Source organism: Anaerovibrio lipolyticus DSM 3074 (genome assembly GCF_900141865.1).
Classification (GTDB): domain Bacteria; phylum Bacillota; class Negativicutes; order Selenomonadales; family Selenomonadaceae; genus Anaerovibrio; species Anaerovibrio lipolyticus.
Genome location: NZ_FQYW01000011.1, coordinates 1 through 57,671, shown reverse-complemented (window position 1 = coordinate 57,671; position 57,671 = coordinate 1). Strand labels below are relative to the sequence as shown.

48 protein-coding genes (1 of these 48 running past the window's edge) are annotated in these 57,671 nt (G+C 45.1%); 41 read left to right on the top strand and 7 right to left on the bottom strand.

Annotation, left to right across the window (positions count from 1 at the left end):
- Positions 1-1,961: the final stretch of a DNA-directed RNA polymerase subunit beta' gene (rpoC, locus tag B6K08_RS07195; protein WP_080325825.1), read on the top strand. The gene continues 2,146 nt to the left of window position 1, outside the view; only the last 1,961 of its 4,107 coding nucleotides appear in the window; its start codon lies beyond the left edge, outside the window; the stop codon is at positions 1,959-1,961.
- 82 nt (positions 1,962-2,043) lie between these two features.
- On the opposite strand, the gene B6K08_RS07190 is transcribed toward rpoC, so the two are convergent.
- Positions 2,044-3,213, bottom strand: coding sequence for an FprA family A-type flavoprotein (locus B6K08_RS07190; protein WP_080325824.1), 1,170 nt, complete (start codon positions 3,211-3,213; stop codon positions 2,044-2,046).
- A gap of 149 nt (positions 3,214-3,362) precedes the next feature.
- Between B6K08_RS07190 and B6K08_RS07185 the strand changes: the two genes are divergently transcribed.
- The 5 genes from B6K08_RS07185 to B6K08_RS07165 all read left to right on the top strand — a co-directional run bounded on the left by B6K08_RS07185 (position 3,363) and on the right by B6K08_RS07165 (position 12,028).
- Complete coding sequence (locus B6K08_RS07185) at positions 3,363-4,625, top strand: efflux RND transporter periplasmic adaptor subunit (RefSeq protein ID WP_080325823.1); 1,263 nt, start codon at positions 3,363-3,365, stop codon at positions 4,623-4,625.
- A complete protein-coding gene (locus B6K08_RS07180) occupies positions 4,625-7,711 on the top strand; it encodes an efflux RND transporter permease subunit (protein WP_080325822.1) in 3,087 nt (1,028 codons plus the stop codon). The genes B6K08_RS07185 and B6K08_RS07180 overlap by 1 nt, the downstream gene beginning before the upstream one ends.
- Positions 7,712-7,788: 77 nt before the next feature.
- Positions 7,789-9,345, top strand: coding sequence for an ABC-F family ATP-binding cassette domain-containing protein (locus tag B6K08_RS07175; protein ID WP_080325821.1), 1,557 nt, complete (start codon positions 7,789-7,791; stop codon positions 9,343-9,345).
- A gap of 128 nt (positions 9,346-9,473) precedes the next feature.
- Positions 9,474-10,337: an RsiV family protein gene (locus tag B6K08_RS07170; protein WP_080325820.1), complete on the top strand. Its 864-nt coding sequence runs from the start codon at positions 9,474-9,476 to the stop codon at positions 10,335-10,337.
- 413 nt (positions 10,338-10,750) lie between these two features.
- Positions 10,751-12,028: an ATP-binding protein gene (locus B6K08_RS07165; protein WP_080325819.1), complete on the top strand. Its 1,278-nt coding sequence runs from the start codon at positions 10,751-10,753 to the stop codon at positions 12,026-12,028.
- 234 nt (positions 12,029-12,262) lie between these two features.
- On the opposite strand, the gene B6K08_RS07160 is transcribed toward B6K08_RS07165, so the two are convergent.
- From B6K08_RS07160 to lgt, 3 genes are all read right to left on the bottom strand, one after another.
- Complete coding sequence (locus B6K08_RS07160; protein ID WP_080325818.1) at positions 12,263-13,105, bottom strand: menaquinone biosynthetic enzyme MqnA/MqnD family protein; 843 nt, start codon at positions 13,103-13,105, stop codon at positions 12,263-12,265.
- A gap of 156 nt (positions 13,106-13,261) precedes the next feature.
- Entirely contained in the window at positions 13,262-13,729 is a 468-nt protein-coding gene (gene speD, locus B6K08_RS07155) for an adenosylmethionine decarboxylase (RefSeq protein ID WP_039206028.1), read from the bottom strand.
- 83 nt (positions 13,730-13,812) lie between these two features.
- Positions 13,813-14,625, bottom strand: coding sequence for a prolipoprotein diacylglyceryl transferase (gene lgt / locus B6K08_RS07150; RefSeq protein WP_080325817.1), 813 nt, complete (start codon positions 14,623-14,625; stop codon positions 13,813-13,815).
- A gap of 139 nt (positions 14,626-14,764) precedes the next feature.
- On the opposite strand from lgt, the gene pth reads away from it, so the two are divergent.
- From pth to B6K08_RS07050, 20 genes are all read left to right on the top strand, one after another.
- Positions 14,765-15,469: an aminoacyl-tRNA hydrolase gene (pth, locus tag B6K08_RS07145; protein WP_080325816.1), complete on the top strand. Its 705-nt coding sequence runs from the start codon at positions 14,765-14,767 to the stop codon at positions 15,467-15,469.
- A complete protein-coding gene (locus tag B6K08_RS07140; protein WP_080325815.1) occupies positions 15,456-16,709 on the top strand; it encodes a radical SAM family protein in 1,254 nt (417 codons plus the stop codon). Before pth ends, B6K08_RS07140 begins: the two co-directional genes overlap by 14 nt.
- A 252-nt stretch (positions 16,710-16,961) precedes the next feature.
- Positions 16,962-17,747, top strand: coding sequence for a CheR family methyltransferase (locus B6K08_RS07135; protein WP_080325814.1), 786 nt, complete (start codon positions 16,962-16,964; stop codon positions 17,745-17,747).
- Between the two features lie 33 nt (positions 17,748-17,780).
- Positions 17,781-18,770: a phenylacetate--CoA ligase family protein gene (locus B6K08_RS07130; RefSeq protein ID WP_143254864.1), complete on the top strand. Its 990-nt coding sequence runs from the start codon at positions 17,781-17,783 to the stop codon at positions 18,768-18,770.
- A gap of 121 nt (positions 18,771-18,891) precedes the next feature.
- Entirely contained in the window at positions 18,892-22,440 is a 3,549-nt protein-coding gene (gene addB, locus B6K08_RS07125; RefSeq protein ID WP_080325812.1) for a helicase-exonuclease AddAB subunit AddB, read from the top strand.
- A 2-nt stretch (positions 22,441-22,442) separates the two neighbouring features.
- The gene (addA, locus tag B6K08_RS07120) at positions 22,443-26,252 is read left to right on the top strand and encodes a helicase-exonuclease AddAB subunit AddA (RefSeq protein ID WP_080325811.1); all 3,810 of its coding nucleotides are present in this window, start codon (positions 22,443-22,445) and stop codon (positions 26,250-26,252) included.
- A gap of 173 nt (positions 26,253-26,425) precedes the next feature.
- Positions 26,426-27,697 carry a GspE/PulE family protein gene (locus tag B6K08_RS07115; RefSeq protein WP_080325810.1) on the top strand — a complete coding sequence of 424 codons (1,272 nt, stop codon included), beginning with the start codon at positions 26,426-26,428 and terminating at the stop codon, positions 27,695-27,697.
- 57 nt (positions 27,698-27,754) lie between these two features.
- A complete protein-coding gene (locus B6K08_RS07110) occupies positions 27,755-28,774 on the top strand; it encodes a type IV pilus twitching motility protein PilT (RefSeq protein ID WP_080325809.1) in 1,020 nt (339 codons plus the stop codon).
- Entirely contained in the window at positions 28,771-29,958 is a 1,188-nt protein-coding gene (locus B6K08_RS07105; protein WP_080325808.1) for a type II secretion system F family protein, read from the top strand. The genes B6K08_RS07110 and B6K08_RS07105 overlap by 4 nt, the downstream gene beginning before the upstream one ends.
- A gap of 10 nt (positions 29,959-29,968) precedes the next feature.
- Positions 29,969-30,379 (top strand): prepilin-type N-terminal cleavage/methylation domain-containing protein, encoded by a 411-nt coding sequence (locus tag B6K08_RS07100; RefSeq protein ID WP_080325807.1) that lies wholly within the window; start codon positions 29,969-29,971, stop codon positions 30,377-30,379.
- Positions 30,376-30,963: a prepilin peptidase gene (locus tag B6K08_RS07095; protein WP_080325806.1), complete on the top strand. Its 588-nt coding sequence runs from the start codon at positions 30,376-30,378 to the stop codon at positions 30,961-30,963. The genes B6K08_RS07100 and B6K08_RS07095 overlap by 4 nt, the downstream gene beginning before the upstream one ends.
- A 29-nt stretch (positions 30,964-30,992) precedes the next feature.
- Positions 30,993-31,400, top strand: coding sequence for a hypothetical protein (locus tag B6K08_RS07090; protein ID WP_159446730.1), 408 nt, complete (start codon positions 30,993-30,995; stop codon positions 31,398-31,400).
- A complete protein-coding gene (locus tag B6K08_RS07085; RefSeq protein WP_039206019.1) occupies positions 31,393-31,584 on the top strand; it encodes a hypothetical protein in 192 nt (63 codons plus the stop codon). Before B6K08_RS07090 ends, B6K08_RS07085 begins: the two co-directional genes overlap by 8 nt.
- Before the next feature lie 3 nt (positions 31,585-31,587).
- The gene (locus B6K08_RS07080; RefSeq protein ID WP_080325804.1) at positions 31,588-32,121 is read left to right on the top strand and encodes a PilW family protein; all 534 of its coding nucleotides are present in this window, start codon (positions 31,588-31,590) and stop codon (positions 32,119-32,121) included.
- Entirely contained in the window at positions 32,108-32,521 is a 414-nt protein-coding gene (locus B6K08_RS07075) for a hypothetical protein (protein WP_080325803.1), read from the top strand. The genes B6K08_RS07080 and B6K08_RS07075 overlap by 14 nt, the downstream gene beginning before the upstream one ends.
- Complete coding sequence (locus tag B6K08_RS07070; protein ID WP_080325802.1) at positions 32,522-33,607, top strand: hypothetical protein; 1,086 nt, start codon at positions 32,522-32,524, stop codon at positions 33,605-33,607.
- Positions 33,576-34,142, top strand: coding sequence for a type IV pilus inner membrane component PilO (locus B6K08_RS07065; protein ID WP_080325801.1), 567 nt, complete (start codon positions 33,576-33,578; stop codon positions 34,140-34,142). The genes B6K08_RS07070 and B6K08_RS07065 overlap by 32 nt, the downstream gene beginning before the upstream one ends.
- Positions 34,143-34,225: 83 nt before the next feature.
- Entirely contained in the window at positions 34,226-35,383 is a 1,158-nt protein-coding gene (aroC, locus tag B6K08_RS07060) for a chorismate synthase (protein ID WP_080325800.1), read from the top strand.
- On the top strand, positions 35,383-35,892 hold the full coding sequence (locus tag B6K08_RS07055) for a shikimate kinase (protein ID WP_080325833.1): 510 nt from the start codon (positions 35,383-35,385) through the stop codon (positions 35,890-35,892). The genes aroC and B6K08_RS07055 overlap by 1 nt, the downstream gene beginning before the upstream one ends.
- Positions 35,893-35,916: 24 nt before the next feature.
- Entirely contained in the window at positions 35,917-37,155 is a 1,239-nt protein-coding gene (locus B6K08_RS07050; protein ID WP_039206013.1) for an ATP-binding protein, read from the top strand.
- Between the two features lie 85 nt (positions 37,156-37,240).
- Here B6K08_RS07050 and B6K08_RS07045 read toward each other — a convergent pair whose 3' ends face one another.
- Entirely contained in the window at positions 37,241-38,122 is an 882-nt protein-coding gene (locus B6K08_RS07045) for a LysR family transcriptional regulator (protein WP_080325799.1), read from the bottom strand.
- Positions 38,123-38,472: 350 nt separating this feature from the next.
- Between B6K08_RS07045 and motA the strand changes: the two genes are divergently transcribed.
- The 15 genes from motA (at position 38,473) to B6K08_RS06970 (ending at position 56,011) form a co-directional block, all read left to right on the top strand.
- Positions 38,473-39,219, top strand: coding sequence for a flagellar motor stator protein MotA (motA, locus tag B6K08_RS07040; RefSeq protein ID WP_052211755.1), 747 nt, complete (start codon positions 38,473-38,475; stop codon positions 39,217-39,219).
- A gap of 3 nt (positions 39,220-39,222) precedes the next feature.
- The gene (locus B6K08_RS07035) at positions 39,223-39,993 is read left to right on the top strand and encodes a flagellar motor protein MotB (RefSeq protein ID WP_080325798.1); all 771 of its coding nucleotides are present in this window, start codon (positions 39,223-39,225) and stop codon (positions 39,991-39,993) included.
- A gap of 56 nt (positions 39,994-40,049) precedes the next feature.
- Entirely contained in the window at positions 40,050-40,433 is a 384-nt protein-coding gene (acpS, locus tag B6K08_RS07030) for a holo-ACP synthase (protein WP_327078471.1), read from the top strand.
- A 10-nt stretch (positions 40,434-40,443) separates the two neighbouring features.
- Positions 40,444-41,328, top strand: a complete 885-nt coding sequence (locus B6K08_RS07025; protein WP_080325797.1) for an NAD(P)H-hydrate dehydratase — start codon at positions 40,444-40,446, stop codon at positions 41,326-41,328.
- Between the two features lie 133 nt (positions 41,329-41,461).
- Positions 41,462-42,541, top strand: a complete 1,080-nt coding sequence (locus tag B6K08_RS07020; RefSeq protein ID WP_080325796.1) for a branched-chain amino acid aminotransferase — start codon at positions 41,462-41,464, stop codon at positions 42,539-42,541.
- A gap of 236 nt (positions 42,542-42,777) precedes the next feature.
- The gene (gene cdaA, locus B6K08_RS07015) at positions 42,778-43,650 is read left to right on the top strand and encodes a diadenylate cyclase CdaA (protein WP_080325795.1); all 873 of its coding nucleotides are present in this window, start codon (positions 42,778-42,780) and stop codon (positions 43,648-43,650) included.
- Positions 43,640-44,572, top strand: a complete 933-nt coding sequence (locus B6K08_RS07010) for a CdaR family protein (protein ID WP_080325794.1) — start codon at positions 43,640-43,642, stop codon at positions 44,570-44,572. The genes cdaA and B6K08_RS07010 overlap by 11 nt, the downstream gene beginning before the upstream one ends.
- A 28-nt stretch (positions 44,573-44,600) precedes the next feature.
- Positions 44,601-46,220 (top strand): NAD(P)/FAD-dependent oxidoreductase, encoded by a 1,620-nt coding sequence (locus tag B6K08_RS07005; RefSeq protein ID WP_080325793.1) that lies wholly within the window; start codon positions 44,601-44,603, stop codon positions 46,218-46,220.
- Between the two features lie 33 nt (positions 46,221-46,253).
- Complete coding sequence (gene glmM, locus B6K08_RS07000; protein ID WP_039206386.1) at positions 46,254-47,609, top strand: phosphoglucosamine mutase; 1,356 nt, start codon at positions 46,254-46,256, stop codon at positions 47,607-47,609.
- Positions 47,610-47,620: 11 nt separating this feature from the next.
- Entirely contained in the window at positions 47,621-48,403 is a 783-nt protein-coding gene (locus B6K08_RS06995; RefSeq protein ID WP_039206385.1) for a sirohydrochlorin cobaltochelatase, read from the top strand.
- 229 nt (positions 48,404-48,632) lie between these two features.
- Positions 48,633-48,980: an OadG family protein gene (locus B6K08_RS06990; protein WP_027398082.1), complete on the top strand. Its 348-nt coding sequence runs from the start codon at positions 48,633-48,635 to the stop codon at positions 48,978-48,980.
- A gap of 20 nt (positions 48,981-49,000) precedes the next feature.
- Positions 49,001-50,137 carry a sodium ion-translocating decarboxylase subunit beta gene (locus B6K08_RS06985; protein ID WP_039206384.1) on the top strand — a complete coding sequence of 379 codons (1,137 nt, stop codon included), beginning with the start codon at positions 49,001-49,003 and terminating at the stop codon, positions 50,135-50,137.
- 150 nt (positions 50,138-50,287) lie between these two features.
- Positions 50,288-53,848 carry a chromosome segregation protein SMC gene (smc, locus tag B6K08_RS06980; RefSeq protein ID WP_080325792.1) on the top strand — a complete coding sequence of 1,187 codons (3,561 nt, stop codon included), beginning with the start codon at positions 50,288-50,290 and terminating at the stop codon, positions 53,846-53,848.
- 18 nt (positions 53,849-53,866) lie between these two features.
- Positions 53,867-54,784 (top strand): signal recognition particle-docking protein FtsY, encoded by a 918-nt coding sequence (gene ftsY, locus B6K08_RS06975; protein ID WP_039206382.1) that lies wholly within the window; start codon positions 53,867-53,869, stop codon positions 54,782-54,784.
- Positions 54,785-54,859: 75 nt separating this feature from the next.
- The gene (locus tag B6K08_RS06970; RefSeq protein WP_052211858.1) at positions 54,860-56,011 is read left to right on the top strand and encodes a HipA family kinase; all 1,152 of its coding nucleotides are present in this window, start codon (positions 54,860-54,862) and stop codon (positions 56,009-56,011) included.
- A gap of 137 nt (positions 56,012-56,148) precedes the next feature.
- On the opposite strand, the gene B6K08_RS06965 is transcribed toward B6K08_RS06970, so the two are convergent.
- Positions 56,149-56,475, bottom strand: a complete 327-nt coding sequence (locus tag B6K08_RS06965) for a type II toxin-antitoxin system RelE/ParE family toxin (RefSeq protein WP_039206381.1) — start codon at positions 56,473-56,475, stop codon at positions 56,149-56,151.
- Complete coding sequence (locus B6K08_RS06960) at positions 56,472-56,780, bottom strand: type II toxin-antitoxin system RelB/DinJ family antitoxin (protein ID WP_039206380.1); 309 nt, start codon at positions 56,778-56,780, stop codon at positions 56,472-56,474. Before B6K08_RS06960 ends, B6K08_RS06965 begins: the two co-directional genes overlap by 4 nt.
- Positions 56,781-57,671: the final 891 nt, after the last annotated feature.

Here is a 57,671-nt window from a genome sequence, read left to right as displayed (position 1 = left end):
CAATGTATGACAACTATGCAGATAACGAGCCATTTAACCCAATTTACATGATGGCTGACTCCGGTGCCCGTGGTAACAAGTCCCAGATGCGTCAGCTGGCTGGTATGCGTGGTCTGATGGCGGATCCATCCGGTAAGACCATCGAAATTCCAATTACCGCTAACTTCCGTGAGGGCCTGTCCGTATCCGATTACTTCATTTCTTCCCATGGTGCCAGAAAGGGCTTGGCGGATACTGCACTTAGAACCGCTGACTCCGGTTATCTTACCCGTCGTCTGGTTGATGTTGCTCAGGACGTTATCGTTCGTGAGGAAGACTGCGATGTTGTAGGTATTAATCTGATTCGCGAGCGTGCTAAGCTGGCAGAGTCTGCTGCTGCCGCAGTTGAGCAGCTGAAGGAAACTCTTGAGGGCCGTATTCTGGCTGCTGATGTTCTCAGCCCAGAGACTGCAGAGGTTATCGTTGAAAAGGGTGTAACCCTTGACGAGGAAATTCTCAAGACCATCGGCGAAGCTGGTGTGGCTGAGATTACCCTCCGCGGTTCTTCCTCCAATAGCGATGCTGCTATTACCAATGCCGCAGCTACTGATACCATTAAGCTTGGTGCTCCTGATGAGAACATCAGAAAGTCCATTAAGTCCGCAATGGTAGCAGAGATGATGGGCAAGGATACTACTGCAGCTGTCGTTGACAGCCAAGGCGTTGAAATCGTTCCTGCTGGTGTACCTCTCACTGAGGAGTACATTGAGGCTGTTCTTTCCAGCGATGCCAAGGAGGTTAAGGTTCGCAACAATAACATCCGTGGTATTGAGGTTGAAGCTATTGTTGAGGGTAGCGGCGTTATTGAGCCTCTCAAGGATCGTATCGTTGGCCGTGTGCTGGCTGAGGATATTATTAATCCTGAGACTGGCGAAAAGATTGCTTCCCTTAATGACGATATTGATGAGAAGCTTGCTGATGAAATCGTTAAGGTTCGCAACAAGGTATCCATCCGCAGCGTACTGACCTGTAAGTCTCAGTATGGTGTCTGCATCAAGTGCTATGGTCGTGATTTGGCTAATGCAACCAAGGTTAATGTGGGTGAGGCTGTTGGTATTATTGCAGCTCAGTCCATCGGTGAGCCTGGTACACAGCTGACAATGCGTACATTCCACTCCGGTGGTGTCGCAGGCGGCGACGATATTACCCAGGGTCTGCCACGTGTCGAGGAATTGTTCGAGGCACGTAAGCCTAAGCACAATGCCATCATCGCTGAAATCGAGGGTGACGTTGCCGTTACCGAGAAGGATAAAATCTTCACCGTTACCATCACTCCTAAAGAAGGCAAGGAGAAGGCAAAGGAATACGTTCTGCCATTTAACTCCCGTCTCGCGACTCGTGATGGCGAGCATATCATGCCTGGTGACAAGCTCACTGAGGGTTCCATTAACCCACATGATATTCTCCGCGTCTGCGGCCTGAAGGAAACCCAGAAATACCTCGTATACGAGGTACAGAAGGTTTATAAGCAGCAGGGTGTTGGTATCAACGATAAGCATATTGAGGTTATGGTTCGTCAGATGCTCCACAAGGTTCGTATCGAAGCTTATGGCGGCACTGACTTCCTGCCAGGTGAATATGTTGACATCAACAGCTTTGAGGCTGCCAATACCAAGGCTATTGCCGAGGGTAAGGAGCCAGCTGTTGCCAAGCCAATTCTCCTTGGTATCACCAAGGCTGCACTGGCAACTGATTCCTTCTTGTCAGCCGCATCCTTCCAGGAGACTACTCGTGTCCTGACTGATGCTGCTATCAAGGGGAAGGTTGATCCACTTCTTGGCCTGAAGGAAAATGTTATCATTGGTAAGCTGATTCCGGCTGGTACTGGTATGAGCTGCTATCGTAACATCAAGGTGGTTTATGAAAATGAACCGGAGCAGACTGTAGAGGCAGAAGCTGAAGCAGAAGCAGCTGCTGAATAAGTAAAATAAAGCAATAAAATAAGGAGTTGTGAGTTGGAACCCTGCGGGGTTCACTCACAACTCCTTTTTTTATTGACTAAAATTATCCCTTTACCAGATTAACAACATTTTCCTGCAGGCCCTTCAGGAAGGCTGGATTAGGAGTGTTTTGAATCTTCTGCTGGTCAAGGACAATCTCAACCTTGCAGTCCTTCAATGCTTCTTCTACCTGTGGAATGCTCTGGCCACCCCAGCCGTAGGAGCCAAAGGCAAAGCCCTTAAGCCCCTTTGGCGCCAGGCCCTTCATGTAGCAGAAGAAGGCGGCTACTGATGGCATCATCTGGTTGTTGATGGTAGGGGAGCCTACAGCGATGTATTTCGCATCCAGAAGCTCCGTCATAACATCAGAAATATGATCACAGCGGAGGTCAAAGAGCTTTGGCTCTATGCCGGCCTTGTTAAAGGCATCAGCCACATTTTTCGCCATGATTTCCGTGGTGTGCCACATGGTATCAAAGACCACAACAGCCTTGTCAGTTTTTTTGAAGGTGCTCCAGTCCTTGTAGGCCTGAATGATTTCAGGAATATGCTTTCTCCAGGAAACACCATGACCAGTGGCAATCATGCTGATTTTGAGGCCTTCAAGTGCGGAAATGGCCTTGGTGGCCTGCATGCCAAATGGCATGAGAATGTTGGCATAATATTTCTTGGCCTGATGCATAACCTCATGTAAGTCGGTTTCATCCTCAAAGCGAGCAGTGGTGGCCAGGTGCTGACCAAAGGCGTCATTAGCGAATAAAAGCTCCTCCTCAGGGCAGTAGGTAACCATACTATCTGGCCAGTGGAGCATTGGTGTTGGTACGAAGGTGAGGGTACGCTTGCCCAGGGACAGGGTATCACCGGCCTTTACAGCAATATAATCACGCTCACCATAGCGGCCAGTCAGTCCCTTCAGACCATTTGGGTCGCTGGTAACAATCTTGGCATTAGGGCAATGCTGCATCATAAATGGAATACCACCGGAATGGTCTGGTTCAACATGATTTGACACGATATAATCAATCTTGGCCGGGTCAATAATAGTTCTGAGGCGGCCAAACATTTCCATGCAGAATGGTGCCTTTACGGTATCAATAAGGGTAATCTTGTCGTCAATAATGAGATAGGCGTTATAGGTAGAACCACGGTCTGTGCTGTAGCCGTGGAAGCTGCGCATGGAATAGTCCATGGAGCCAACCCAATAAATGCCTGGCTTAAATTCAACTGAAAACATTAATAAAAACCACCTTTCAAAAATAAAATAATAGTCAAAAAAACATTTGTAGACTAAAATGTATTGTATAAGTTAATTATAACGCAGATATACTAAAATTTCTCTGAAAAATTAAAAATTTAAATATATTGTTGGTGTGGAGGTAAGTAATGCGCCACGATTGGTCAAAATTAAAGAAGGATAAAAAGTTTCGGGTGGCAGGGGCTGTGTGTTTGCTGCTGGTTTTAATATTGGGATATTTTTTGTTTGTGAAGGGCAGAAATAACAATAAAAAGCCTGAGCTGGCCCTGCCTAAAATTTCCACCTATCAGGTGAAGCGGGCCGACATGAAGCGTCATATTGTGCTGTCCGGTCATACCACGGCTGACGCCACCATTGTGTTGGCTCCAAAATACAACGGGCATGTGAAGTCTGTGAATGTTCAGCTGGGTGACCAGGTGTCAGAGGGGGATGTTCTTCTGGTGCAGGACACAGGGGATCTGGATATTGCCATTATGCAGGGGGAGGCGGCCACAGAGGCTGCCCTGGCTGATACCGAAACAGAGGAGGCCTCCTATAATGCCAATCTGGCCAGAGCCGGTGCGGCCTACGAAATAGAAAAAAGTCGTTATGAACGACAGCAATACCTTTACACTATAGGTGCCATATCTTTGGAACGACTGGAAACTGCTAAGAATACCTATGTAACCTCCAAGGCGGAATACGATGCCCTTATGGATCAGAACAACGGCAGCTCCCCTGCCAGTGTCCGCTCCAAGCTGTATAACGCCCGTAAGAACGCCTACAACGTGGATGCCCTGAGAAAGCAGCGGGAGGATATGTTCATAAGAGCTCCCAGAAGCGGTGTTATTGGGTATCGAAATGTAGAGGTGGGCAGCTACCTTACTGCTGGAAGCAAGGTGCTTACATTGGTAGATAACAGTCATCTTTATGTGGACTGTACCCTGTCGGAAAATGATGCGGCTCTCCTTACTACGGGAATGCCTGTGAACGTCACCATTGATGCCATGGGTGCCACATATAATGGCAAGGTTGTATATGTAAGTCCTGCCATGAGCGATGAGTCAAAGTCCTATTCAGTTCGTATTTCCCTTGATGTGGCTAAGGGAAATATTAAGGCGGGCTTATTTGCCAGAACCTCTCTGGATATTTTGCAGCGCCGGGATACCCTATTTGCCCCAAAGGATGCTCTCTTATCCAAGAACGGCAAAACCACGGTATTTGTGTATAATCCGGATACGGAGACAGTGGAGGAGCGGGAAATTACCATTGGCCTTATAAACGACGATGAGGTGGAAATCCTTACTGGAATTAATGAAGGGGAGATAGTGGCTGTTTCCTCTATTGATCGTCTCAAGAACGGGGGCAGGGTGACCTTGGAATCACCGGATGAAGCAGGTGATGGAAATTGATGAATATTACAAGATTTTCCATTAAGCGTCCTGTGGGCATATCTATGATTGTATGTCTCTTTGTTGTGTTGGGCTTGTTTAGCTTTATCCGTATCGGGGTGGAGCTTCTGCCGGCGGTAAATACACCTTATATTACTGTAATGGTGAAATACCCTGGGGCCAGTGCCGAGTCCGTTGAGCAGCAGGTGGTTAAGCCTGTGGAGGAGGCTCTGTCTTCCCTTTCAAATGTGAAGAATATCCAGTCAACTGCCCAGTATGAGCGGGCAAGGGTAACTGTGGAGCTGGAATTTGATGCGGATGCGGACAGCGCGGCCATTGATGCCACCAAGAAGGTGGAGGCCATAAGGTATAATTTGCCGGACGAAGCAGATGAGCCGGTGGTTATAAAGCGTGACGACAACGACGAGCCTATTGTGGAGGTGGCAGTTACCTCTGAGCATTCCATGTCGGACATGTATTCCAAGGTGGACAAGGTATTTGCCGATGAACTGCAGCAGGCAGGTGGCGTATCTGAAATAGAGGTTTTTGGCGGCCTGGATAAGGAAGTGGCCGTGGAGGTGGATAAGGACAAGATGGCGGCCTACAAGCTGAACCTCAATGATATTGTGACGGCCATCAAGAAGGAAAACAAGCTGCTGCCATCAGGTACCATTTACACGGATAAGTATAAGTCCGATGTAAGGGCTGTGGCTCAATATGAGAAGGCCTCGGATATTGAAAAGATATTTGTGCAGAATTCCAGCAAGGCCCAGATTCCTCTTACCTCAGTGGCCTCAGTGCGCCATCAGAATGCCAGGGTGAACCGCTATGGAGAATTTAACGGCGAATCCTCGGTAATGATGCTTATCTACAAAAACAGCGATGCCAATGTGGTGGAAACAGCAGATAACATCGAAAGAAAGCTGGAAAATATTCGTCGGGAAAATCCCGATTATCAGTTTACCATTACCAGTAACGATGCAGATTATGTGCGAAATTCCCTAAACAATACCTTGGGCACCCTTATTGAGGGCCTAATTACCACTGGCTTGGTGCTGTTCTTGTTTTTACGGGGCTGGCGTTCCATGGCGGCGGTTATGGTGGCTATTCCAACCTCCTTGATAGCTACCTTTTTTGTAATGTATTCTGCGGGATTTACCTTTAACATGATGTCCCTTATGGGTATGACCTTATGTATCGGTATTTTGGTGGATGATTCCGTGGTGGTACTGGAAAATATTATCCGCCATCTGAAAATGGGGGAGTCCCCTGACGAGGCGGCGGAAAATGGACGAATGGAAATCGGTATGGCAGCAGTGGCCATCACCCTATGCGATGCGGTGACCTTTTTGCCTATTGCCTTTATGTCCGGCATGACGGGGCAGTTTTTCCGTCAGTTCGGTCTTACCATTGTATTTGCAGGCATGTTCTCCCTCTTTGTGTCCTTTACCCTTACGCCAATGCTGGCTTCAAAGTTTTATCGTAAGGGCTATCATCCTTCCAGGAAAAAGCTGTGGGATTTTATGGACAGGCTGGAGGAAAGGGCTGTTACCAAATATGAGGAGCTGTTGAAAAAGAGCTTTGCCAATCAGAAAAAGCTGCTTTTAGGGGCGTTGGCCCTGTTTATTGGTTCTGTGGCCCTGATTCCTTTGGGGGCTGTGGGGGCAGAATATATGCCCCGAACTGATGAGGGCAGCTTCCAGATGTTTGTGGAAATGCCTGTTAGTTATACTGCAGATGAGACCCACAAGGTTATTACCCGTATAGAGGAAAAGCTGGATACCATTCCCGAGGTGAAGCATTATCTGGGCAATGCCGGAGGCAGCAGCTCCAATGAGGGCCGTATTAGGGTGGAGCTGAAGGACCGGGGAGAGCGCAGTCGCAGTGTTTGGGAGGTCGCAGATGAAATGCGCGCCTTCAGCATGGGCATTGATGATGCTACTATCCGTGTGGCTGAGACCCAGACCTCCGTGGCCGGTGTATCCGGCGGCGGACTTAGGGGCGGCGGTGCGGTGCGTATTGAGCTTCGCAGTATGGATAATGAAAAGCTTGTGGCGGCCGCCAATAAGGTAAAGGATGTGCTGAATACCAAGGTTCAGGGCATTACGGATGTGGCCTCCTCCTATGTGGAGGGGGCTCCTGAGCTGCGGCTTACCATGGACCGGGATAAAATCCGGGCAATGGGAGTTTCTGTGGGTGATGTGGATGAAGCTATTTCCTCAGCTATTTCCGGTAAAAAGGCGGGAAATATCAGCAATGACCCCCTTAACAATAATCAGGATACGGACATTAACGTGCGCTTTAAGGGAGCCGATGGCTTCAAGGCCTCGGATGTGGCATCCATTCCAATTGATGTGAACGGGCAAACCATGTTTATTGGTGATGTATCTGATATGAAGTATGCCACAGGCCCGGTGAGAATACGCCGTGTAAATAAGCAGCGTTCCATTACTATTTTTGCAAATGCAGGAGCACGCCCGTTAAATGATGTGCTTCAGGACGTGAGAAAGGCCTTGAAGGACGTGGACTTAGGTGAGGGCGTATCCTATAGATTTACCGGACAGTCCGATAAAATGGATGATTCCTTCCAGCAGCTTTTTATGGCTCTTATTATGGCCATGGTTCTTATTTACATGCTGCTGGCTGTGCTTTATGAATCACTTATTACGCCTTTTATCAGAATGTTTTCCCTGCCCTTAGGAATAATTGGTGCCATCCTCTTTTTGCTGGTGACCAACAACACCCTGAATCTTTATTCCATGATAGGTATATTGGTTATGGACGGCGTGGTGGCAAAAAATGGTACCCTTTTATTGGATTACACCATGACACTGCAAAGTCGGGGCTACAGTGCCTATGATGCCATTGTGGAGGCGGGGAAGGTCCGTTTAAAGCCTATTATGATGACCACAATTACCATGGTGGTGGGCATGATGCCTACAGCCCTTGCTATGTCAGAAGGGGCGGAGACCAAAGTAAGTATGGCCTGGGTTATCATTGGGGGACTGCTGTCTTCCACCATTTTCACTCTGCTGATTATTCCTATAATTTTCATGTTCTTTGAAAATCATCCGGTGAATACATGGTTAAAGTGGCTAAAAAGATGATTTTTTGGTATGATAGAGCCTGAGTTTTCTTTTGGAAAAGATATATTTGCAGAATTGCTATTTAAGGAGACAAGAATTTGAGTATCGTTAATGTGGAAAGAATGTCCCATGGCTTTGGGGCAAGAACTATATTTGAGGATGTGAGTTTTCGCCTGCTGAAGGGGGAGCATGTTGCTTTGGTTGGTGCCAATGGCGAAGGCAAGTCCACCTTTCTGTCAATTATTACGGGGCAGATGACTCCTGATGAGGGTAAGGTGGAATGGGCTAAGCGGGTAACCTCTGGCTATCTTGATCAGCATGCGGTATTGAAGGCGGGCATGACCATTCGTGATGTTTTAAAAACAGCCTTTGATGAAATGTACAAGCTGGAGGCAGAGATGCAGTCCTGCTATGACAAAATGGGAGAGGCCTCCCCAGAGGAAATGGAGAAGCTCTTAAATGATGCAGGGGAGATTCAGGAAATCCTTGATGCCCATAGCTTCTATACCCTTGACAGCAAGATTGAGGAAGTAGCTGGAGGACTGGGCCTGCGTGATATTGGCCTTGACCGTATGGTGGATGAGCTTTCCGGTGGTCAGCGCACCAAGGTGCTTCTTACCAAGCTGTTGCTCCAGAGTCCGGATATTCTTATCTTGGACGAGCCTACCAACTATTTGGATGTGGAGCATATTGAATGGCTTAAGACTTATTTGCAGGGCTATGAAAATGCTTTTATTCTTGTTTCCCATGATGTGCCGTTCCTAAACGCGGTTACAAATGTAATCTATCATGTGGAAAATGCTACTCTTACCCGCTACACCGGAAGCTATGAGAAGTTTCAGGAGATGTATGCAATTAAGCGTCGTCAGGAGGATGCGGCCTACGAGCGTCAGCAGGCTGAAATTGCCCGTGAAAAGGATTTTATTCAAAGAAACAAGGCCAGAGTTGCTACCCGTGGTATGGCCAATTCCCGTCAGAAAAAGCTGGATAAGATGGAGGTGCTGGAAAAGCGTACTGAAAAGCCAAAGCCTCACTTTAAGTTCCAGATGGACAGAACCCCAAGCCGTTTTGTTATTGAGGCAAAGCGGCTGATTTTGGGCTATGACACACCTCTTACCAATCCAGTGGATTTACGGCTGGAGCGAGGAAAAAAGGTGGCCCTTCGTGGTGTAAACGGTCTTGGTAAAACTACTCTCTTAAAGACCCTTCTTGGCATGATTAAGCCAATTTCAGGCAATATTGAGCTGGGGGAATTCGTTACACCTGGTTATTTCGAGCAGGAATCCACCAAGGGCAATGATAATACCGCCATTGAGGAAATTTGGCAGGAATATCCTGGCATGACGGAGTTTGAGGTGAGGGCGGCTCTGGCAGCCTGTGGTCTTACCAATGAGCATATTACCTCCAAGATGATGGTGCTTTCCGGCGGCGAGGCAGCCAAAGTGCGGCTGTGCAAGATTATGCAGAAGCCTGTAAATTTGCTGGCGCTGGACGAGCCTACTAATCATCTTGATGTGGATGCCAAGGCAGAGCTGAAGCGGGCTCTTAAGGAATATAAGGGAACCATTTTACTGGTTTCCCATGAGCCTGATTTCTATGAGGATTGGGTGGATTCGGTGTGGAATATTGAGGGCTGGACCACTAAGATTATATAAAAATGTAATAAATAAATTTTAATTAAATTTTAAGTAGCAAAATCCCTTTACTTCATATATTATGGTGGCAGAGAGGACTTTCTGATGGGGTAGTCAACGGGCATTGTTTTTGAAATGGAGGGATTTTTATGTGGAAAAAGGTGCTGGCGGCAGGTAGTGCAGTGCTGGCTCTGGGGTTGGTGGCACCAATCACCAGCGATCACAGCTATACTGGTGTGGCTATGGCCTGTGAGGAGACGGGGAATTTGAGTACACCGGGTGGTATTCCATTCACCCATCCCCTTGCTTATAGCTCCAGTATCCAGCGTTCTCAGATTAATCACGATGGCAGGGTTTTGATGGAGGCCTCTACTTATGAGGTTAAGCTTGATCAGTCCATTGCTGATAATTATCCCAAGCTGCAGGAGTCCTTGGAAAAGCTGTCAGCAAATAACTGGAGTTATATGCGGCATGTAATGAATCAGTGGGAACCTGATCTTATCGAACAGTATGAGCAGAGCAAGAATCATGAATGGTACAAGGAAAACAGTGGCCCTCTTTACAGCTATGAGCTAAGCTACAAAGGCTTGCGGGCAGATTCTGCCGTGTTTAGCTGTGTAGGCGGAGAGTTTGTGTATTTGGGCGGTGCCCATCCTGTATACTACTACAAGGCTCATGTATTTGATTCCAAAACTGGCAAGGAATTGAAGCTCAATGATATTTTCAAGACAACTGATAGTCTGGCAGAAATCATCGTGGAGGAGACAGAAAGCCAGATTGAGCACAAGTCCAGTATGCCGGATAAAAAGGAAGTATTAAAGGCTGTTAAGCAGATGCTAGAGGATGACTCTCTCCAGTTCGGTATGACGGAGGACGATTTTGTGGTTTATTTCGGCAATTACGCCATTGGTCCTTATGCCATGGGAACCTTGGAAGTGAAGCTGCCTTACAAGAAGTATTTCAAGCTATTTAACAGCAAGTATGTTTTCTATGGCACCAGAGCCAAGGGATAAAGTGAGCAAATAAAAAGCAGGGAGCAGTTGACTATGTTAGTCAATGCCCCTGCATTTTTTGTATTGGAAGCTGTAGCTGAGGCCACAATTTACGCCCCGGTTGCCTTGGGCGGCTTCCGCCATAACCACCCATGAGGACCGCAGAAACCGTGCCCAATGGCCTTGATTTGCTTTTTTGATTTATTTAGAAGAAAAGGACTATATGTTGGCAAGATGATTATGATTGTACAAAATATACATGGATATTAAAATCAACTCATGATAAAATGAAAACGGTAAATATAATAAAATGAAAACAGTAAATATGACAAAATAAAAACGGTAAATATACTAAAATAGAAATTACTAATCTGCTAAAATTGGAATTGTAAATCTGATAAAAATGGTAAATATGATAAAATAGAGGTGAGAAAATGGAAAACAGGAAATACCGCCCGCGGATAATTGACAGCACTGTAGAGGATTATCTTCAGGCCTTCGGAGCGGTTTGCATCGAAGGGCCAAAATGGTGTGGCAAGACGTGGACATCTGCATTTCACAGCAAAAGCCAATTCTTGTTGGGGGACCCATCCAACAACTTCCAAAACCGCTCATTGGCTCAATTAGACCCAACTATGGTTCTCAAAGGGGAGGCTCCAAGGCTGATTGATGAATGGCAGGAGGTTCCGGCTATTTGGGATGCGGTCAGATATGAAGTGGATGCGAGGGACGAGCAGGGACAATTTATTTTGACCGGATCTTCCACACCTATGCGAAAAGGTGTTATGCACAGCGGGGCCGGACGCATTGCTCCTATCCGTATGCGTACCATGTCCCTGTGGGAATCGGGAGACTCCGATGGTAAAGTTTCCTTGCAGGACTTGTTTGAGGGACATATGGAATCCCAGCTTACAGGTGAAATAAAATTGGAGAGTCTGGCAAGATACATAGTGCGTGGGGGATGGCCCAGAAGCTTGGCTGTTCCTTACGAAAAAGCTGTTTTGCTTCCAAATGGATATATCAATGCCATAATTGATGATGGTGCTAACCGCCTTGATGAAATAAAGAGGGACAGCTCCAAGATGATTAAATTGCTTAAATCTCTTGCAAGAAATGAATCAACAACTGTATCCAATAAGGTGCTTAGAAAAGATATAAAGGATGTTGAAGGAGAAGATATTAGCGAGCCGACAATAGCTTCTTATTTGGATGTGTTTCGGAGATTATATGTGGTTGAGGACCAGCCAGCCTTTAGTCCAAGTGTGCGTTCATCGGTCAGGGTGAAGCAGGCCGGCAAGCGTCATCTGACAGATCCATCAATAGCGTGCAGTCTTTTGGGGCTGAATGAGGAACGGTTGATAGGTGATTTGAAAACCATGGGCTTTTTGTTTGAAGCCCTTTGTGAAAGGGATTTGTGGATTTATGCCAATTATTATGGGGGAAAATTATTCCATTATCAGGATTATAAAGAAAAGGAAATCGATGCTGTGATAGAAATGCCCAATGGAGAATGGGGGGCCTTCGAAATCAAGCTGGGAGCGAACCAAATAGATGGTGCAGCGGAAAATCTATTATCTATACGGGATAAAATTGCCAAGGACAATAAGGATAAAGTTCCAAAATTCCTGTGCGTTCTCTGTGGACTTTCAAATGCTGCTTATCGCCGCCAAGATGGGGTTTATGTAGTGCCTATAACATCATTGAAGCACTAGCGGCCCCGAATAAAAAAGACAACTGCCGATTTTGACAGTTGTTGACATAGAAGCTAAAGGGCACTAATTTTTAGCGTGGAAATTGAATCAATATAAATTATGCAATCCATGATTTAACAAATAAATCGGAAAAAGAAAATATCCATGCTTTGAGCAATGCACTATAACCATGCAAAAAAGACGGGGACACGTTGCCTCCGTCTTTTTGTGTGTGCCCAGCATGGGACGCTGATCTTACAGCTCCACCTCAGCCAGCTTCAGCTTTGGCATACGGGGGATAAGGCCCATTTCGTAGGCGTATTTGTAGAATATCATAAGGTTGTCAAGGTATTCTTCCGTAAGATTCCACTTTATGACCTCCAGATACTCATCCAACTGCTGGAAGGTAAAGGGCTTGGAGTCCAAAATGGAATTTATGGCGTCAGCCTTGTGGGCGTAGCCGTGACGAAGACCCTTGTAGAGTCTTTCGTGGAGGAGCTGAAGTGCCTCCGGGTTATTTTGGGCAAAGTCCTTATGAACAGCCCATACTGCGTAAACCATGCACCGGCCGGTGAGCTTCTTCCATTCCACACCCATATCGTAATAGTAGAACTTGTCCTTGTTCTTATGATGATATACGTTAAGGGCATCGTCACCAATCAATAAGGCTGCTGTACAGTCATCGGGAACCGGATTGTCCGGGGTAAGGTGTCGCACACAGTATTCCGGGGTGGCGTCATAGGACTTGTTCAGGATAATCTTCAGCAGTACATGGGAAGTAGCGGATTGGGCAGTGAGCACAATCCTGTCCTGATTGATTTCCGTAATTGGCTTTTTTGACACCAAAATAATACTCCGTACAGGCCCGTCAGCCCGTACACATAAATCCGGCAGAATAAGCAGCTTATCAAAATTTCTGGCATAAACAATGGAGGATACTTCACTGGCATCCAGCCGATTGTTTATCAGGTCGTTATTCATAACAGAAGGGACGCCACCCTTTATATCAATACCTTCTCCATAGCCACATTGTGTCAGACTGTAGGTGATAGGCAATACATTTAAAAAATGAATATGTCCCAGACGTGGTTTCTCCATAAAAACCTCCTGCAATAAAAAGTACATTCACTATTATACCTTTAAAAGGCTATTTTGTTTAGTGATTTGTCTTATGTTTTAATGTATACATAAAACAGGGCACAAAAAAACTCCTGGGGTATCAGGAGTTTTTTGTAAATATGTGAATTTTGCAAATTAATTCTTTTTTTTGTCGTCCTTGCTTTTCAGCATATTGATAACCTTGCTGCCGGTATTGTGAATACGACGGAGCGGAGCAACCTTTGTTTTAGTTTTTGGCTTCATGTCAGTGTTTGTACCAAAATCTCCACGTTTAAGGATAGTGGTTTTTGTTTTCTCCGGCTTAAAGAGCTTTCGTATGGAGCTGAAAATCTCCTCTGGTGCGGCGTCTTCCTCGCAAATAAAAGCATCTGCGGAAACGTACTGAAGCTCAGGAAAGGCATGGACGGTAATGTGTCCTTCATCAAAAAGCAGAATAATTGCAATATGGTCATCTGACATAATCTGGCCGGTGGAAGACAAAATATCAAGATTGCTTTCCATCAGCAGAGTTTTTAATGTAGACTGTAAGGCCTGCACATCTTCAAAGCAGGAATTCTTGCATTTGTACATATCAACTGTAAGGTGACGGGCGATTATACTCAAGTAAGCTACCCCTTTCATAACATATTTCATCTACATAATTATACAATAAATGGTTTTTATAGTAAAGAAAATGTAAATAAGTGTTATACCTTTGATTCAGGTTTTGACGTACTGTCAGTCTTTTTGTCCTTATGTCCCTTGATTTGCAGGGCTATGAAGCAGATGAGGGCAAGTGTAAAGCCGGTAATGCTGGTCATTTGGGCAGAGGTAAAGAGCCCCAATACGGGAGCGGCATAATCTCCCCGTAGAAATTCCAGGAAAAATCTTGCTGCACAGTATAGCATTACATAAAGGGAAAAGGCCTGGCCCCTTACATGGGGATAAGCGCGAAACAGCAGGAGAATGGCAAAAATAACGAAATCCAGCTGTCCCTCCCAGATTTCAGCAGGCCACAGGGGCTGGTTACCGTAGGTATGATGAGCAAGAGTGGTTGAGGGGTAAATTATACCAAAGCTTCCCCCTGTAGGGGCACCAAAGGCATCGCCGTTTAAAAGATTGGCACAGCGTCCCAGACCCTGACCAAAGATAATGGCTGGGGCACTTATGTCCATCATGGCCAATATATCGATGCTGTGGCGACGGCAGTACAGAATTCCCACGGCTACACCCAGAATAACACCACCCTGAATGGCCATACCTCCCTGCCAAACATTCAGTATTTCCGTAAGGTGATGGCTGTAATAGTCCCAGTCAAAAAAGAACACGTCCCAAAGTCTGGCACCCAAGAGTCCGCTTAAACCGCAGTAAATGCCCAGATCCACCACATGATTGTGGTAGCGGCCGTCCTGCTTGGCGAGGAAATAGCCAACGCCTGTTGCTAAAATAATACTGAGGCTAAGGACAAGGCCGTAGGCTCTTACGGGGAAATCCCCTATGTAAAATAAGTATTGATGCATATAGTCCTCCACTTTGCAGTTTTTATTACATTAATAATTATACGCTATTAGTCAAGGATATTAGCCAAAAGGGCTGTAATAATGTATAATCTACATGTATTTGCGTTAAATTGATTGTCATATAAGGAGATTTTGTTTCATGAAGTTAATTGCTGGATTGGGTAATCCAGGAGTGGAATATGCCAAGTCCCGTCATAATGTGGGCTGGATGATGGTGGATGCCCTGGCTGAGGCATTAGGGGCAGAGCCTTGGAAGGAAAAGGAAAAGGGACTGGTGGCAGAGGCCAGAATAGGCACGGAAAAGGTGCTTTTGGTAAAGCCCCAGACATATATGAATAACAGCGGTGAGTGTATCGGACCATTGATGCGCTGGTACAAGCTGGAGCCCCAGGACCTTATTGTGTGTCACGATGATATGGATATTCCAGCTGGTACTATCCGCATCCGTAAAAAGGGCAGTGCTGGTGGTCACAATGGTATTAAGTCCACCATTGCCCATGTGGGGGATGAGAATTTTGGCAGGGTGCGTATCGGCGTGGGTCGTCCTTTACCAGGGTGGACTGTGGTAAATCACGTGTTGGCAAATTTCCCGGAGGAGGATGTGCCAAAAATTCAGGAGGCCATCAAATATCTTGTTCCAGCCATAGAGTGCATGGTAACTGAGAGTATTGATAACGCCATGAACAAATACAATCCGAAAAAGCAGAAGAAGGAAAAGAAGAACTGGAAGGAAAAGCCGGTTGACGGGGATAAGGACGGGGCAGAGGCCGGAAGTGCAGAAGCTGTAGGAAATGAAGTCGGATTTGGTGAAGTGAAGGAGGCGGCAGAGGATGGCAAGGAATAAAAGGGAGCCTATTATCGCTCTTTATGCAGATGAAAACGGAGAAATCTTTGATGCTCCCGGCATTTTGGCCATGGGCCGTGAGGGCGACGAGCTGCGTCTTCTTACTCCTGAGGATTTGATTCCCCTGCCGGAGAGTGCTGATTTGATGTTTCTGCCGGACCGTCAGGCGGTGGGCATGAGTCAGGAGGGCGAGGTGCTGACATTGACAGGCAATGCGGTGTCGGCAATTTTGCCAGCGGGGTATACCCGTACCATGATGCCGGCCTTTCAACTGGATGAGAATGCCAGTCGGCTGCCTTTATATGGCTATACGGCGGTATGTGTATATAAGGACCAGCTCTACGGGACGGCTATTTATACTGATGAAAATTACAAATGGGACCCTGAGCATTACAATACCAAGAACTTGAAGCGTCTGGTAAAACAGGTTAAAAAGGATTTGCCGAATAATCCCCTTATTGACCATCTGGCTAACTGTTCATTGGAATGGCATTGCTGTACGGCAGAAAATATTTTTTATCGCCGTTGGGAGTGTGGTATTCCTACATCACCTGTATGTAATGCCAACTGCTTTGGCTGTATATCCTTGCAGCCAGCAGAGTGCTGTCCTTCCCCCCAGAGCCGTATAAAGTTCCGGCCAACGGCTGAGCAGATTGCTGAGCTGGGAATTTATCATCTGGAAAATGCTCCCGAGGGTATTATCAGCTTTGGTCAGGGCTGTGAGGGAGAGCCATCCCTGGCGGCGGTTAATATTTCTGCGGGTATTAAGCTGATTCGTGAAAGGACCAGCAAGGGACAGATAAATATTAATACCAATGCGGGGTACACCGAGGGGATAAAGCAGATTGTGGATGCGGGGCTGGATACCATGCGCGTCAGTATTATCAGTGCCATCCCTAAAAGCTATGATGCCTATTACCGCAGCAATTATAAGCTGGATAATGTAAAGGAATCTATACGCTATGCGTTGGATCATGATATTTATGTGTCATTAAATATGCTGTACTTCCCGGGCTTTAATGATCGGGAGGATGAACTGGCAGCCTGGAAGGAATTCTTTAGGGAGCTGCCTGTGCAGATGATACAGGTGCGTAATCTTAATATTGACCCTGATGCGTTCCTCGATATAATGCCGGAGCAGAAAACACCATTTGTGGGCACCAGAAAATTCTTATCAGAGCTGAAAAAGGAATTTCCACAGCTGGTAATTGGCAGCTTCAGCCATTATGTGGAAGGATAATAACGAGCTTTAAAATGTCCCCTACCTCTTTAGGTGGGGAAAACAAACTACAATAGCTGGTGAGCATATATCCCAGCTCGTTGCGACGCGAAGCTAGTCCTGTAAGGGAAACGCTAATTGGAAGATTTTTCTTCTAAAGAAGAAAAATTTGAACAATGGCGTTATAAACATATTTTAAAAAATATAGAGGATTTTTGGATTTTAAGTGGAATATAAAATATTAAACATGTATAACTGTTTGGAGGGATTGATATGACAGAAGAACGGGATTGGACAGAATTCAAAGGAAAATTAAAGGCAAAGACTGAAATAGACTTGGATTTGTATAAAGCGCCACAGATGCAGCGCCGCATTATGAACCTTGCCAAAAGAAACGGCTTTAATACTTATTCCGGATATTTCGACAAGGTAGTACAGGATCACGATGAATTTGCCGCATTCATTGAGTATCTGACCATTAACGTATCTGAGTTTTTCCGCACTCCGGATAAATTTGCCAAATTGGAAACAGATGTTATCCCGGACTTGTTAAAGCGCAGCAGCAAGCTGAATATTTGGAGTGCCGGCTGTTCTATCGGTGCTGAGCCGTATTCTCTGGCTATGATTATGAAGACTCTGACGCCGACTACCCGTCATCGCATTTTGGCCACTGACTTGGATATTGAGATTTTAGGCAAGGCCAAAAAAGGTGAATACACTGAAAATGAGCTGAAGGCTATAGATCCGGAACGCAAGAGAAAGTACTTCACCCATAATGGTGACAAGTATCTGGTTTCTCAGGAGATTAAGGATTGCATTGAATTCAAACGCCATAACCTCTTAAAGGATAACTTTGAAAGTGGCTTTGATCTTATTCTTTGTCGCAATGTTGTTATTTATTTCACCGAGGAGGCAAAGGACCAGCTTTATGCCAACTTCTTCAAGGCATTGAAGCCGGGCGGAATTTTGTTTGTTGGTGCTACTGAGGCTATTCTGAACTTCCGCAAGCTGGGCTACACAAGCTTCCAGCCATTCTTCTATCAGAAGCCACTTACCTGATGTTTGCGTTATTGGCACTGGGAAAGAGAGATTATGATGATTGCAAATCCAAGAATAGAGACCATGGAACGGAGCCAGCTGGAAAAGCTTCAGCTGGAGGCGCTGAAGAAGCGGGTGAAGTGGGCTCAAGAAAAAAGTGCCTTTTATCAGCAGCTGTTTGAAAAAGCTGGAGTGTGCCCTGAGGATATACAGTCTTTGGGGGACATTCAAAAATTGCCATTTACGGAGCGAAATGTACTGAAGGAAGTATCCGTTTTTGATTTGCTTACCATGCCATTGAGTGGTGTTCTGCGTATTTCCAGGCAGGGAGACGCAGAGACCTTCATTAAGATGTACACCAGTGGAGATGTGGCACGTCAGATGGAAATGATGACCAGAATACTGGTGACCTACGGTATTAACGATACCACCGTGGTGGGGATTTTGGGCGAGGCCTCTGACAGCCGGCTGATGGATGTCCAGTATGCTCTGGAGGGGATTGGGGCATCGGTTATGCTTATGGGCAGCAATATGGACAATATTGTGGAGCTTATGACCAGATGTCATGTGGATGTACTTATCAGCGATTTCCGTATGGTTACGCAGTTTATAGTAAAGCTTCAGGCAGATGGGGAAAATGCCCAGGATCTTTATCTTCCTTCCATTGTATGCTTGGAGGAAACACTGCATAATCCGATGCGTGCCTATTTGGAACGCCGCATGAATGTTAAGACCAACACGGTTTACAATTCGCCGGGATTTGGCTGTGCCGGGATTATGTATCATTGTCCGGATGATAGGGGGTTCCATATTCAGGAGGATTATTTCTATCCTGAGATTGTGGAATTTGGCCGTGACAAGGTAATTGATGAACCCCATCGTGTAGGGGAGCTGGTACTAACCTCCCTTGCCAATGAAGCCATGCCGATTTTCCGTTTGCGTACTGGTCATGCGGTGATGCGTATTGATGACGAATGCAAGTGCGGACGTACCATGATGAGAGTGGCAGAGCCAACTGAATACGAGGGAACGGTTTCCAATTAAAAATAAAAATTAGGATCAGTAGTGCTGGTCCTTTTTTTATGCTTCTAAATTTTACAGGCCTTACTTTGATATGTATTATATATATTAAAGATAATCCCTTGGGGATAAAGGGGGAGAGAAAATGCTGGAGATTATTACAGGCAGGGCCGGCAGTGGCAAGACATTGTATGTATTGGAGCAGATAAAGAAGGAACTGGTGGAAAGACCACTGGGGTCTGCTATTATTTTGCTGTTGCCGGAGCACATGACATATAAAGTTGAGCGTCAGCTGTCAGCCATGATGGAAGAGCAGGGCCGTGGTTATATGCGTTGTCAGGTGTATGGCTTTAAGCGCTTTGCTTATCAGGTGCTGCAGGAAACTGGTGGCGGTTTGGAGCAGGGTATCACTGATATGGGACGCCAACTGCTTCTGAAGCGTATTTTGGATAAGCATTATAATGAACTAAAGGTGTTTGGTCGGGCATCACGTCAGCGGGGCTTCGCTAATGTGCTTAGTGGAATTATCAATGAATTTAAGGGATACGGCATAACCCCTGAGCAGCTTGCTGAAGCTGGTGATAGCATGGAGGATAGCAGACTTGGCCATAAGCTGGCAGATCTGTCGCTGCTCTATGGTGAGTATAACAGGGCTATGGAGGGCAGCTATACAGATGGTAAGGATATCATGAGCATCCTGGTGGAAAGACTGCCCATGTCAAAAATGGTGGCTGGGGCAGATATTTGGCTGGATGGCTTCCTGTTTTTTAATCCTCTGGAGCTTCAGGTGCTGGAGGGATTGTTTCAGTATGGTGCCAATATTCATGTTACCTTCAATATGGATGATATGAATACAGCCCAGGGGCAGTGGGCCAATAGGGAGGCCTCCGGACTGTTTAACCGCGCCTATATCAGCTGTAATCGCCTGCAAGGGCTGGCAGCAAAGTTTGATATTCCCGTTAATTATCAGCATTTTTCAGAGACGAAGCGCTATACTAATCCAGCACTTAAGGCCTTGGAGGCGTGCTTTGACAAGCGTATTATTCAGCCAGTGGATGGTGACGGGGAAATTTCTTTAGTGGAGGCAGCTACCTGTAGGCTGGAGGTTGAGGCGGCAGCTGCGGATATTATTGGCCTTGTCAGGGACAGGGGATATAAGTGGCGCGACATTGGCGTTCTCATACGGGATGAGGAATCCTATGGAGAGCTTATAAGCTTTGTGTTTAAGGACTATGACATACCTTTCTTTCGGGATAAGAAACGTCAATGTGCCAATCATCCGGTGGCAGAGCTTATCCGTTCTGCTATTGGAGCTACAGAGGGATGGGGCTATGATGATTTATTCTGCTGCATAAAAGCTGGCTTCTTCCGCCTTACAGCCCAGCAGATAGACCTTTTGGAGAATTACTGTCTGGAGTTTAATTTAAAGGGCAGCAAGGTTTGGCGGCGGGAGGAGCCATGGGATTTTTATCCACGCTATTCCATTGATGAAGAGGATGAAAGAATTGATGACAAGGAAAAATTGAGGGCAGCCACAGCAGACCAGCTGCGTCGCCAGGTGGCAGAGCCCTTGGGCATACTTCAGGATGACTTGAAGCAGGCTGACACCACCCGGGATATGATACAGGCTATCTATCATTTCTTGGTGGCTATTGAGGTGCCCAAAATTTTGCAGGAGAAGTCGGACCAGGCAGAAAAAAGCGGTAATCTTGACGTGGCCAGGGAGCATCAGCAGGTGTGGAATGACATTATGGAATTGCTGGACCAGCTGGTGGAAGTTACTGGCGATTCCAAAATGAGTATAGGCGAGCTGCGTCAGCTTTTGGAGGAGGGCTTTTCCTCTCTGAAAATGGCCCTTATTCCTCCGGGACTGGATTATGTCAATATCGCATCCTTTGACCAAAATGCACTGGATAATATAAAGGCTGTGTATATTCTGGGAGCAAATGCAGGAAGCATGCCAAGGCGTTCTGTGGAAAATACGGTTCTGTCCGATGCGGACCGTGTGCATATAAACCAAAAAAATATTATTGAATTGTCGGTACTGGGGGAGGAAGCTAGCTTCAATGAGAATTATTTAATTTACAAGGCCTTCACCCAGGCCAGGGAGTATATGTGGGTATCCTATGCTCTGTCATCCCCCTCTGATGAAGCTCTGATGGGAGCGGAGATTGTGGGCAAGATTAAGTCCCTGTTGCCAGATAAGGGGGTAAGAACCATACCATTGGACTGGATTAACAGCTTTACGGAGGAGCAGCAGCTGAAAATGCTGACCCATAAGCGCCAGTCCTTGTCATACTTGGCTGTTGCCCTTAGAAGGCTCAGGGATGAGGGCGAGCTGCCGGAGCTGTGGCAGAAGGTATATAATTGCCTTTTACAGGGAGAGGATACAGAAAAGCTGGTGGAATTAGTACGTCGGGGACTTTTTATGAATCCACGTCTGGAAAAATTACCACGGGATATCGCAAAGGCGCTTTATACGGTTAAGGGAATTTTGCGGGGCTCCGTAACCAAGTTTGAGCTATATAACAGATGCCCGTTCCAGTTTTTTGCCAAATATGGACTGAATTTAAAGGAGCGAAAAATTAATCGCTTCAGCAGTCCGGAGCTGGGAACCCTGCTCCATGCAGTTTTGAAGGAGTACGGTGAAGCCTTGAAAAAGGAGGGCCGACGCTGGTGTGATATTCAGGGGGAGGAACGTGACAGGATTTGTCATGAGATAATTCATAGGCTGGCACCACGGCTTAATAACGGCATGCTTTATTCCACAAATCAGCTGGAGAACCAGCTTTCCCGGTTGGAGACCACTGCCCGTTTTACCCTAAGGAGATTGGGGGAATTTGATCAGGTGAGCAAGTTCCATCCTAATTATTTTGAAAGGTCATTTGGAGGCCACAATGGCCCGGCGGATACTCTGGATTTAGTATATCAGCTTCACGATAATAATCGTCTGGAGCTGAAGGGACAGATTGACCGCATTGATGTGAATGAACAAGGCAGTCATTTTATGATTGTTGATTACAAGACGGGTAGTGCCGCCATTAATTTGGTGGATGTATATTATGGCCTGAAGCTGCAGCTTCTAACCTATTTGCTGGTGGTAAGTCAGCTTATGAACAGGGGGAAAGACCAGGATAACCAGATGCTGCCGGCGGGAATGCTGTATTATTTCCTTAAGCGTCCTATTTTCCCAATGGACAATCACAGTCATGACCCGGAAAAATTACGGGAAGCATTGGACAAGGCGCTAAAAATGCCTGGCTGGGTGCTTCTGGATAAGGATATTGCGGAGCAAATTGACAATACCCTATATACTGATAATAAGAGCCGGTTCTTGAAAATTGCCTATAAGGGTAAAGGGGAAAATAGGTCCTTTAACGACAAAAGTTTGAAAATGCTGAAAAGCAGTGAGGATTTTGAACTGCTTATGGCATATATTGAGCTTGTGTTTAAGGATACCGGCGAGAATATAATGGATGGCAGTATTGATATTAAGCCATATAAGAAGGACAAAATAACCCCTTGCACCTATTGTAAGTATCATCCCCTTTGTGGCTTTGACCCAAGGCTGGAGGGCTATGATTATCGCCGTATTGACGGTAGCGAGGCGGAGCTTATGGAAGCGATAACTGAAAGGGTCAAGGGTGAAATTATTGGAAATCATGACCAAAATTTTGAAGGGAAGGAGGAATAGCCATGGAATGGTCGCAGGAGCAAAAATTAGCCATAAATAATGATGAAAAGAATATTCTGGTTTCTGCAGCGGCGGGCTCCGGCAAGACAGCAGTGCTGGTGGAAAGGGTGGTGTCCCATCTGCTCAGAGACCCTGAAAAAGATAATAACGCCTGGGATGTGGACAGACTGCTGGTGGTTACTTTTACCAGAGCTGCGGCGGAGGAAATGAAGCAGCGTATAAAGAAAAGGCTGCAAGGTGCCATTGCCCAGGAATTGGAACAAAAAAATGCAGACAGAAATATGGTGAGACGTCTGGAGCGCCAGCTGATTCTCTTATCCGGAGCCTCCATTTCCACCATTGATTCCTTCTGCCAGACTGTGGTAAAAAACAATTTTAATGCCATAGATATTGACCCTAAGTTTCGCATTGCCAATGAAAATGAACTGGTTATTCTCCAACAGGATGTGCTGGAGGACATGTTTGAGGCAAAATACGCTGAGGGAGATGAAGCACTGCAGCGATTTGCAGATAAATACGGTACTGTCAGGGGAGATTCTGCCCTTTATGATATTGTGCTGAAGCTCTATGAGAAATCCCAAAATCAGCCCTTTCCAGATTTGTGGTTAAGTGGCCTGGAGCTGGATTATCCGTCAAAGGATGGTGACTTTGTTTCCTTGAAGGACACAAAGTGGTGGCCTGTTATAGAGGACGAAATTTCCTGTCGCATGGTGCCTGCAAGGGAATATCTTGATGAGCTGAAAAGCATTGTAGTTAATTTTCAGGAGCCAAAGGTTCGGGGAAAATTCGAAGAAGATGTGAGTTTTTTTGATGAAGTGATAACATCGGTAGATGGAGCCCTGCAACAGGGATGGCATGAGCTTTATACGGCTTTTTTCAGAATGAATGATGTTCCCAGAATACCTACTATTTCCAAGGGGGTGGAGCCGGAGGTTAAAGCATCCTTTAAAAATGTAAGGGATGCCCTAAAGGACCTGCTGAAGGAAATGCATGAACTGGTGCAGGATGATGAGGATGTTCTTTTAGAGGAATTGCGGGCTGCCGGTGAAGATGTTTCTTCTATTGTAAAATTGGTAAAGAATTTTTCCCAGGCCTATGGCAGTGCGAAAAAACAAAAAAATATCGTGGATTTCAGTGATGTGGAGCATTTTGCTCTGGCGATTTTAAATTCCCCGGAGGCGGCCCCAGGAGAGCTGAAGCCTTCAGATATAGCTTTGGAGCTCCGTCAGCGGTATCAGGAAATTATGGTGGATGAGTATCAGGATACCAATGAGGTGCAGGAGTTCATTGTGCGCTTTATTTCCGGTGATGGAAATGCCAATACCTTTACAGTAGGGGATGTTAAGCAGAGCATTTATGGGTTCCGCTCATCAGAGCCAGCCTTGTTTTTGAAGAAATATAAGGAATATGAAAAGGCCGATAATGAAAATGGAGAGCTTATAACTCTGGGACGGAATTTCCGCAGCCGCAGGGAAATTCTCTCTGCCATAAATTATGTATTTGCCCAGGTGATGACCCCAAATCCAACTGAAATTGAATATGATGAGCGGGCCATGCTTAATGAGGGGGATCCCTATGGCTATGATTCTCCTAATATTGGGGATATTGTAGAAAATAATGTGGAATTGGCCCTGATAGATATGACAGCTAATTCTGATGGTGATGAGGCAAATGATATTGATACTGCCCAGATTGCTTCTGAAAATCAGGATGATGTTGAGGATTTGGTGGGCTTTGAGCTGGAGGCTCAGTATATCGCCAATCGCATAAGGGAAATCAAGGCCAGCGGTAGAATGGTCTTTGATAAGGATTATAAAGAAAATAATGGGTATCGTCCTGTGACATGGCGGGATATGGTGATTCTTCTCAGAGCTACCAAGGATAAGGCAGATGTTTTGCAGGAGATTCTTCAGCAAAATGATATTCCAGTGTATGCCAACACCAGTGAGGGCTTCTTCCAGACAATGGAGATTCAGATTATGCACTCCCTGTTGTCGGTTATAGATAACGCCCAGCAGGATATTCATTTGGCAGCAGTGCTGTTTTCCCCTATAGTGGGGTTAAGTGCTTCGGATTTGGCCAAGCTGAAGGCCTCCGCCAAGGACGGGGATATGTATACCGCCATGTTGGCGGCCAATACTCCGGAATCAAGGCTGGACACTGATATTAAAGAGAAAATAAATGATTTTTTGAACAAGCTAAGCATTTGGCGTCAGCTGGCAAGACAAGTAGGGGTGCCGGAGCTGATTTGGCAGATTTTCCGCGATACGGGCTACTATGATTATGTGGGGAGCCTGCGTGGGGGCATCCTTCGCCAGGCCAATCTGCGTATGCTGGTAACCCGGGCCCAGGAGTTCCAGAATACGGATTACCAGGGGCTGTTCCGTTTTCTGCGGTTTATCAAGCGTATGACGGATATGGAAACAGATCTGTCCATGGCCAGAACTCTGGGAGAAGGAGAGGATGTTGTTCGTGTAATGACAATCCATAAAAGTAAGGGACTGGAATTCCCGGTGGTGTTTATTGCAGATATGTGCAAGGGCTTTAATAAAATGGACCTGTCTGATGATGTTTTGGTTCATAAAGAATTGGGCATGGGCATTAAATATGTGGATCTGGAATATATGGCCAAATATGAAACCTTTTCCAGGCAGGCAGTAAAGGCAAAATGGAAGAGGGAGCTTCAGGCGGAAGAGCTGCGTGTTTTATATGTTGCCATGACCAGAGCCAGGGAGAAGCTGATTATGGTTGGGCGATGCCGTAATTTGGAAAAGCAGGCTGCCAAGTGGTGTCAGCATATTGATACCACTGACAAGGTGCTGCCGGTTCATACACTTTTGTCAGTTAATTCTTACGCTGACTGGGTGGCCCGTGCAGTGGCCCATCACCCTGATGGTAAGCCATTGGTGGAATACTCTGGCATTACAAAAAATAGGGCTGCTATTCCCGATGCCATGGGCAGGGAGTCACGCTGGACGGTTTCTGTTATAGGTGCTGAAGGTATAGCCGGAGTAAATCAGCTTAATGAAGTGGATAACTCGTTGATTCAGACGGTGAAGGTAGGCAAGCCGATAGAGCTGGAAACAGATATTGGTGAGTTAGCCCATAATTTGTCCCTTGATTATGATTATCGTGGTACCCGGGAGGTTCCGGCCAAGCTGACTGTATCTGAATTAAAGCGCCGCTTTTCAGAGATTTCATTTGATGATATGCAGCCAGGGGATAATCAGCAGCTGACGGCCCAGCATGGGGAATATATCTTCAATCGACCGAGATTTATTCAGGAGGCTGAGGGCAAGGCAGGGTTGAAGGGCAACGAGTATGGTACTCTTATGCACTCTGTAATGCAGCATCTTGATTTGTCCGGTAATCTGGACGCAAAGGATGTGAAGAACCAGCTGGCAGACATGGTGGCCAACGAGGTTATGACGGAGGAGCAGGCGGGCTATGTAAATGTGAAGGGGGTAGTGTCCTTCTTTAAAACGGACATTGGCCAGCGGGTGAAAAATGCCTCGGAGCTTTGGCGTGAGCTGCCATTTAGCCGCATGCTTAATGCTGGTGACTATTACGATGATGTGGAGGGAGAATTTATATTTAGCCAGGGCGTCATAGATGTGCTGTTTAAGGAAGCCGATGGCAGATATGTATTGCTGGATTACAAGACTGACAGTGATACCAATCCTGAGGCGGTGAAAAAGCGTTATGGACTTCAGCTCCAGCTGTATACAGCGGCGGCAGAATCCATTTTAGGTATAAAGGTGGCAGAAAGGTATCTTTATATGCTCCATGACAGCAGTGTGATTGCTATGTGAGCACAACATAAATAATATTGTATGAGCTGTAGTAGGAAGTAATATTTTTGCTACAGCTTTTTCTTATGCGAAATATATTTTGAATTTTGATAAAAGTATTGAAAAATTTTTGTATAATGATAAAATAATTAATAAAGAAAAGCGAAGGTATAAAACCACAAAGGAATATTAGAATGATAATTAAAAATAGGAAAAGTTTTAAAGAATTATTTGATGCTGCCAAGCGAAGCACTACCACTTATCCTGCACCTATATCTGTTCCAGTTAAAATCGTAAACGACCATTCTCCGGTGGTGGAGCTGGTTAATAGCATTGTTGAGGAGGCTCTGGTACAAAATGCCTCTGATATACACGTGGAACCGGGCACCATAGCAGGGAGATTACGCTACAGAATCGACGGGAAGCTGGAAACTGTATATGATGAGATTCCCATGGAGCTATATAGTAACGTTATTTCCCGCATTAAGATAATGTGCCAGTTGAATATTGCGGAGAACCGTTTGCCCCAGGATGGTCGCTTTTCCTATGAAAATATGGACAAGGAGATTGATGTTCGGGTGTCCATAGTACCTCTCATTAATGGAGAAAAGGCTGTACTTAGGCTTTTGAACAGGGCTGGCGTCTTTATGGATATTGACAGTCTGGACTTTTCTGTGGAAAACAAAGCTAAATTTTTGGGCTTATGCCAGGAAGCTAGTGGGGCAGTGATTATAGCGGGGCCGGTAAATTCAGGGAAAACAACCACCTTGTATGGGGCACTGCATTATCTGAATAATCCTGCCAAGAATATTGTTACCATTGAGGATCCCGTGGAATATCAGCTGCAGGGAATTAATCAGGTGCAGGTCAATACAAAAATAAAGCTGGATTTTGAAGATATCTTAAAGGCAGTGCTGCGACAGGATTATGATGTTCTGGCAATTGGGGAGGTGCGCAGTGATGAGGTATCCAGGATGCTGGTTAAGAGCTCCCTTACAGGTCATTTGGTGTTTGCTACAATCCACACATCAAGTGCAGCCAAGGTTATTTATCGCTTGTTGGATATGGGGATAAAGCCTTTTTTGTTGGCCATTGCCCTAAAGGGAATCGTGGCTCAGCGACTGGTCCCCAGACTATGTCCCCATTGCTGTGAGGCCTATGATGTGTTGCCGGAAAGCCAGCTTGCCAGGAGGATGGGAGCAAATTACGAGCCGGGATTATGGCTGTATCGCCGTCGGGGCTGTGAAAAATGCAAGGGCCGTGGCATTAAGGGCAGGGTGGCCATTCAGGAGGTGCTGATGATTGACAGCGAGCTGCAGCAATGTATCAGTTCACGGCCTACAATAGGTGAGCTGGAGGAAGCTATAAAAAATGCTGCAATGAAAACCATGTGGGAGGATGGGATTGAAAAGGCAAAGGAGGGGCTGGTGGAAATCCATGAGGTCGCACGGGTATGTAGTGAGTAATTTGAGATAGTGAGTAATTTGAGATAGGGAGCAATATACAGGGGAGTAGGAAGAAATATGGGACTTTGTGAGAGTGATTTTGAGGAAATATTGATGGGGGCATCTCAAGGGGGAGCGTCAGATGTATTTATTTCGGAGGCTGTTCCGGTTTTCTGCAGGAAGTGGGGGATGCTTTCAGCCATGAAGAAAGGTGTGGCCAGTAAGGAGGATATATGGAAGATATTTTCCAGAATCACCTGCCGTGACCAGCAGGAGGAATTTATAAAGAGAAAAGAGGTGGATTTTACTTGGGAGCTTTCGGGGTGGCGTTATCGGGTGCATATTTATCGTCAGCGGGGGAAGATAGCCTTCGCATTCAGAATAATGCCCCATACAATCCCCACTCTTAATGAGCTGGGACAGGCTGGGGCCATCCGCCAATTCATGGATTGCAGGGATGGACTATTATTGGTAACAGGGGCCACGGGAGCCGGGAAAACCACTACAGTAGCAGCCCTTTTGGGGGAGATGAATAAAAATAAGGACTATCACATTCTTACTTTGGAGGATCCGGTGGAGTTTATATATCCCCAGGGCAGATGCTTGTTCAGCCAGCAGGAGCTGGGGGGAGATTTTCTCGGGTACCCCAGTGGAATTATCAGTGCCATGAGGGAGAATCCCGATGTGATTATGATTGCAGAGCTGCGTGATGGTAAAAGCTGTGAAGCGGCTTTAAGTGCAGCGGCGTCAGGGCATTACGTTATCGCCACTATGCATACGGGGGGAGTGGTGGAAACAGTGGAGAGATTTATAAGCATGATTTCCCCGGAGAAACAGAATCTTGCCAGAAGTTTGCTGGCATCATCCTTAAGGGGGATATGTGCCCAAAAGCTGTATAAGGGGCTGGACGGACATTTGTATTGTGGGGTAGAAATATTGCAGGGTAACAATGCGGTGTCCAATATCATCAGAAAAGGGAAATATGAGCTGCTTAAGTCCGTAATGCAGTCGGGGGCTGTTCAGGGTATGCAGACCATGGAAATGGCCCTGGAAAAGCTGCGAAGCCAAAATCTTTTAAAGCTGGATAGGGCACTATGAAAATTTTTGATTACATTGTGCTGGATGATGGGGGCAGGCGAAGTCAGGGGACTGTTGAAGGAGCGGGCAGAGCGGCTGTTTATGAAGAATTACGGTCCCAGGGAATGATAATTATCAGCCTAAGGGAAAAGACAAAATTCAAAATCCTTGAGCTTGGCCATAATTCTGACAGCTGGAAGAAAATAAAGAAAAGTCAGTTTTACCGTCAAGGGGCAATTATGATGAAGGCAGGGGTTCCTATAGGTGAGGTGGTGAGGATAATGGAGGGGGAAAGTGGAAATGATGGAGGCCTTAAGGAGAAGCTGTCCTCGGGTATGTCCTTGGCCAGCGCAATGACAGCTTGCGGGAAAAAATTCAGCTCCCAGGAGATAGCTATGGTGGAGGCCGGGGAATATGGAGGCAATCTGGAATGGGTTTTCAGTGCCCTGGCCGACAATTTTCAGCGAAGGGAAGCATTGGAGAAGGGCTTCAGAATGGCTATGCTGTATCCTGGCTTTCTGGTCCTTTTGAGCCTGTGCTCCCTGACCTTTGTCATTCTTGGGGTGTTGCCGGTAATTCTTGATGTATTTGGGGATTTATCCCTGGAGCTGCCCTGGACCACCAGATTATTGATTAGTGCCTCACAGGTGTCCTGGAAGGTTGTTTTTATGGCAGCGGCCGCACTCATTATGATTTTATTTGTAATCAGAGGAGTTCGCAGCCATCAAGGGCTTGGAAGCTATGGGGACGGATTGATGCTAAGGCTGCCGTTTTTTGGCAGGCTATGGCTTATGAAGGATATGAGCGTATTGCTGGGAACACTGTCCATGCTGCTGGAGAGCGGAATAGTTATTGATAAGGCTGTGGACAGCTGTGTGGCTCTTTGCAGTAATTTATGCTTGCGTGAAGCTGTGCAGGAAATGGGCCGCAGGCTGGCCAGGGGAAATGGGCTTACAGCCTGCATGAGAGGGGATTTATATCCTGAGGTTATACGGGAAATGGTATCTGTAGGAGAGGCCTCTGGTGAGCTTTCTGTTATGCTTCGTCATGGCAGTGAGCTGTGCTTGGAGGAATCAGAGAATAAAATCCGGTTAATTGAAACCATGGCAGAGCCGGTAATAGTGACGGTTTTGGGCCTTATCATCGGATTTATAGTAATAAGCGTTGTTTGGCCAATGTTAGAGCTGATGACGGCCTATTTTTAAGGAGAGGGATATGGTGAAAAAGTTTAGAGATGAAGCGGGATTTTCCATGCTGGAGCTGATAATCTACATTTCTATAGTAGGAATTATTCTTGCAGTGGCAGTACCAAAATACAATAACGCCATTGTAATGGCCAATACGGCCAGAATACAGGCAGATCTTCAGACCTTGGATGGGGCTGTTATGATGTATTACACGGAAACGGGACAATATCCCGGGACAATTGGCGATTTGGATGATTATATAAAGAACGTTACGGAGCTTCATCCTCCAAAGGGAAAGTATATGCTTAAGGATGGTACTGTGGGTGAAATTTCAGATTCAGAATACACCATAGACGTGGAGGAAAATGAGGCTCTGTGTGATGGTCACAGATTGGCGGATTTTGGACGGCAGGAGAAAACGGGACGTGGTACGGAATGATGGGCTGTTTTGAGCTATTAAAAAGGCATGGCTGGGAGATTTTTGCCTTTTATGCAGTAATAACCGGGACAGAGCTTTTGGTATGTTTACCACTTAAGGATTGGTGGCTGCTCCCTACGTTTAATATCACCATGATTCCCTTGGGAATATTGGATTATTACTATAAGCGGTTGTTGAATCCCCTGGTGATTATTTTGGCCCTAATGGGAATAATGTGCTGTGTTGTGCTGTTGGAGAAAAATATAGGAGATGCCCTATTGGGGGCGGCTGTCTTCGGTGGGCTGCTCTACCTTATACGTTATATATCCAGGGAAGGACTTGGAATGGGAGACGTAAAGCTGGGGGCAGCAGCAGGGATATGGCTTGGCCCTCAAGCCTCAGTAACGGCGCTGTATACTTCCTTTATTTTGGGAGGGTTATATGTAATTTGTTATTTGTTGATGATGGTAACGAGGGATGGAAGGAACAGCCTATGGAAGATAAGGAAAAAAGCTATTCCCTTTGGCCCGTTTTTGGTATTGGGAAGCACCATAGGACTTATCTATGGAGAGGAACTTATAGATTTTTATTTAAGCCTTTTTTAGAGGATACAGGTGCTAGCCTTATTGAGGTGGTGCTGGTAGTTGCTGTGCTTTCTGTGGGCATTGGAACAGCAGCTCATACCTTAAGGTTCACGGACCAGCTTCGGCTGGATCATGAAGCGGAATTTTTGGCAAAGCGGTTACAGTATGTTAGGGAAATATCACGGAATGCAGATGATTTTTCTGCCTTAGGATATAGGGAGCTTTCCTTGGGACCATGTTTCTCGCTAAAGACGGGGGGACAGGGATATTATTATCGTGTGGGCAGTAAAAGGGTGGAATCCTGGAAGCTTCCCCAAGACATTCATGTTTCCTGCAATAGACAGGAAATGGTTTTTTACAAGGATGGGGAGGCTACGAACTGTACCTTTAATCTTTCCCTGGGGGATAAAAAACGGCTGGTGATAGTGGACAGAGTGGGGCGAATACGAATTGAGTAAAGATGATGCTGGGTTTGTGATTATGGATGTAATACTATTGACAGTGCTGTTACTGTCCTTGCTGGGGATGATAAAATACAGCTTCCTTGCCTATGATGATGCCGTTAATATGGAGCATCGCTTTATGGAAGAGCTGGCTTTCCGGGAATATATGGACAGGCTGGAAATGGAGGCGGACAGATAGGCTATGTTCCAAATCCGAAATGATAAGGGCTTCTCCTTGCCGGAGGTAATGGTATGTATGCCAATTTGCATGATATTAATAACGGCCTTGGTGACGGCCTATGGAGTATTAGCAAAAAACTATATAAAAACCGTCAGCCAATGGGCCTATCTGGAGGAGCTTAGAATTATTACCGATACGGTTCAGCAGAAGGTGAGATACGCGGATAGTCTCAGCGTTGCAGATCGTCACAAGCTACTCCTTTCCTCCCAGGACTATAAAAGGTCTGAAAACGATACATTTCAGTTTTATTTGTCTTCAAATAATAAAGGGGTATTTTTGCTGAACGGGCAGCCGGTTTCCAATGATGACAGCACAAGGTATGTGAATATAAAAGATATTTCCTTCCAAAAGGTTCTGCCGCATAAGGTGGTAATGATGGTGACTTTGGAAAATAATGTTACTGGCAGAGTGGTTACAGTTGAAAATAGTATTTATAGCCGCTGTATATGGACTAAAGAAAGGGCAGGAGAGACTGGTGCTGATGACGCAGGATAGGGGAAGTATTTCCTTTACAGCAATAATTCTGATATTTTCGGCATCTCTTTTAATGGTAGCCTTGGGACAGCTAAATTATCTGGAGCATAAGGTGTTGGATAACAGCATCGCTCAAAAGCAGCTGCGACAAATGGCAGAATTTGCAGTCCAGAGAGAGTATGACAGGCTTGAGCAGGACCAAGCCTTCCTCAAAGCTGTCCTCATGGAGTCAAGGGCAATGGAGCCCACAGGTGACGTATTGAAAAATGAACAGGGGCAGTGCCACGTGTTTGTAGGTGAAAAGAATGGACAGGTAATAATATGGGCTGTGGCAGAAAGAGAAAACAGCAAGGCTCAGGTAAGCTATAGTCTGGTATTGGATGAAGAAGGGGACAAATTTGTTCTGAAGGGAATGTTTTAATTGAATTTCAGGAACATTTTTCAGAGGGATGCGAGGGATATAGTAGCAGTTAGCCATAAGGAAGATGGCATATATATGGTCGGGCTGCGAAGCTACAGGGACGGCAGCATTGCTTTAATATGGATTGATTCATTGAAGGAGGCTGGAGAGGATTTTCATGACAGATTAATTGGGCGGCTGATGCTTCAGCAGCAAAAGGACAGTGAAGTAATTTTCTGCATTGACGATGACAGAGTGATTACCACAGAGCGGGAAATGCCAGGGGTTACATTAAAGGAAATTGGGCAGGCCATAGGGCTGGAAATGGAATACTCCGGCGAGAATTGTAAATGGGCTTATAGATATCAGGATGATGTGGTTACCTTGAAAAAGATTTCTCTGGATGATTACAAGCTGTTGGTTGATGATTACCGTGATGAGCTTTTTATTGCCGGGGTTATGGCTATGGACTACCATGAAGAAATTGCAGGTTCATTTAGCCAGGGGCCTTTGGAAATGGACTGGGGTGGTATTTCCCAAGGGCAGATTACTGAGGTGGTGAGGGAGCTTATATTTACAGCTTGTGATTATATTAGGGAGAGGGGATATTGCTTTGAGCGGGTTCCCAATAGCTTTTTTAATTGGCATTGGCTAAGGGTGGGTATCCTGTTTTTCCTTGTAAATCTTTGTGTATCCTTGATTATTGGCGGCACGGCATTTTGGGAGGGCCAGGAGCTGAATGAAAAAATACATGGCTATAAGCAACAAATGGCGTTATTGGAAAATGTAAATGATATTAAAAGGGAAACAGAGAGTAGGGCAGAGGCAATCAGGGGGAAAGCCAATATACTGAATTCTCTGAGGAACAAGGGAATGGATTTATCAGGGTACGCTATAATGGTTTATTTGTCCAATGGGAGTGGGGAAGGGGTAATTCTCAGTGAAGCCAAAGTCGATAAGGATAAGCAGCTTATATTAAAGGGGCGGGCAGATAATATGGGTATGCTGGTTAAATATATCAATAAGCTGGGGAAAGGCTTATCCATTGAAAAAACTCAGCAGGGTGAACAGGGCGATGTGGAATTTATTTGCAAGGGGCAGCTATAAATTGTTGCCAATGAAAATATATATTGGTGGGTTTGCTTTTGCTTGTGGCCTGTTTATTATGATATTAAATATTTGTGTTTTGCTGCCCTGGGTAGCACAGACCAGGGCGGAAAACAGGGAGCAGCTTTGTGCCTTACAAAATCAGGTGGCGTCAATTACCGCTTTTCAGAGAAAGCGTGAGGATTTTGAGGCCTATATTGGGGAGATAAACAAGGAATATCAGCTGATGGAAAGGCTGCTGCCCTCTGATGAATCGGCCGTTACCTTTATTGAACAGCTGGAAGATCATGCTGAAGCTCACGGGCTGGAATTAATATCCTTAAGGCCGGGCAAGGTGATTAAGGGTGATAAGTACATAGAACAGCCCATTGTAGTGGGTGTACGGGGAGAATACGCATCCATTATGGAATTTCTGAAAAATCTGCCACAGGCTCTACCATATAATAAAACCGAAGCAATTAGCATAAAATACTCACCACAAGGACTGGAGTGCCATATTAATGTTTCAATATTTTACTTTATGGGCGAAAAATAGGGATAAATTCTTGCTTTATGTAAACACTTATCATAGAATTAAAAGGTACATGTTTCCAAGAAATTACGGTTATGAGGTGTTGTATGAGTAATTTTAGATTTTTGACCTCCGGAGAATCCCATGGTCAGTGCCTTACAGCTATTGTGGAGGGAATTCCTGCCGGATTGAGGATAGATATTGAGGCGATAAACAGGGATTTAGCCCGCCGCCAGCAGGGCTACGGCCGAGGCGGACGCATGAAGATAGAAACAGACAAGGCAGATGTGGTTTCAGGTGTTCGTTTTGGGGAAACCATGGGTGATCCCGTTACTTTACGGGTGGTGAACCGTGATTGGCAGAACTGGACTGATCGTATGTCTGTTTTTGGTCCTGAGTTTGGTGACAAGGTTACGGCGGTACGTCCGGGACATGCGGATTTGACTGGAGTGCTGAAATATAACCGTAATGACGCACGGGATATTTTGGAGCGTGCCAGTGCCAGAGAAACAGCAGCCAGAGTGGCTGTGGGTGGACTGTGCAAGGAATTTTTGAAGGCCTGTGGTATTGAAGTGGTATCCCATGTAACTAAAATTGGTGGTATTGCCGTGAATGAAGCCAATATTGACAGAAGCAAAATTGGCAGCGGAGATTCCGAGCTTAACTGCTACGACCCAGAGGCAGAGGAAAAAATGAAGGCGAAAATCCAAGAGGCTATGAAAGCCGGGGATACCTTGGGCGGCGTTTTCGAGGTTATTGTCCGTGGCGCACCTCTTGGCCTTGGCAGTCATATTCAGTGGGACAAGCGGCTTGACGGCAAGCTGGCATGGGCAATGATGGCAATTCAGGCTATAAAGGGCGTGGAAATCGGCGCCGGCTTCCAGTGCGGTGAGCTTCCTGGCAGCCAGATTCACGATGAAATGTTCTTGGATAAGGATAATAAGGTTTACAGAAAAACCAATCGGGCAGGTGGCCTGGAAGGCGGTATGACCAACGGGGAGGAAATATGCATCAAGGCTTGCATGAAGCCTATTCCAACCCTTATGCAACCACTAAATTCTGTGGATATTGATTCCAAAACAGAGGTCAGTGCCTGCAAGGAGCGCAGTGATTGCTGTGCGGTATCTGCTGCATCTGTAGTAGGGGAAGCTATGGTGGCTGTCGTTATTACGGAGGCTGTGCTGGATAAATTTGGCGGTGATGCCATGGTGGATTTGCTTAGTTCAATGAATAATTATAAAAACAGGGTTCAGGGTGGCTTATGATAAAAAATGTTGTTTTAATTGGTTTTATGGGTGTTGGCAAATCCAGTACCGGCCGTATGCTGGCCAATATGCTGGGATTTAAGTTTATCGACATGGACAAGGCCATTGAGAAAAAATACTCTATGACTATCCCTGAAATGTTTGAAAAATATGGGGAAGCCTATTTCCGGGAAAAGGAAAAGGAAATGTGTCGGGAGGTGGCCTCAAAGAAAAGCGTGGTTATATCCACTGGAGGGGGTACTGTGAAGGACCCTGAAAATGTGGAAATATTAAAACGTACTGGTAAAATTGTATGCTTGGCGGCCAGTGTTGATTCCATCATGGAACGAACCTCTGCCAGGGGCACAAGGCCTATTCTTGACGCCATGGAAGACAGACGCCAGGGAATAATTGATCTGCTGGCAGAGCGCCAGCCTATGTATGCCCAGGCGGATTATACCTTGGATACCACGGATTTATCACCATTGCAGGTATCCCAGGATATTATTTCTTATATGAAGCGTAGATAATAAATGTGAAATGGAGGTCATAATATGGTATCTGTTGACCTTGAAAATATGTTGGTGTGCCGTAGTATATTAAAGGATAAGCTTGTGCAGGAGCTTATGGCATCCGGCAGCGAACCGGATAATTTGGCACTGAGCCATGCCTTTGCAGGCCACTTGGTGGAAAAGGCAGAAAATGAAGGGTGGAGCGGCAACCTAATAAGGGCACTTTTTCTTCACCTTCTCAGTCAGGAGGGGTGTCTGGCAGCAAAAATGGCTGAAGCCTCCAAGGGGGCTATAGGCGATAGCCTGAAAAAGGCCTTTGTGCATGATATTAAAAAGCTGATGCCTCTGCTGTTTAATAGGGCTTCGAGCATTGTTAATATAAGTATTTTGGATGATTATATTCCTTCTATACCATATACGCTTGAGGCAACTGCTTTTCTGGAAAAACAGCTGGAGGGGTGCAATACTCCTGAGACAGTGGCAGATGCGTTTTTGGTTTTCTATCGAAAATACGGCTATGGGGAGATTGCTTCCCATCAGGCCTTTTCCTGGGATTCCAAGCATCAGAAGCTGAAGGGAATAAGGCATTTTGAGGCCATGGATTTTGCTGATATAATTGCATACAAGCGCCAAAAGGAGCAGCTTATTAACAATACACTGGCATTTATTAATAAGAAGCCTGCCAATAACGTACTGTTGGTAGGGGCAAGAGGTACAGGCAAATCCTCAGGGGTTAAGGCACTGGCCAAGGCATATTACAGCCAGGGACTACGACTGCTCCAGATGCAGAAAACCCAGCTTAATGAGCTGCCAAAGATTATGGCTACCTTACGTCAGTATGCCAGCAAGCGGTTCATTATCTTTTTTGATGATCTTTCCTTTGAGGAATCAGACAGTGATTATAAGTATTTAAAGTCTGCCATTGAGGGCGGAGTCGAGTCCTGTCCGGAAAATGTGCTGATTTACGCCACCTCCAACAGACGTCATTTAATTCGTGAAACCTGGAGAGATCGTGTAGATGGCCAGGATGAGCTTTTCAGGAATGACAGTATTAATGAAACCATATCACTGTCAGACCGCTTTGGCCTTATTATCACTTATCTGGAGCCTACCCAGGATGAATATCTTGATATTATTGACCACTTCCTCAGTCAGGAGGGTATTCACCTTGAAAGGGAAGAGCTGCGCATTTTGGGACATCAGTGGAATTTGGAGCATTCGGGCAGAAGTGGCAGAAGTGCCCGACAGTTTGTAACCCATTATTTAGGTCAGATGAAATAAAAATATTGGCAATGAAAAAAGACTTTGGAAACGTGAGATCACGTCTTCAAAGCCTTTTTTGTTATTTATTTTCGTATCACCTAAGTCAGTGATGCTCATTAAGGGTATTCTTACAGAAATCAATAAATGATTGTGCAGCCTTGGAAATGTAACGCTCCTTTTTCCAGGCCAGTCCCAAATCAACATAAATTGGATCCTCGAAAGGCAGAATCTTGATGCCCGGAGTTCCCTTTACGATGAAATCAAGCAGGAAGGAAATGCCGACATTTGTGCTGACTAAGCCCTTAATAGTTTCAATCTGATTGGATTCCAGTACAATATTTGGAGAAATATTAGCCATTTTCAGCTTATTTAAAACCATATAACGAAGGAAGGAGCCTTCCTTTAACATAATGAGATCCGCCTCGCTTATGTCGTTAATGTTAATGGAATTTTTACGGGCCAGCGGATGCTCCTCAGGGACACAGGCCACAATCTGGTTGCGGGCCATAGGGAGAAGCTGCAGACTGGAGGAGGCATCAGAAAGAATTACAATACCAAAATCCAGTTCATCCCTTTCCAGCTGCTCACGGATAGTCATGGAGCCTTCCTCGTAAAGGTAAATATCCAGATGAGGATAAAGGTGCTGGAAGCTGGAGAATATTCTTGGGAATAAGTAGGCACCGATCATGGATGGAATACCAATTTTTATAGTGCTCTTTTGCAGCTGCTTGTAGTCGTTGACTTCAAGAACTGCATCCTGAATATTCCTAAGAGCCAGCTCAATGCGGTTGAGGAAGATTGTGCCCTCAGGGGTGAGGGAGAGCTGCTTTTGACTGCGGTCAAACAACTGAATGCCCAGCTCAGCCTCTAATTTCTTTATAGCCACGGTTATGTTAGGCTGGGAAACATTTAATCTTTCTGCCGCTCTTGTGATATTTTTTAACCGGCTTGCCATCTGAAAATATTCTAGTTGTCTTAATTCCATTGGTAATCACTCCGATATAATGTATAGGGAAATTTTGTCCGATAAATCAAAATTATCCGTTGATTATTATATCATATATTATGCAAATATTAAATAGTTCTTATAATAGTATAACGAAAATTTATTCTTCTGTAATATTTAAGAATTTTTAGGTATTTAGTATTTTGGAATTTTGAGAATTTTGTTGTATAATGATTATATATTTATCAGTGGAAGTAGGATTTTTTATACTTTTATTGAATATACATAGTGTAAAAAACAATCTATAATATGTTATTCATTTTAAACGACATGTAATGGGTTGAACGGGGGGAATTATTTTGGAATTAGCTACAATCGTTGGCTTGGTAATGGGTCTCATATCAGTATTCGTTGGTATGGTAATTAAGGGAGCTCCAATTTCAGCGTTGAACAATCCTGCGGCCTTCCTTATCATTATAGGTGGAACAGCGTCCTGTATATTCATCGGTTTCCGTATGGATCAGGTGGTGAGGTTTCCTAAGCTTATAGGTATGACCTTTAAAAAGAACAATCTGCAATCCTCCAGTGAGCTTTTGCAGTTGTTTATTGAGCTTTCACAGTTGGCCCGTCGTGAAGGTATTCTGGCACTGGAAAGTAAGGTTCAGGAAATAGAGGATCCGTTTTTCCGTACTGGTCTTGGTATGGTTATCGATGGTATGGAGCCGGAATTCGTTAGTGATGTACTTGATGCGGAGCTGGCTATCATGCAGGCCCGTCATACAGAGAACCGATCCATGTTCTCCCAGGCTGGTACTTATGCACCGACACTGGGCGTACTTGGCGCCGTAGTAGGTCTGATTGCAGCACTTGGTAACTTGAATGATATTGATAAGCTGGGCCATTCCATCGCGGCGGCATTCGTTGCTACAATACTTGGTATATTCACCGGTTATGTATTGTGGCTCCCATTCTGTAACAAGTTAAAGATTTTGTCTGAGCAGGAAATAAATCAAAAGCGTATGATCATCGAGGGCATTTTGTCCTTGCAGGCAGGTGACTCTCCTACAGCAATAGAAGCTAAACTGATGGTATTTATTCCTCAGACAGCACGTGAAGGCTTGAAGAAGGAGGAATAGTTCATGGCGAAGAAAAAAAGACCAAAGCCTCATGAAGAAGAAGCATCAGAGGCGTGGCTTCTGCCTTATTCTGACCTGATGACACTGCTCCTGGCCTTGTTTATTTGCTTATTTGCAATTTCCCAGACTGATGAAACCAAGCTGACTCAGATGGCTCAGGCCTTCAGTTCGGCGTTTAATTTGGGCGGTCCGTCCTTCTTCTCCGGTGCAGGACCTGCCTCTACCAGTTCCCGAGATTATTTATCCGATGAGGATGGCGGTGCTGAGGCATATCTGGCAGAGAATAATCAGCTTGAAGCTGTAAAACGGAGCCTGGACCAATATATTGAGCAAAATGAATTAAATGAAGATTTAAGCACCGCCCTTACAGAAGATGGGCTTATGATCAGAATCAAGGAGAAGGCACTGTTCCCATCCGGGTCTGCTGATCTGGTTCCTGGTGTACAGCGTATCGGTCCGGCCATTGCAGCACTGATAGCACCTATCCCACAGCGTATTCTGATTTCCGGGCATACAGATGATGTTCCTATCAGCAATGCTCAGTTCCCTTCCAACTGGGAGCTCAGCTCTGCCCGTGCCCTGAATTTTATGAAGTATATTCTGGCCCAGGATTCCCGTATGAATCCGGCCAGGTTCAGTGCATTGGGCTGTAGCCAGTACAGACCTATTGCTGACAATGTCACTGAGGAGGGGCGCACCCAAAACCGTAGGGTTGAAGTGCTCATTGAACGTGCAGTTCACCTGGATAAATCAGCAATGCAATCAATTCGTTAATGATAAAAGGGCTCCTTGGGAGCCCTTTTTTGCTATGAAAACCTAAAAATACAGATATGGAGAGAATTATGATTATTGGCATTGGTGTGGATATTATAGAGCTGGATAGAGTAAAAAGGGCAATTTCCAGTGAGGCTTTCATAAAAAGAGTGTATTCAGCCGGGGAAATCGAATACTGTAAAGCCAGGGGAAAGAGCAGCGTACAGTCCTTTGCAGGTCGTTTTGCGGCCAAGGAGGCTATTCTAAAGGCATTTGGAACCGGTCTACGGGGCGGTGAGCTGGTGGATATAGACGTATATAATGATGAGCTGGGATGTCCAAGGGTAAGACTCCACGGTTGGTTTGGGGAATTGGCTGAGAAAAAGGGTGTGAAAAACATCTGGATAAGCATTAGCCACTCAAAAAACAGTGCGGTAGCCCAATGTGTGTTGGAAGGATAAGGGGATTTTTATGAAGCTGGATTTGATTCCCATAGATGGGGAGCTTGCAAAGGGAATGATGTTGCCACGGCCTAAGGATTGTCACAAAGGGACCTGCGGACGGGTGTTGGTTATCGCCGGCTCCACAGGCCTGACCGGTGCTGCCGTCATGGCTTCACAGGCGGCTTTGAGAGCAGGAGCCGGAATAGCTAGTCTGGCCTGCGCTGAAAGCCTGAATACTATTTTTGAGATTAAGCTAACTGAGGTTATGACCATTCCGGTGGTTGAAGCTGAAAAGGGGCATATTGGCATTGATGCGTTAGCTTTTCTGCTGGAAAAGGCCACTCAGTATGATGTAGTTCTTATTGGCCCTGGGTTGGGCCGACACGAAGGTACCATGGAGCTGGTGCGGGAATTTGTACGCCAGACGGAGACACCATTGATAATTGATGCTGATGGCCTGTATGCCTTTCGCGGCCAGTGCCATTTATTAAAAGCTTGCCACCATGTACCAATATTGACTCCCCACTTGGGAGAATTGGCTGCATTGCTTAATATTTCTGTCAAGGAATTACAGCAGGATCGTTGTAACATAATTGAAAAGGCTGCAGAAGAAAATAATGTAATTTTGGTGGCCAAAAGTGAGGAAACAACAGTTGCTTACCCTGATGGGCGCCTGTATATCACCACTGTAGGAAACCCTGGTATGGCTACAGCAGGCAGTGGTGACGTGCTGGCAGGCACCATAGCAGGCGTTTATTGCCAAACAAGGGGGAAGTGTGCTCCTCTGGTGGGGGTATATATTCATGGCAGGGCTGGTGATGAGGCTTATGAAAAAAATGGCAATGGGCTGATTGCAACGGATATGATTGGGAACATTGGCAGGGTACTTTTGGAACTTTCATTGCTAATTTAGTGGACAAGGTTTACAAAATGTTGCCAAAAATAACAAAAACTCTTGATTTATTACACTGAAACGACTATAATTTGATATTATATGTTTACACAAGTACATAATTTATGTACAAAAAGTTAGGAGATGTATATTTATGGCAGATGTTCGTTTTGTTAAGGCGGATACTTTAAAGGCTAAACCTGATGTTACCAAAATCGGATTTGGCACTCACTTTACTGATTACATGTTTGTAATGGATTATGAGGAAGGCAAGGGATGGTATGACCCTCGTATCGTTCCTTATGAGGATATTAAGGTTAGCCCAGCCAACACTACCCTTCATTATGGGCAGGCAATTTTTGAAGGCTGCAAGGCTTACCGCTACAAGGGCAACAAGGCCGTTGTTTTCCGTGCCAAGGATCATATTGCAAGACTGAATAAATCTGCCAAGATTTTAGATATTCCACAGGTTGATGAGAAGCTGGTTTATGATGCTCTCATGCAGCTCATTGACATCGAAAAGGAATGGATTCCTGATGGACCTGGTCAGAGCCTTTATATCCGTCCATTTATTTTCGCCAATGACCCATACTTGGGGGTTAGCGTCAGCAAGTGCTACAAGCTGATGATCATTCTGTCTCCGGTAGCTGCATATTATGCTCATGGCTTTGCTCCGGTAAAGATTATGGTGGAGGACACCTATGTAAGAGCTGTGCGCGGTGGCCTGGGTGCCGCCAAGACACCAGCAAACTACGCAGCATCCCTTCACGCAGGCTTGGTGGCTCACGAAAAGGGTTACGACCAGACCCTGTGGCTGGATGGCGTTGAGCGTAAATACATCGGTGAGGTTGGTTCCATGAACATCCTGTTCAAGATTGACAATAAGATTGTTACTCCTGAACTGGATGGTACGATTTTGGATGGTATTACCAGACGTACAGTTTTGCAGGTGGCAAAATCCTGGGGCTATGAAGTGGAGGAGCGCAGGATTTCCACTGATGAGCTTCTTGAAACCTACAAGAACGGCAAGCTGGAGGAGGTATTTGGCTCCGGTACTGCTGCGGTTATTTCCCCTGTAGGAGAGCTGGGCTATAGTAGTGCCAATACCAAGATGGTATTTAATGATGGCAAGATTGGTCCATTTGCCCAGAAGATGTATGATTACATTGATGGTCTCCATACCGGTGAGGTGGAAGATACCTTCGGCTTCATTGATGTGGCTGGACAGTATTGATAAAATGAATCTGTGGCGTTCCTCTAAGTGGGGGACGCCTTTTTTGCTGTTAATCACCTTGTTTTCATAAATTATTGCTACTATAATTATATTATAATATTAATGTTATAAAAATTTAGGAATAATGATACAATTTTCTATCTATTTTTATTGAAATTTTAAGCAGGATTTTAATTAATGATGATAGAATAAAAAATATGTGTGGTAGTGTGTTATAGTTACAAGGAGTCGTTTGTATGTCGCTTGATTTGCTAATTCACATGTTGGATTTGCCCATTCCTTCTCAGATACATGGTCTGATAAGGACTGTGGGCTTCTGGGATGTAGTAGATATATTGATTGTAGCCGTAATTCTTTACAAGGTTTACGAAATGCTGCAGGATACCCGGGCCATCACCTTGGTGAAGGGCCTTATTGTGCTGATGATTGTTACTCTGGTGTCCGGCCTTTTGGAGCTTCACGTAATTTCATGGCTGCTGCAAAAAACTGTAACCTTGTTGTTTGTGGCCTTGCCTATTGTGTTTCAGCCGGAGCTCCGCAGGGCTCTGGAACGTCTGGGACAGGGACGCTTTTTGGGTCTGGACCAGTACCTTGATGTGGAGGAAGCCAATTCTCTGACAAATGAAATAGATAAGGCTGTATTTAATATGGCAGACAAGAAAATCGGTGCCTTGCTGGTAATAGAGAAAAATGTCGGTATAAATGAAATCATAGATACAGGTATTAAAATAGAGGGACTTATAACCACAGAATTTTTAATGAATGTGTTTATTCCCAATACACCGTTGCATGATGGTGCTGCTGTGATACGTGGCAAGCGTTTGGTGGCGGCAGGATGCTATTTGCCCCTTACGGAGAACCGTTCCCTCAGCAGTGAGCTTGGTACCCGACACAGAGCGGCCATTGGCCTTTCTGAGCAGTGTGATGCTGTAATTATCATTGTCAGCGAGGAAACCGGTGTGGTTTCTGTGGCAGAAAATGGCCGTATTGAGCGTTATATGACCCATGACAGTCTGCGTCAGCGTATACGTCCTCTCTTTGTAAAAGAGAAGCCAAGTATGAAGTTTAAGGATATTATTGCAAATTGGAGGAAGAAAGATGATGAATAGAATCCAGAGTATATTCAGACACAATCTTCCAGCCAAAATACTGGCCTTGTTGGGGGCGGTTGTTCTTTGGTTTTTCGTTATGAATGACGAGAATCCCTCTGTAAATTCCACCTTCACGGTGCCTATTTATACCATTAATGGGCCGGATGGCTATACAGTTAAGCTGAATCCCCGTGATGTAACAGTAAAGGTAAAAGCTCCACGGGCTTCCTTTACTGCCACAAAGCCTGATGATTTCAAGGCTTACGTTGATTTGGGGGAGGCTGTTGAAGGCACCAATAAGTTGAAGGTGCGCACAGTGGTTCCTCAGGGCTTTGAAGTTGTGGATGTTTCAGATGAATTTATTGAAGTAACCATGGAGGCCCTTGTCGAAAAGCAGCTGGCAGTGAATGTTCAGGTAACTGGTAATACTGGCGCCCACAGTGCCCTGGATAAGATTATTCCGGAAAAAGACAGTGTCAAGGTTACAGGCCCACGAACCAACGTGGAAAGAGTCAATCGGGTGGTAGGCTATCTTAATTTAGCCAATAATACATCTGATTTCACTATAAAGGTTAAATTGACACCTGTTGATGTTGATGGCAATATAGTCGACAGCGTTTCTCTGTCCACTAAGGAAATGGATGTTACGGCCAAGATATTGAGTGGCGTTGATAAGAAGGTCGTTTCGATTAAGCCAGCATACAGTGGTGTTCCTGAACAAAACTTTGAGGTGTCAGTAGTTTCTGCCCAGCCAGATAAGGTTGAGATTACAGGCAAGACCGAGGTGTTGGAGAAGCTCAGTGAGATATTCACGGACACTGTTGTGGTGGATGGAGCCAATGCCGATGTTACAAAAGAAGTGAATCTTGTTCTGCCAGATGGTATAATATCTCCTAGCCAGAAGGTTACTGTGAAGATACAGATCAAAAAAGTGAAATAGTGATTGAGCAATAAGAGAGGTAAGCTAAGTGATTAGGATACAGAACTTTAATGTTTCCTTTGATGATACGACACCCCTTAATGTCTTGGTTGAAAAACGAATGGAATTACCACCTCACTCTGTCAGTGAGGTGGTAATTGTGCGTAAAGCCATAGATGCCAGACGTTACAAGGGGGCTGGGATTAAGTTCGTCTATATACTGGATGTAGCAATAGATGGTAATGAAAAGAAAATCCTTAACCGCTTTAAGAAAAATAAAAATATAGATTGGGCCCCTAAAAAGGAGATGCCGAGAAAATATCCATCACCAGCAGTTGATGATCAGCCACCGGTAATTGTGGGCTTTGGCCCTGCAGGTATGTTTGCGGCTCTTACCTTGGCCAGGGCTGGTTATAAGCCTATTGTTTTGGAACGGGGCCGGGATGTGGACAGCCGTCATGCTGATATTCAGAAGTTTTGGGCTGGAGGAGCGTTATCCCCTCAGTCCAATGTCCAGTTTGGCGAGGGAGGAGCCGGGACCTTTTCCGATGGCAAGCTCACCACAAGGGTAAATAATCCCCTCATTAGTGCGGTGCTTGATGATTTTGTTAAGGCTGGTGCCCCGAAGGATATTAAATATCTCCACAAGCCACATATTGGCACGGATATGCTGCGTACAGTTGTCAAAAATATCCGGCTGGAGGTTATCCGCCTTGGGGGCCAGGTGCGCTTTGAAAGCCAGGTTACGGGTATAGAGAAGAATAGTGATGGCTCTATTAAGGCCGTTATTATTAATGATAGTGAGCGGATGAATGTATCAGCGGCTTTCTTTGGCATTGGCCATTCTGCCCGGGATACTTATAAGATGCTTTACGATTTTGGTCTTAGCATGGAGGCAAAGCCATTTGCAGTGGGGGTTCGTATAGAACATCCCCAGGAAATGATTGACAGAAATCAGTATGGTGATGATATTGGCCATGAGCTTCTTCCTGTGGCTGATTATGCTGTTACTTACAATGATAAGGAAAAGGGCCGTGGTGTCTACTCCTTTTGTATGTGCCCAGGAGGTCAGGTGGTGGCCGCTACTTCGGAGCTGGAGGGCGTGGTTACCAATGGTATGAGTGATTACAGACGTGACTCTGGAGTTGCTAATTCAGCGCTTTTGGTTACGGTCAATACCAAGGATTTTGCGGATCATGTGCTGGGAGGAATTGAGTTCCAGCGTAAATGGGAAAGGGCGGCCTTTAAGGCTGGAGGCGGAGATTATTACGCTCCTGTTCAGACGGTGGGAGATTTTCTTTCAGGAAAATCCGGCTCCACAGATTTTCTTACCAAACCTTCCTATCAGCCAGGAGTACGGGCTGTGGATCTCCATCAGTGCCTGCCGGATTTCGTCAGTGGTATGCTGACAGATGCCCTGCCATATTTTGGAAGAAGAATAGCGGGATTTGATAATGTGGGTGCTGTAATGACTGGCATTGAGTCCCGGTCATCGGCACCGTGCAGGATTATTAGGGATAAGGGCACCTTCGAGTCTGAGAGCCTGTCGGGCTTTTATCCCATTGGTGAAGGGGCAGGCTACGCGGGTGGCATAATGAGTGCAGCCCTTGATGGCATGAATGCGGCACTTGCATTTTTAGATAAAAAGGCTCATACTAAAAGAATGTGAATTTGATATTACTAACTTGGAGGTTATTTTATTATGGCTAGATTATTTGGTACTGATGGTGTGCGTGGAGAGGCAAATGTTGAGCTGACTCCAGAATTGGCATATCGTCTTGGCAGGGCGGCAACCTTGTATTTTGGTGAAAATTCTGAAACGATGCCAAAGATTCTCATCGGCCGTGATACCAGAATTTCCGGTCAGATGTTTGAGGCTGCTTTGTGTGCGGGTATTTGTTCTGCTGGTGGCCGTGCAATTATTGTTGGCGTTATCCCAACTCCAGCTATTGCATATCTTACAAAGAAAAAGAACGCTAACTGCGGTATTGTTATTTCTGCATCTCATAACCCATTCCACGACAATGGTATTAAGTTCTTCGGCGGCAATGGATATAAATTGCCTGATTCTGTGGAGGACGAGCTGGAGGAAATTGTAAGAAAGATTGAGGCTGGGGATGATTTCCCTCGTTCCACCGGTGCCAAGATGGGCTATATTGATTATCGCCATAACTATATCAATGAGTATAAGGATTTCATTCTTTCCACCTGCAAGGAGCGTTTTGATGGCATGAAGATTGTACTGGATTGCTCCAACGGTGCAGCCTATGAGGTAATGCCAATGGTTCTTAACAGCCTTGGCGCCGATGTTATTGTTCTTAATAATGCGCCAAATGGCAGAAATATTAATGACAATTGCGGTTCCACCCATATGGATCGCATTCAGAAGGCAGTAGTTGGTTTGGGAGCAGATTTTGGTATTGCCCATGATGGTGATGCTGACCGTTGCCTTTGCGTAGATGAAAAAGGAAATATCATTGATGGTGACCATATTCTGGTAATGTGTGCCAAGGAAATGATTGCTGCTGGTACTCTTACCCACAATACTGTTGTTACCACTGTTATGGCCAATATCGGTTTCCATAAGGCCATTAAGGAATTGGGCGGCAGAGCTGAGATCACCAAGGTAGGTGACCGCTATGTACTGGAGAATATGCTGGCTAACGGTTATAAGCTGGGGGGCGAGCAGTCCGGTCATATTATTTTCACTGATTACAATACCACTGGTGATGGCCCTGTTACTGCCATTCAGGTTCTGTCTGCTGTTAAGCGCAGCGGCAAGAAGGCTTCCGAGCTTAACGAGATGATGGTAAGCTATCCACAGCTTTTGGTTAATGTTGCTGTTAAGACCAAGGAAGGCTGGGAAGAAAACGAGAATATCAAGGCTGCCATTAAGGCTGGAGAGGAAAAGCTGGGCTCCGATGGCCGTATTTTGGTTCGCCCTTCTGGTACAGAGCCACTTATCCGCGTAATGGCTGAGGGACCAGATCAGTCCCAGCTGGATGTAATTTGTCACGAAATCGCTGATGTTGTTTTAAAAGAACAGGGTGCAAGATAAGGTGTACGAATATGAAACAGGCAATTATTGTAACTACCTTCGGTGTAGGTGATAAGGACGTAAAGAAAAAGTGCATAGATTCCCTTATCGGGGATATCCGCAATGCATTCCCGGATTATGATATCTTTGAGGCCTGGACCTCCCGCTTTCTAATAAAAAAGCTGGCTGCCCAGGGGGAGACCTATGAGACTTTGGAAGAGGTTCTGGGTGAACTGGAGGATGCTGGTTATCAAAAAGTGGTTGTGGCACCTACCCATCTGACTCCCGGTCTGGAGTTTGACAACAAGGTTGTCAAAGTAGTGGAGGAAGCCAAGGATAAATTCACAGAGATTCATGTGGCTGAGCCGGCATTGGCCGGAAAGGGCCCTGAGGACTATGAAGGTATTGCAGACATACTTTTTTATCTTGATTCACTGGAGCCAGGAGAAGAGCTGCTGCTTATGGGACATGGCTCACCGAAGCGTCATAACCCGGTTTATGAGTGGGTACAGCAGTATGCCGACAAAAAAGATTTGCCTGTTCATGTTGGGGTTCTGGAGGCTGATGATTATCCAAACCTTGATGATGTCCTGAAACGTCTTAAGAAAAAGGGCGTAAAAAAGGTTTTCATGAGACCTATGCTTTTAACTGGTGGTGATCATGCTACAGTGGATATGGCAGGAGATCAGCCGGATAGCTGGAAAAACATTGTTTCAGGTGCCGGTATAGAGGTGCGTTTTTCTACAAAGGGCTTGGGAGAAAATAATCTTTATCGCTCCATTTACATAAAAAGAATAGAAAAGGCCCTGCGATAATAAAAAAGCTTGAACAATGGCGATATAACTTGGGAAAAATAAATAGTATTTATCAAGTTGAAAGGCTAATGTGAATATTTTTCCATTTTGAAATGGAAAAATTTGAGCAAGTGCGTTATAATATGTAAGTGTACTAAAAGTGTTAAAGGGGGGCACTGCTTCACCCTGAATATTATTATTCAAATTGAGGCAGTGGCAGTTTTAAAATTTTTAATAAGGCGGTGTATTTATGGAAACTCAGAATCCTATTGTCATCATGCTTATTAACATGACAATCGTATTCGCGGTGCTGTTTGTTTTAAGCCTTTACATCAGATTGATCCACAAGATTGATCCGACTGCAAAAGCAGCAGCAGCTCCAAAGGCAGCTCCAAAGGCAGCTCCGGCACCTAAAACAGCTGCACCTGCTCCAGTAGTGGAGAAGGGTATTGCAGACGAGACCGTGGCAGCTATTGCAGCTGCTTTGGCAACCATGGGTGTGGGCTTTTCTCGCGTTAAGGCTATCAGAGTAGCCGATCGTCCTGCATGGGGCGGCGTAGCTCGTCATGAAGGCCTTACTACCTTGAAGATGAGATGATAAGGAGAAGTCACTAGAGTATGGATATATTAAGCGCATTTTTAACATCTATTCAGTCAGTATGGCTGGACAGCGGTTTTGCTTCCTTTACCTTGGGTAATTTCATTATGATACTGGTAGGCCTGTTACTGTTGTACATGGCTATCGGTAAAGAATTCGAGCCACTTTTGCTGACTCCAATTGCCTTTGGTTGTATAATGGCTAATTTCCCATGCACCGGTTTCCTCGAAGAACCAGGTGTTATGCAGGTTATCCACTATGGTATTCAGTATGAGATTTTCCCTCCACTGATTTTCCTTGGTGTAGGTGCCATGACGGATTTTGGACCGTTGATTGCAAACCCTAACACCCTGTTCTTGGGTGCGGCTGCACAGTTTGGTGTATTTATTTCCCTGGCTGGTGCAATGGCTCTTGGGTTTACTGCCCAGGAGGCTTCCGCTATCGGTATCATCGGTGGTGCTGATGGCCCTACTGCTATTTACATGGCATCCAAGATGGCTCCAAATCTTCTTGGTGCAATCGCTGTAGCAGCATATTCTTATATGTCTCTGGTACCTCTCATTCAGCCACCTATTATGAAGCTGATGACTTCCAAGGAAGAGAGAGCTGTCAAGATGGAACAGCTTCGCAATGTAACTAAGTTTGAGAGACTGGTGTTCCCAGTATCCTCAGCTATTATCATTTCCCTGTTGCTCCCACCTGTAGCTGCTCTTATCAGTATGCTGATGCTTGGTAACCTGTTCCGTGAGTCTGGTGTAACAGACCGTTTGTCCGATACTTCCCAGAATGCACTGTGCAACATCGTTACTATCTTCCTTGCTACTGGTACTGGTATGACCATGAGTGCAGAGCACTTCCTGACTGTACAGACTATTGAGATTATCCTCCTTGGTCTCCTGGCATTCGCTGGTGGTACTGCCGCTGGTGTGCTGCTTGGTAAGGTTATGTGCCGTCTTTCCGGTGGCAAGATCAATCCGCTCATCGGTTCTGCAGGTGTATCTGCCGTTCCTATGGCAGCCCGTGTATCTCAGATGGTTGGTCAGAAGGCAAACCCTTCCAACTTCCTCCTGATGCATGCAATGGGTCCTAACGTAGCTGGCGTTATCGGTACAGCAGTAGCTGCTGGTACTATGATGGCTATGCTGGGTGCCAAATAAGATTATTTGATAATGTCCGAAGGGCTGAAAAGATGCTTTTGTCTTTTCAGCCTTTTTGTTTTGTAATGAAATGGCCCATAAGAATATGAAAATGGCTTAATTTATGCTAAAATAAAGTGTTATTAAATTTCAAACAGGCTGGTGTTTTAGTTGCAGTTAAAACGACTGGAGGCTTATGGTTTTAAGACCTTCGCCGATAAAATAGAAGTAGATTTTGACAAGGGAATAACAGCTATTGTGGGGCCAAACGGCAGTGGCAAGAGTAATATTTCTGATGCCATCAAATGGGTACTGGGTGAACAGAATATCCGTAATATCCGCGGTACCAAGGCTGAGGATGTTATTTTCAATGGCAGTGCTGCCCGTCGTGCCATGGGGGTGGCTGAGGTATCTCTCGTTTTTGATAACGATGGAACCATGCCGGTGGACTTTCAGGAAGTCACCATTACCAGAAGACTTTTCAGAAATGGTGACAGCGAGTTCTACATCAATAGGGCCCGTTGCCGTCTGAAGGATATAACCAATCTTTTTGCGGATACCGGTATTGGTCATGACAGTATGGGTATCATAAGTCAGAATAAAATAGATGATGTTCTGAATGCCCGTCCTGAGGAAAGAAGGCTCTTTTTTGAGGAAGCAGCAGGAATAACCAAATACAGAAACCGTAAGCGGGAATCCATGCGGAAGCTGGAGGACACAGAGTCTAATCTCCTTCGTGTTCAGGATATTATTGGCGAGATAGAGAATCAGCTGGAGCCTTTGAAGCTCAGTGCGGAAAAGACAGAAAAATACAATGCCCTTAAGGAGGAATTAAAGAAATTCAATCTGGCTGGCATTTACCTTAACTATCTTGACCTTAACAAGAAAAAGGCCAAGCACACTGCAGCTATTACTGCCAAGAAGGATCAGGAAATAGCTGCCAGAACAGCCCTGCAGCTTTCAGAAAACCGCAAGGAGCAGTTTGATAAGGCGGTATTGGAGCTGGAAAAGGAGCAGGAGGTTATTTCCCAGAAGCGCAACGAACTCCACAGCCAGCTTGAGGCAGCTGAAAGTGACATTAAGGTTCTGGAGGAGCGCCGCCGTCAGGGCAAGGCGTCCCGTCAGCTTCTGAGCCAGCAGCTTCGTGAATTAAAGGCTGCTGTAGAAGAAGCCCAGCAGGATATAAATGATTCTACCAAGAGCGGGGAAGAGTCCCAGAGCACCCTTGAGGAAACAACAGCCAAAATACAGAAATGCCGCGAACAGGCCAAGGGTCTCCGTGAATCCCTACAGAAAAAACGGGAAGAACGGTCTCATCTTGAAAAGCAGGTTCAGGAGGGCATGCAGAGCTATAATGCAAAAAACAGCCAGCTGTTGATTTTGGAGCGTGATCTGGAAAACGACAGCCAAAATCGTGGTGATCAGCTGCAGCAATTAGAGGAGCTGCAAAAGGAAATTGCCCTTATGGAAAGGGACCAGGGGGAATTGACCCTGGCAGCTGAGGAAACCTCCAAGAAAAAGGATTCAAAGGCTCGGGAAATCCAACTTAAGGAAAATCAGCTTAAAGAGGATAACCAGACCCTTGTGACCTTAACCAGGGAAAAGAACCAGCTGGATGGCAGCATTCAGAAGATGGCCAGCCGACTTCAGATAATGGAGAATTTGCAGAATTCCTATGAAGGCTTTGGCAAGGCTGTAAAGGCTGTACTTAAAAGCCAGACACCTTGGCGTCAGCAGGTGTGTGGTACTGTGGCTGAATTAATGGAGGTTCCCGGTAAATATGTGACTGCCATTGAAACAGCCTTGGGAGGAGCCCTGCAAAATATCGTTACCAAGGATACTGATACTGCCAAGGCGGCCATTGAATTTTTAAAACGCGACCGTTTGGGGCGTGTTACCTTCCTGCCACTGTCTTCCATTACTCCAAGAAATAATCGGGAGAATTTGCCCAATGGGGCGAAGGGTGTTATTGGCTGGGCCCATGAAATTGTCACTACTGATGATGCCTATAAAAAGGTTATGGAGTTCCTTTTGGGAAGAACCCTGGTGGTTGACACTATGGATAACGCCGTTAGCTTAAATCGGCAGATGGGGCAGCGCCTTCGTATTGTAACCCTTGAAGGCGAGCTTCTTAGTCCTGGTGGTGCCATGACCGGTGGAAGCCATCAGCATAGGGAAAGCAGCTTCCTTAATCGTCAGGATGAAATAAAACAGCTTAGAGATAAGCTGGCAAAGGATAAAAAATCCTTTGATGATTTGCAGGAAAAGTGCAGTGACCTTAAAAGGAGAATAGAAGTAGCTGCCTCTGAGCTGGATATATTCAGAAATGACCTCCATGCCTTGGAAATGCGGGAGCAGGAGCATCAGCTGAATGTTTCCTCCATTGAGGAAAAGCTGACAAAGGCCAATGCAGATTATGAGGTGCTGGAGCACACGCTGGAAAATGCCCAGGCCAATTTCCTTTCCATTCAAGGCAAGGTGGCTGAGCTGAGAAAAGAAACTGAAAATCTGGATGCGAATAATAAAGCCTTAAATGATGAGCTTCAGGAGATCAATGATGATTATGCTGATATGGATCAGGAGGCAGAGGACCTATCTGTATTTACCAATCAGCTGGAGCATGATAAAACGGTGCTGGAGCAGAGTATTCTCCGCATGAAGGAAAAGACTCTGATTCGTCAGCGTGAGCTTTCAAGAAATGCAGAAGCCATCAGCCAAAATGAGCAGGAAATCCGTAGGCTGGACAATGAACTGGAGGAAAGCCAAAATAAGATTGGCGGACTCATTACCAGAACCCAGCATTTACAGGATGACTATGCAAAGGCAAAAGGTGAATACAAGGAAGTTCACGAGCGTCGCATGGAAAAGCTGGTGGAAAGCCAGAAAAACGAAAAGGAAACCAAGGCAGCCCAGCAGCGTCTTAATGGTATTCAGGATGAGCTGCATCAGCTGGAGTTGAATGCATCCCATACGGAATACGATTTGGAGCAGCTGGAAAATGAGATGCTGTCTGAATATGGTATAGTTCCGGAGCGTGCAGCTGAGATGGTGCCTGAGATGGAACCAACAGCCCTTAAACGGGAACTGAAGCGACTGGAGCGGGAGATTGGAGCCATTGGCGTCGTAAATCCAAATGCTCCAACGGAATACAAAGAGCTTTTGGAGCGTCACGGATTTTTGTCCGGGAATGCTGAGGATCTTAACAACGCCAAGGCGGATTTGTTGAAGATTATCGGCGAAATGGATGCCACCATGACCAAGCAGTTTAAGGAAGCCTTTAACAGTATTAATCTGTTCTTTAAGGATATTTTCGTCAGACTCTTTGGTGGTGGTGAAGCCAAGATTATTCTCATAGACAAGGATAATGTGCTGGAATCCGGTGTGGATATAGTGGTACAGATTCCTGACAAGAAGCAGCAGAATTTGGCGGTGCTGTCAGGTGGAGAGCGTGCCCTTACAGTTGTGGCTTTGCTGTTCTCCTTCCTGCGTTATAGACCGGCACCATTCTCACTTCTTGACGAGGTGGATGCACCGTTGGATGAAGCCAATATTGGGCGTTTCGGCAGCTTCCTTGAGGAATATTCCAGTAATACCCAGTTTATTGTGGTTACTCATCGTAAGGGCACTATGGAGTCAGCGGATTCCATGTATGGTGTTACTGTGGAGGATGCTGGTGTATCCAAGATTCTTTCCGTAAAGCTGAAGGAAGCTGAATCCATGATAGAAAATTAAATTCTTTGGAGGTTTATGATGGGATTTTTTGATAAATTAAAAAAGGGTCTTACCAAGACCCGTGAAACTATTACTGAAAAAATTGAAAAGCTGGTTATTGGCTATGCCGATATTGATGATGATCTGCTGGATGAGCTGGAGGAAATTCTTATCATGGCAGATGTGGGGGTCAACACCACTGATAATCTCATGGAAGCTGTACGTAAGGGCATCAAGAAAAAGGAAATCAATACTCCTGAGGACTTGAAGCCGTTCTTGGCAAAGAAGATTTCTGAGCTTCTTACCAAGGATTCAGATACTACCAAAATCGCCAAGGAAGGTCCTACCGTTATTTTGGTAATCGGTGTAAATGGCGTGGGCAAAACTACCACTATTGGCAAGCTGAGTAATTACTACAGGGAACAGGGAAAGACCGTTATGCTGGCCGCTGCTGATACCTTCCGTGCCGCTGCTATTGATCAGCTGGAAATCTGGGGCGAGCGCACCAATGCCAAGGTTATCCGTCATGAGGAAAATTCCGATCCGGCAGCTGTGGCCTTTGATGCGGTAAAGGCAGCTGTGGCACGTAATGTGGATATCCTTCTTATTGATACCGCAGGACGTCTTCAGACTAAGTCCAATCTCATGGAGGAGCTGAAGAAAATCAATCGTGTAATTCAGCGTGAAATTCCAGATGCGCCCCATGAGACATTGCTGGTACTGGATGCCACCACCGGCCAGAACGCCATCAGCCAGGCCAAGCTCTTTACTGAGGCAGCACCTATTTCCGGCGTTGTCCTCACCAAGCTGGACGGCACTGCCAAGGGTGGCGTGGTAATCGGCATCAAGGCCGAGCTCTCCATGCCGGTTAAATGGATTGGCGTAGGCGAAGGCGTAGACGACTTACGCCCATTCGTAGCCGAGGACTTCGCAAAGGCTTTGTTTGAAGGAAAATAATCTGTAATTACACATTCAGCCGCTTTTTAGGGGACAATATCGGAGGTTAAGAGGGATAGATAGAAGGTGAATTTTATGCAGATTTCCTTGATGTGCAAGAATAATTCAGTTTGCAGTTTTAATATAAATCCGGTATCTGGTTGGATTCAGGACAAGATAGCTATCATCAATGCTGAGCTTTTACCGTTGTCCGTTCAATATGGTTATGACAGCACATCTGCATTGAAAAGCTGGATTGATAACCGCAGTGTTTCGGTCAATCGTAAGGATTTGTCTGCTATGCTGAATGCCTACGGTGTGGAAACACCGGCAGCCATGTCATTTAAAAATCTTGGACTTAATCTTTCAGACCAATACTGGTTTAAGCCGGAAGGCTTTGAACTGGACTGGGAGGCTGTTAATCTCTTTGATAACGACTTCATTAAACAGAGCTTTAAGACCATAAATTTGGGAGAGTCAGGCTATTCCCCTGACAGCAGCTCAAATGGTGAGCTTCCTAAATTTTGGTGCATTGAAGATAACAAGCGTATTCTGTACAAAGAGGGGACTGCACCTTACGACCAGCAGCCATACAACGAAGTATTTGCCTCAAAGCTATTGACAGAATTGGGCTTGCCTCATGTGGATTACAGGTTGGTTTATGATGATGAGGCAGAGCAGGCTTACTGTACCTGCCAGACCTTTATAACCACGGATACGGAATATGTACCAGCATTAGAAGTGCGGAGTGTCTTTCCAAAACTCAATCACGAGGATACTTATCAGCATTTTTTAAGGTGCATGGAAAAATTGAAGATAGCAGTGGAGCCGAGAGAAATTGATAATATGCTGGCCTTTGATTATCTGATTCATAATTCAGACCGTCACTATGGCAATTTTGGCTTTATCAAGGACGTGAATACACAGCAATTTATTGGCATGGCTCCAATATTTGATAACGGCAATAGTCTGTGGTATCAGAAAATCAATAAACAGATGAAATTCCGCAAGCAGCCATCAAAGCCGTTTAAGGACACCCAGGAAGAGCAGTTAAAGCTGATAAGTAACTCAAACCTTGAACTGGATAAACTGTCCCCAGATAAGGTGGATGCCCTAATAGATGAGGTATTCACTGCCAATCCGCTTTTTGACCTGGAGCGATTGGAGCAGCTGAAATACAATCTAAGATACACAAGGAATAAGATAATCGAACACCGAAATTTAAAAGTACCAAATAGTATTGTTTAATTTTTTTAGAATAAAGGTTTTAATGACTAAATATATGCAGGAGAGCATATATGTAAGGCGGGAAAATATAATAATTATAAAGGAAATGCCTAGGTGTCCTTTTGCTACGGTATAGGTCACCTAGGCATCATTTTTAGTTATAGTGTTATTTTGTCTAACCATTTTTCTATATCTTGTCCACCATACATTACTTGAAGAATGGTTACTGTGGTGGATTCATCATCGGGAATATAAAATATACAATAATTGTCAACAGGCATCACATGAAGACCGCGACCTTTCCATTTCCCATGTTTATATACTCGAAATCTGTATGGCATTTCGCTAAGTCCTCTAATGTGTTTTTCAATTCGTTTTATTTGATTAAAAGCATTTTCGGGGGATTGTAGTGTTAAGGCAATATAGCGAAATATGTTGCGAATATTTTTACTCGCTTCTTCAGAAACAACTACTTTGTATTTCATACCTGGCAATCCTTCCAAATTTCTGCAAAGGCTTCATCTACTGGTTTGGTTCTTCCAGCCAACATATCTTGATACCCTTTTTCTAGTTCAGCATCTAATTCCGTTTCAGTCATCCTGGTAATATCAGGTAAAGTAGAAGGCGGTAGCTTAACTTCAAAGGGTAGTCCACGATGAAGAATAATCTGCTTGTAGAACATGTTTATAGCATTGGAGACAGGGATTCCCAAAGCGGTCAGAATACCCTCTGCTTGAGCTTTAACATTTGGTTCAATACGGGCGTATAGATTTGAAGTTTTAGCAGCCATAATAAAATCTCCTTTCATCTATATCTATAATCAAATTATAGGCAAAACGCTATGCAATAGCAATACATATTCCACGAGATAATTATATATTGTAGAATGAGGTTTTATATCTTCTAGGATTGTAACGGTCATATAATGGCACAAAATAATACTAGATAAGTTTTGGCAAATAAGAATAATTATCCTAAAAGTATTAGTTTTTAAAAGTAATAATTTATATTAATGTTAAGTACCAACAACTATAAATGGGACAAAAATACCACTTTTTGTGAATATTTCTTGATTTTATCAATTATATTATGTAAAATACAAAATTGTAATGATTATTCACGGATGAAAGAGAGGACAAGGAAGTGGGGTTAATACTTATCAAAGGCCATAGTGGCCTTGTTGCATCCAATGAATGTCCACACGGGGGGGGGACATCTGTAGTATAAAATTTAGAAAGTACCATAATTGCAATTTTAACGCAAAAAGTAGGGCAGAGCAGTGAACTGCCCGTTTTTGCGTTTTTTTGTGTGCAAAAATAAGACATTAATTTCAATTCCAATATAGTTTATTTTTGCTTGGTAACAAGATACCGTTATTGCAGTTGAAGCTTTAGCAACCTGGTAATATGTAAAGCTCATTTTTCAAAAGTTTTGCAAGCAAATCCTTAAATTAGCGTGCACTTAACAGGCCCCTGGACAGTAAACCTAAAATCCAGAAGGCTTGTTCGTAAAATATTAAGATTGGCCTACTCTGTTTTCGGAGTAGAGCTGATTCTTGGCCAGCAATCCAAAAATCAACTTTATTGCTTTACGAGCTGTGAGAGCGAGTGCACGTTTATGCTGATGGGTTTTAACCTCAGCGTATTTCTTGTAGTAAAACTCACTGTATTCTTGGCAGTGT

Excerpts from the sequence above, each read along its gene's own strand:
- B6K08_RS07190 (WP_080325824.1), bottom strand. The coding sequence starts at position 3,213 with ATGTTTTCAGTTGAATTTAAGCCAGGCATTTATTGGGTTGGCTCCATG.
- B6K08_RS07185 (WP_080325823.1), top strand. The coding sequence starts at position 3,363 with ATGCGCCACGATTGGTCAAAATTAAAGAAGGATAAAAAGTTTCGGGTG.
- B6K08_RS07180 (WP_080325822.1), top strand. The coding sequence starts at position 4,625 with ATGAATATTACAAGATTTTCCATTAAGCGTCCTGTGGGCATATCTATG.
- B6K08_RS07170 (WP_080325820.1), top strand. The coding sequence starts at position 9,474 with ATGTGGAAAAAGGTGCTGGCGGCAGGTAGTGCAGTGCTGGCTCTGGGG.
- B6K08_RS07165 (WP_080325819.1), top strand. The coding sequence starts at position 10,751 with ATGGAAAACAGGAAATACCGCCCGCGGATAATTGACAGCACTGTAGAG.
- B6K08_RS07160 (WP_080325818.1), bottom strand. The coding sequence starts at position 13,105 with ATGGAGAAACCACGTCTGGGACATATTCATTTTTTAAATGTATTGCCT.
- lgt (WP_080325817.1), bottom strand. The coding sequence starts at position 14,625 with ATGCATCAATACTTATTTTACATAGGGGATTTCCCCGTAAGAGCCTAC.
- pth (WP_080325816.1), top strand. The coding sequence starts at position 14,765 with ATGAAGTTAATTGCTGGATTGGGTAATCCAGGAGTGGAATATGCCAAG.
- B6K08_RS07140 (WP_080325815.1), top strand. The coding sequence starts at position 15,456 with ATGGCAAGGAATAAAAGGGAGCCTATTATCGCTCTTTATGCAGATGAA.
- B6K08_RS07135 (WP_080325814.1), top strand. The coding sequence starts at position 16,962 with ATGACAGAAGAACGGGATTGGACAGAATTCAAAGGAAAATTAAAGGCA.
- B6K08_RS07130 (WP_143254864.1), top strand. The coding sequence starts at position 17,781 with ATGATGATTGCAAATCCAAGAATAGAGACCATGGAACGGAGCCAGCTG.
- addB (WP_080325812.1), top strand. The coding sequence starts at position 18,892 with ATGCTGGAGATTATTACAGGCAGGGCCGGCAGTGGCAAGACATTGTAT.
- addA (WP_080325811.1), top strand. The coding sequence starts at position 22,443 with ATGGAATGGTCGCAGGAGCAAAAATTAGCCATAAATAATGATGAAAAG.
- B6K08_RS07115 (WP_080325810.1), top strand. The coding sequence starts at position 26,426 with ATGATAATTAAAAATAGGAAAAGTTTTAAAGAATTATTTGATGCTGCC.
- B6K08_RS07110 (WP_080325809.1), top strand. The coding sequence starts at position 27,755 with ATGGGACTTTGTGAGAGTGATTTTGAGGAAATATTGATGGGGGCATCT.
- B6K08_RS07105 (WP_080325808.1), top strand. The coding sequence starts at position 28,771 with ATGAAAATTTTTGATTACATTGTGCTGGATGATGGGGGCAGGCGAAGT.
- B6K08_RS07100 (WP_080325807.1), top strand. The coding sequence starts at position 29,969 with ATGGTGAAAAAGTTTAGAGATGAAGCGGGATTTTCCATGCTGGAGCTG.
- B6K08_RS07095 (WP_080325806.1), top strand. The coding sequence starts at position 30,376 with ATGATGGGCTGTTTTGAGCTATTAAAAAGGCATGGCTGGGAGATTTTT.
- B6K08_RS07080 (WP_080325804.1), top strand. The coding sequence starts at position 31,588 with ATGTTCCAAATCCGAAATGATAAGGGCTTCTCCTTGCCGGAGGTAATG.
- B6K08_RS07075 (WP_080325803.1), top strand. The coding sequence starts at position 32,108 with ATGACGCAGGATAGGGGAAGTATTTCCTTTACAGCAATAATTCTGATA.
- B6K08_RS07065 (WP_080325801.1), top strand. The coding sequence starts at position 33,576 with ATGTGGAATTTATTTGCAAGGGGCAGCTATAAATTGTTGCCAATGAAA.
- aroC (WP_080325800.1), top strand. The coding sequence starts at position 34,226 with ATGAGTAATTTTAGATTTTTGACCTCCGGAGAATCCCATGGTCAGTGC.
- B6K08_RS07050 (WP_039206013.1), top strand. The coding sequence starts at position 35,917 with ATGGTATCTGTTGACCTTGAAAATATGTTGGTGTGCCGTAGTATATTA.
- B6K08_RS07045 (WP_080325799.1), bottom strand. The coding sequence starts at position 38,122 with ATGGAATTAAGACAACTAGAATATTTTCAGATGGCAAGCCGGTTAAAA.
- motA (WP_052211755.1), top strand. The coding sequence starts at position 38,473 with ATGGGTCTCATATCAGTATTCGTTGGTATGGTAATTAAGGGAGCTCCA.
- B6K08_RS07035 (WP_080325798.1), top strand. The coding sequence starts at position 39,223 with ATGGCGAAGAAAAAAAGACCAAAGCCTCATGAAGAAGAAGCATCAGAG.
- acpS (WP_327078471.1), top strand. The coding sequence starts at position 40,050 with ATGGAGAGAATTATGATTATTGGCATTGGTGTGGATATTATAGAGCTG.
- B6K08_RS07025 (WP_080325797.1), top strand. The coding sequence starts at position 40,444 with ATGAAGCTGGATTTGATTCCCATAGATGGGGAGCTTGCAAAGGGAATG.
- B6K08_RS07020 (WP_080325796.1), top strand. The coding sequence starts at position 41,462 with ATGGCAGATGTTCGTTTTGTTAAGGCGGATACTTTAAAGGCTAAACCT.
- cdaA (WP_080325795.1), top strand. The coding sequence starts at position 42,778 with ATGTCGCTTGATTTGCTAATTCACATGTTGGATTTGCCCATTCCTTCT.
- B6K08_RS07010 (WP_080325794.1), top strand. The coding sequence starts at position 43,640 with ATGATGAATAGAATCCAGAGTATATTCAGACACAATCTTCCAGCCAAA.
- glmM (WP_039206386.1), top strand. The coding sequence starts at position 46,254 with ATGGCTAGATTATTTGGTACTGATGGTGTGCGTGGAGAGGCAAATGTT.
- B6K08_RS06995 (WP_039206385.1), top strand. The coding sequence starts at position 47,621 with ATGAAACAGGCAATTATTGTAACTACCTTCGGTGTAGGTGATAAGGAC.
- B6K08_RS06990 (WP_027398082.1), top strand. The coding sequence starts at position 48,633 with ATGGAAACTCAGAATCCTATTGTCATCATGCTTATTAACATGACAATC.
- B6K08_RS06985 (WP_039206384.1), top strand. The coding sequence starts at position 49,001 with ATGGATATATTAAGCGCATTTTTAACATCTATTCAGTCAGTATGGCTG.
- ftsY (WP_039206382.1), top strand. The coding sequence starts at position 53,867 with ATGGGATTTTTTGATAAATTAAAAAAGGGTCTTACCAAGACCCGTGAA.
- B6K08_RS06970 (WP_052211858.1), top strand. The coding sequence starts at position 54,860 with ATGCAGATTTCCTTGATGTGCAAGAATAATTCAGTTTGCAGTTTTAAT.
- B6K08_RS06965 (WP_039206381.1), bottom strand. The coding sequence starts at position 56,475 with ATGAAATACAAAGTAGTTGTTTCTGAAGAAGCGAGTAAAAATATTCGC.
- B6K08_RS06960 (WP_039206380.1), bottom strand. The coding sequence starts at position 56,780 with ATGGCTGCTAAAACTTCAAATCTATACGCCCGTATTGAACCAAATGTT.